This is a genomic window from Nocardia sp. NPDC004278 (assembly GCF_053602975.1).
Genome location: NZ_JBSGEQ010000014.1, coordinates 57,672 through 114,755, shown reverse-complemented (window position 1 = coordinate 114,755; position 57,084 = coordinate 57,672). Strand labels below are relative to the sequence as shown.

At 66.7% G+C, this 57,084-nt stretch carries 52 protein-coding genes, 1 other RNA gene and 1 pseudogene (1 of these 54 cut by a window edge); 26 read left to right on the top strand and 28 right to left on the bottom strand.

The window, feature by feature from the left end; genetic code table 11:
- Window positions 1–134 precede the first annotated feature (134 nt).
- The gene (locus tag ACWEO2_RS22395; protein WP_452407085.1) at window positions 135–830 is read right to left on the bottom strand and encodes a nitroreductase; all 696 of its coding nucleotides are present in this window, start codon (window positions 828–830) and stop codon (window positions 135–137) included.
- Window positions 831–1,205: 375 nt separating this feature from the next.
- Window positions 1,206–1,436, bottom strand: a complete 231-nt coding sequence (locus tag ACWEO2_RS22390; protein ID WP_452407084.1) for a hypothetical protein — start codon at window positions 1,434–1,436, stop codon at window positions 1,206–1,208.
- 68 nt (window positions 1,437–1,504) lie between these two features.
- Between ACWEO2_RS22390 and ACWEO2_RS22385 the strand changes: the two genes are divergently transcribed.
- The 3 genes from ACWEO2_RS22385 to ACWEO2_RS22375 are packed head-to-tail and all read left to right on the top strand — an operon-like array spanning window position 1,505 to window position 5,469.
- The gene (locus ACWEO2_RS22385; protein ID WP_452407083.1) at window positions 1,505–2,428 is read left to right on the top strand and encodes an SGNH/GDSL hydrolase family protein; all 924 of its coding nucleotides are present in this window, start codon (window positions 1,505–1,507) and stop codon (window positions 2,426–2,428) included.
- A complete protein-coding gene (locus ACWEO2_RS22380) occupies window positions 2,425–3,663 on the top strand; it encodes an acyltransferase family protein (protein WP_452407082.1) in 1,239 nt (412 codons plus the stop codon). Before ACWEO2_RS22385 ends, ACWEO2_RS22380 begins: the two co-directional genes overlap by 4 nt.
- A gap of 18 nt (window positions 3,664–3,681) precedes the next feature.
- The gene (locus ACWEO2_RS22375; RefSeq protein ID WP_452407081.1) at window positions 3,682–5,469 is read left to right on the top strand and encodes an Eco57I restriction-modification methylase domain-containing protein; all 1,788 of its coding nucleotides are present in this window, start codon (window positions 3,682–3,684) and stop codon (window positions 5,467–5,469) included.
- A 4-nt stretch (window positions 5,470–5,473) separates the two neighbouring features.
- Here ACWEO2_RS22375 and ACWEO2_RS22370 read toward each other — a convergent pair whose 3' ends face one another.
- The 4 genes from ACWEO2_RS22370 to ACWEO2_RS22355 all read right to left on the bottom strand — a co-directional run bounded on the left by ACWEO2_RS22370 (window position 5,474) and on the right by ACWEO2_RS22355 (window position 8,138).
- Window positions 5,474–6,121 (bottom strand): TetR/AcrR family transcriptional regulator, encoded by a 648-nt coding sequence (locus ACWEO2_RS22370; protein ID WP_452407080.1) that lies wholly within the window; start codon window positions 6,119–6,121, stop codon window positions 5,474–5,476.
- A gap of 168 nt (window positions 6,122–6,289) precedes the next feature.
- Window positions 6,290–6,475, bottom strand: a complete 186-nt coding sequence (locus tag ACWEO2_RS22365) for a hypothetical protein (RefSeq protein ID WP_354959754.1) — start codon at window positions 6,473–6,475, stop codon at window positions 6,290–6,292.
- Window positions 6,476–6,642: 167 nt separating this feature from the next.
- On the bottom strand, window positions 6,643–7,158 hold the full coding sequence (locus ACWEO2_RS22360; protein WP_452407079.1) for a gamma carbonic anhydrase family protein: 516 nt from the start codon (window positions 7,156–7,158) through the stop codon (window positions 6,643–6,645).
- Complete coding sequence (locus tag ACWEO2_RS22355) at window positions 7,155–8,138, bottom strand: GlxA family transcriptional regulator (RefSeq protein WP_452407078.1); 984 nt, start codon at window positions 8,136–8,138, stop codon at window positions 7,155–7,157. Before ACWEO2_RS22355 ends, ACWEO2_RS22360 begins: the two co-directional genes overlap by 4 nt.
- A 72-nt stretch (window positions 8,139–8,210) precedes the next feature.
- Here ACWEO2_RS22355 and ACWEO2_RS22350 point away from each other — a divergent pair, with 72 nt between their 5' ends.
- From ACWEO2_RS22350 to ACWEO2_RS22340, 3 genes are all read left to right on the top strand, one after another.
- Complete coding sequence (locus ACWEO2_RS22350) at window positions 8,211–8,978, top strand: MBL fold metallo-hydrolase (protein WP_452407077.1); 768 nt, start codon at window positions 8,211–8,213, stop codon at window positions 8,976–8,978.
- 75 nt (window positions 8,979–9,053) lie between these two features.
- A complete protein-coding gene (ald, locus tag ACWEO2_RS22345) occupies window positions 9,054–10,169 on the top strand; it encodes an alanine dehydrogenase (RefSeq protein ID WP_452407076.1) in 1,116 nt (371 codons plus the stop codon).
- 38 nt (window positions 10,170–10,207) lie between these two features.
- Window positions 10,208–11,728: a serine hydrolase domain-containing protein gene (locus tag ACWEO2_RS22340; protein ID WP_452407075.1), complete on the top strand. Its 1,521-nt coding sequence runs from the start codon at window positions 10,208–10,210 to the stop codon at window positions 11,726–11,728.
- 51 nt (window positions 11,729–11,779) lie between these two features.
- Here the strand turns inward: ACWEO2_RS22340 and sigJ are convergent, their stop codons facing one another.
- A complete protein-coding gene (gene sigJ, locus ACWEO2_RS22335; protein WP_452407074.1) occupies window positions 11,780–12,730 on the bottom strand; it encodes an RNA polymerase sigma factor SigJ in 951 nt (316 codons plus the stop codon).
- Window positions 12,731–13,027: 297 nt separating this feature from the next.
- Here sigJ and ACWEO2_RS22330 point away from each other — a divergent pair, with 297 nt between their 5' ends.
- Complete coding sequence (locus ACWEO2_RS22330) at window positions 13,028–13,939, top strand: cobalamin biosynthesis protein (RefSeq protein WP_452407157.1); 912 nt, start codon at window positions 13,028–13,030, stop codon at window positions 13,937–13,939.
- Window positions 13,940–13,958: 19 nt separating this feature from the next.
- On the opposite strand, the gene ACWEO2_RS22325 is transcribed toward ACWEO2_RS22330, so the two are convergent.
- Together ACWEO2_RS22325 and ACWEO2_RS22320 are read right to left on the bottom strand one after the other, a co-directional pair.
- Window positions 13,959–14,819 carry an SURF1 family cytochrome oxidase biogenesis protein gene (locus ACWEO2_RS22325; RefSeq protein WP_452407073.1) on the bottom strand — a complete coding sequence of 287 codons (861 nt, stop codon included), beginning with the start codon at window positions 14,817–14,819 and terminating at the stop codon, window positions 13,959–13,961.
- Between the two features lie 197 nt (window positions 14,820–15,016).
- Window positions 15,017–15,478: pseudogene (locus tag ACWEO2_RS22320) on the bottom strand (low molecular weight protein-tyrosine-phosphatase); the annotation flags it as partial.
- A gap of 44 nt (window positions 15,479–15,522) precedes the next feature.
- Between ACWEO2_RS22320 and cobC the strand changes: the two are divergent.
- The 8 genes from cobC (at window position 15,523) to ACWEO2_RS22280 (ending at window position 32,150) form a co-directional block, all read left to right on the top strand.
- Window positions 15,523–16,560, top strand: a complete 1,038-nt coding sequence (gene cobC / locus ACWEO2_RS22315; RefSeq protein ID WP_452407072.1) for an Rv2231c family pyridoxal phosphate-dependent protein CobC — start codon at window positions 15,523–15,525, stop codon at window positions 16,558–16,560.
- Between the two features lie 54 nt (window positions 16,561–16,614).
- On the top strand, window positions 16,615–17,736 hold the full coding sequence (locus tag ACWEO2_RS22310; protein WP_452407071.1) for a Nif3-like dinuclear metal center hexameric protein: 1,122 nt from the start codon (window positions 16,615–16,617) through the stop codon (window positions 17,734–17,736).
- A 133-nt stretch (window positions 17,737–17,869) separates the two neighbouring features.
- Window positions 17,870–18,514, top strand: coding sequence for a hypothetical protein (locus ACWEO2_RS22305; protein WP_452407070.1), 645 nt, complete (start codon window positions 17,870–17,872; stop codon window positions 18,512–18,514).
- Between the two features lie 415 nt (window positions 18,515–18,929).
- On the top strand, window positions 18,930–19,667 hold the full coding sequence (locus ACWEO2_RS22300) for a zinc ribbon domain-containing protein (protein ID WP_452407156.1): 738 nt from the start codon (window positions 18,930–18,932) through the stop codon (window positions 19,665–19,667).
- A gap of 94 nt (window positions 19,668–19,761) precedes the next feature.
- A complete protein-coding gene (locus tag ACWEO2_RS22295; RefSeq protein WP_452407069.1) occupies window positions 19,762–21,048 on the top strand; it encodes a bifunctional RNase H/acid phosphatase in 1,287 nt (428 codons plus the stop codon).
- Window positions 21,049–21,360: 312 nt separating this feature from the next.
- Window positions 21,361–23,835, top strand: a complete 2,475-nt coding sequence (locus ACWEO2_RS22290; RefSeq protein WP_452407068.1) for an FAD-dependent monooxygenase — start codon at window positions 21,361–21,363, stop codon at window positions 23,833–23,835.
- A 183-nt stretch (window positions 23,836–24,018) separates the two neighbouring features.
- Window positions 24,019–31,257: an amino acid adenylation domain-containing protein gene (locus tag ACWEO2_RS22285; protein WP_452407067.1), complete on the top strand. Its 7,239-nt coding sequence runs from the start codon at window positions 24,019–24,021 to the stop codon at window positions 31,255–31,257.
- A gap of 203 nt (window positions 31,258–31,460) precedes the next feature.
- Window positions 31,461–32,150 (top strand): S1 family peptidase, encoded by a 690-nt coding sequence (locus tag ACWEO2_RS22280; RefSeq protein ID WP_452407066.1) that lies wholly within the window; start codon window positions 31,461–31,463, stop codon window positions 32,148–32,150.
- On the opposite strand, the gene ACWEO2_RS22275 is transcribed toward ACWEO2_RS22280, so the two are convergent.
- Window positions 32,099–32,971, bottom strand: a complete 873-nt coding sequence (locus ACWEO2_RS22275; RefSeq protein WP_452407065.1) for a helix-turn-helix domain-containing protein — start codon at window positions 32,969–32,971, stop codon at window positions 32,099–32,101. The genes ACWEO2_RS22280 and ACWEO2_RS22275 overlap by 52 nt on opposite strands.
- 130 nt (window positions 32,972–33,101) lie before the next feature.
- Here ACWEO2_RS22275 and ACWEO2_RS22270 point away from each other — a divergent pair, with 130 nt between their 5' ends.
- On the top strand, window positions 33,102–33,515 hold the full coding sequence (locus ACWEO2_RS22270) for a hypothetical protein (protein WP_452407064.1): 414 nt from the start codon (window positions 33,102–33,104) through the stop codon (window positions 33,513–33,515).
- Window positions 33,516–33,727: 212 nt separating this feature from the next.
- Here the strand turns inward: ACWEO2_RS22270 and ACWEO2_RS22265 are convergent, their stop codons facing one another.
- On the bottom strand, window positions 33,728–34,150 hold the full coding sequence (locus ACWEO2_RS22265) for a hypothetical protein (RefSeq protein ID WP_452407063.1): 423 nt from the start codon (window positions 34,148–34,150) through the stop codon (window positions 33,728–33,730).
- A 277-nt stretch (window positions 34,151–34,427) separates the two neighbouring features.
- Between ACWEO2_RS22265 and ACWEO2_RS22260 the strand changes: the two genes are divergently transcribed.
- Window positions 34,428–34,844 (top strand): pyridoxamine 5'-phosphate oxidase family protein, encoded by a 417-nt coding sequence (locus tag ACWEO2_RS22260; RefSeq protein ID WP_452407062.1) that lies wholly within the window; start codon window positions 34,428–34,430, stop codon window positions 34,842–34,844.
- 1 nt (window position 34,845) lies between these two features.
- Here ACWEO2_RS22260 and ACWEO2_RS22255 read toward each other — a convergent pair whose 3' ends face one another.
- Window positions 34,846–35,424: an NUDIX domain-containing protein gene (locus ACWEO2_RS22255; RefSeq protein ID WP_452407061.1), complete on the bottom strand. Its 579-nt coding sequence runs from the start codon at window positions 35,422–35,424 to the stop codon at window positions 34,846–34,848.
- Between the two features lie 504 nt (window positions 35,425–35,928).
- On the opposite strand from ACWEO2_RS22255, the gene ACWEO2_RS22250 reads away from it, so the two are divergent.
- On the top strand, window positions 35,929–36,159 hold the full coding sequence (locus ACWEO2_RS22250; protein ID WP_452407060.1) for a hypothetical protein: 231 nt from the start codon (window positions 35,929–35,931) through the stop codon (window positions 36,157–36,159).
- Between the two features lie 186 nt (window positions 36,160–36,345).
- Here the strand turns inward: ACWEO2_RS22250 and ACWEO2_RS22245 are convergent, their stop codons facing one another.
- The 5 genes from ACWEO2_RS22245 to ACWEO2_RS22225 all read right to left on the bottom strand — a co-directional run bounded on the left by ACWEO2_RS22245 (window position 36,346) and on the right by ACWEO2_RS22225 (window position 41,020).
- Complete coding sequence (locus ACWEO2_RS22245; RefSeq protein WP_452407059.1) at window positions 36,346–37,449, bottom strand: FAD-dependent monooxygenase; 1,104 nt, start codon at window positions 37,447–37,449, stop codon at window positions 36,346–36,348.
- A gap of 423 nt (window positions 37,450–37,872) precedes the next feature.
- Window positions 37,873–38,157, bottom strand: a complete 285-nt coding sequence (locus tag ACWEO2_RS22240) for a hypothetical protein (RefSeq protein ID WP_433725392.1) — start codon at window positions 38,155–38,157, stop codon at window positions 37,873–37,875.
- Between the two features lie 53 nt (window positions 38,158–38,210).
- On the bottom strand, window positions 38,211–38,756 hold the full coding sequence (locus ACWEO2_RS22235) for a YncE family protein (RefSeq protein WP_452407058.1): 546 nt from the start codon (window positions 38,754–38,756) through the stop codon (window positions 38,211–38,213).
- A 305-nt stretch (window positions 38,757–39,061) separates the two neighbouring features.
- Entirely contained in the window at window positions 39,062–40,669 is a 1,608-nt protein-coding gene (locus ACWEO2_RS22230; protein WP_452407057.1) for an RNB domain-containing ribonuclease, read from the bottom strand.
- Between the two features lie 18 nt (window positions 40,670–40,687).
- Complete coding sequence (locus tag ACWEO2_RS22225; protein WP_354961969.1) at window positions 40,688–41,020, bottom strand: hypothetical protein; 333 nt, start codon at window positions 41,018–41,020, stop codon at window positions 40,688–40,690.
- A gap of 432 nt (window positions 41,021–41,452) precedes the next feature.
- On the opposite strand from ACWEO2_RS22225, the gene ACWEO2_RS22220 reads away from it, so the two are divergent.
- On the top strand, window positions 41,453–41,842 hold the full coding sequence (locus tag ACWEO2_RS22220) for a hypothetical protein (RefSeq protein WP_452407056.1): 390 nt from the start codon (window positions 41,453–41,455) through the stop codon (window positions 41,840–41,842).
- Window positions 41,843–42,045: 203 nt separating this feature from the next.
- On the opposite strand, the gene ACWEO2_RS22215 is transcribed toward ACWEO2_RS22220, so the two are convergent.
- Both ACWEO2_RS22215 and rnpB read right to left on the bottom strand, forming a co-directional pair.
- Window positions 42,046–42,963, bottom strand: coding sequence for a slipin family protein (locus ACWEO2_RS22215; protein WP_452407055.1), 918 nt, complete (start codon window positions 42,961–42,963; stop codon window positions 42,046–42,048).
- A 101-nt stretch (window positions 42,964–43,064) separates the two neighbouring features.
- Window positions 43,065–43,480: RNase P RNA component class A (gene rnpB, locus ACWEO2_RS22210), an RNA gene on the bottom strand.
- A 106-nt stretch (window positions 43,481–43,586) separates the two neighbouring features.
- Here rnpB and ACWEO2_RS22205 point away from each other — a divergent pair.
- Both ACWEO2_RS22205 and ACWEO2_RS22200 read left to right on the top strand, forming a co-directional pair.
- The gene (locus tag ACWEO2_RS22205; protein ID WP_452407054.1) at window positions 43,587–44,474 is read left to right on the top strand and encodes an alpha/beta hydrolase; all 888 of its coding nucleotides are present in this window, start codon (window positions 43,587–43,589) and stop codon (window positions 44,472–44,474) included.
- Window positions 44,475–44,783: 309 nt separating this feature from the next.
- A complete protein-coding gene (locus ACWEO2_RS22200; protein WP_452407053.1) occupies window positions 44,784–45,302 on the top strand; it encodes a TrmH family RNA methyltransferase in 519 nt (172 codons plus the stop codon).
- A gap of 123 nt (window positions 45,303–45,425) precedes the next feature.
- Here the strand turns inward: ACWEO2_RS22200 and ACWEO2_RS22195 are convergent, their stop codons facing one another.
- The 4 genes from ACWEO2_RS22195 to ACWEO2_RS22180 all read right to left on the bottom strand — a co-directional run bounded on the left by ACWEO2_RS22195 (window position 45,426) and on the right by ACWEO2_RS22180 (window position 47,304).
- A complete protein-coding gene (locus ACWEO2_RS22195; RefSeq protein WP_452407052.1) occupies window positions 45,426–45,632 on the bottom strand; it encodes a hypothetical protein in 207 nt (68 codons plus the stop codon).
- A gap of 590 nt (window positions 45,633–46,222) precedes the next feature.
- Window positions 46,223–46,579, bottom strand: coding sequence for a hypothetical protein (locus ACWEO2_RS22190; protein WP_355189888.1), 357 nt, complete (start codon window positions 46,577–46,579; stop codon window positions 46,223–46,225).
- 324 nt (window positions 46,580–46,903) lie between these two features.
- The gene (locus ACWEO2_RS22185; RefSeq protein ID WP_452407051.1) at window positions 46,904–47,074 is read right to left on the bottom strand and encodes a hypothetical protein; all 171 of its coding nucleotides are present in this window, start codon (window positions 47,072–47,074) and stop codon (window positions 46,904–46,906) included.
- A complete protein-coding gene (locus ACWEO2_RS22180) occupies window positions 47,071–47,304 on the bottom strand; it encodes a hypothetical protein (protein WP_355189890.1) in 234 nt (77 codons plus the stop codon). The genes ACWEO2_RS22185 and ACWEO2_RS22180 overlap by 4 nt, the downstream gene beginning before the upstream one ends.
- Before the next feature lie 530 nt (window positions 47,305–47,834).
- On the opposite strand from ACWEO2_RS22180, the gene ACWEO2_RS22175 reads away from it, so the two are divergent.
- Complete coding sequence (locus ACWEO2_RS22175; RefSeq protein ID WP_452407050.1) at window positions 47,835–48,356, top strand: DUF6879 family protein; 522 nt, start codon at window positions 47,835–47,837, stop codon at window positions 48,354–48,356.
- Window positions 48,353–49,195, top strand: a complete 843-nt coding sequence (locus ACWEO2_RS22170; RefSeq protein ID WP_452407049.1) for a helix-turn-helix domain-containing protein — start codon at window positions 48,353–48,355, stop codon at window positions 49,193–49,195. The genes ACWEO2_RS22175 and ACWEO2_RS22170 overlap by 4 nt, the downstream gene beginning before the upstream one ends.
- 143 nt (window positions 49,196–49,338) lie before the next feature.
- Here the strand turns inward: ACWEO2_RS22170 and ACWEO2_RS22165 are convergent, their stop codons facing one another.
- The 5 genes from ACWEO2_RS22165 to panB all read right to left on the bottom strand — a co-directional run bounded on the left by ACWEO2_RS22165 (window position 49,339) and on the right by panB (window position 53,558).
- Window positions 49,339–50,295, bottom strand: coding sequence for a CHAD domain-containing protein (locus ACWEO2_RS22165; RefSeq protein ID WP_452407048.1), 957 nt, complete (start codon window positions 50,293–50,295; stop codon window positions 49,339–49,341).
- A gap of 3 nt (window positions 50,296–50,298) precedes the next feature.
- A complete protein-coding gene (pip, locus tag ACWEO2_RS22160; protein WP_354962002.1) occupies window positions 50,299–51,261 on the bottom strand; it encodes a prolyl aminopeptidase in 963 nt (320 codons plus the stop codon).
- A complete protein-coding gene (locus ACWEO2_RS22155; protein ID WP_452407047.1) occupies window positions 51,261–51,713 on the bottom strand; it encodes a hypothetical protein in 453 nt (150 codons plus the stop codon). Before ACWEO2_RS22155 ends, pip begins: the two co-directional genes overlap by 1 nt.
- Window positions 51,714–51,832: 119 nt before the next feature.
- Window positions 51,833–52,693 (bottom strand): phosphotransferase, encoded by an 861-nt coding sequence (locus ACWEO2_RS22150; protein ID WP_452407046.1) that lies wholly within the window; start codon window positions 52,691–52,693, stop codon window positions 51,833–51,835.
- A gap of 7 nt (window positions 52,694–52,700) precedes the next feature.
- Window positions 52,701–53,558, bottom strand: a complete 858-nt coding sequence (gene panB / locus ACWEO2_RS22145; protein WP_452407045.1) for a 3-methyl-2-oxobutanoate hydroxymethyltransferase — start codon at window positions 53,556–53,558, stop codon at window positions 52,701–52,703.
- Between the two features lie 184 nt (window positions 53,559–53,742).
- On the opposite strand from panB, the gene ACWEO2_RS22140 reads away from it, so the two are divergent.
- The 3 genes from ACWEO2_RS22140 to ACWEO2_RS22130 form a co-directional block, all read left to right on the top strand.
- Window positions 53,743–55,278, top strand: a complete 1,536-nt coding sequence (locus ACWEO2_RS22140) for an alpha/beta hydrolase (RefSeq protein WP_452407044.1) — start codon at window positions 53,743–53,745, stop codon at window positions 55,276–55,278.
- A 137-nt stretch (window positions 55,279–55,415) separates the two neighbouring features.
- Window positions 55,416–56,756, top strand: a complete 1,341-nt coding sequence (locus ACWEO2_RS22135) for a glutamine synthetase family protein (RefSeq protein ID WP_354952463.1) — start codon at window positions 55,416–55,418, stop codon at window positions 56,754–56,756.
- A 105-nt stretch (window positions 56,757–56,861) separates the two neighbouring features.
- A protein-coding gene (locus ACWEO2_RS22130; RefSeq protein ID WP_452407043.1) for a bifunctional [glutamine synthetase] adenylyltransferase/[glutamine synthetase]-adenylyl-L-tyrosine phosphorylase crosses the window boundary here: on the top strand, window positions 56,862–57,084 show its 5' portion. It continues 2,789 nt past the right edge of the window; only the first 223 of its 3,012 coding nucleotides appear in the window; its start codon is at window positions 56,862–56,864; the stop codon falls past the right edge of the window.

Sequence of the window (57,084 nt, the reverse complement as noted above, 5' to 3'; positions counted from 1 at the left end):
CGGCAGCTCGATTGTGCACTGAGGCGGGTCTTTTCGGTGGGGTGTCGTGGCTGGGCGGCGGTCGGTGTGGTGGCTGGTTTTCTAGGGCTCGGCTCCACGCCGGGGCGGGCTCTCGTCGGCGTTCGTTGTGCGGGTCAGGCGGTGTGCCAGGTGGTGACCTGATCGAGGGCTTCGCGGGTGGTTCGGAAGGCGTTGACCGGGTGGGTCGGATTCGGATAGCCGAAGGAGATGGCGGCGACCACTCGGCGGTGCTCCGGGAGATCGAAATAGGTGCGTAGGAAGGGGGAGTACGAGGCGAGGGCGGCTTGCGGGGCGGCGCCGAGGCCGAGGCTCTGGGCGGCGAGTAGGAAGGTGCCGATGTAGAGGCCGCAATCGATGGCGCCGTAGACGCCGAGATCGGCCTCGGTGGTGATGATCGCGACGTGCGGGGCGTCGAAGAGTTCGAAGTTGCGCCGGGCCTGGCGCATGGTGCCCGCGTGATCGCCCTTCGCGATGCCGACACTGTCGTAGAGTCGCAGTCCGCATTCGCGTCGGCGATTGCGGTACACGCCGGTGTATTGCGCGGGAAATGCGAAATCCGGTTCCGGCGTCGCGGTCGCGATGTGTTCGAGAAGTTCCGCGCGGAAGCGGTCGGTGCCGGCGCCTTCGGTGACGACGACCTGCCAGGGCTGGGTGTTGCACCAGGAGGGGGTGCGCTGGGCCAGCCGCAGTAGGGCCTCGATGGTGTCGCGGGGGATCTGGTCGGTCTCGAACTGTCGGCAGGTCCACCGGTCGTCGAGGATGCGGCTCAAGGCCGTGAACTCGTCGGTCTGCAGGCTGGTCGGGCTCATGCGACACCTTCTCGAATTTGGTCTTATTTCGAGACTGAACGCTAGCAGCCATGGTCTCGTTTCGGAACTGGCAATCGCGCGGACCTGGGCGCATGTGTGGTGCGTGGTGCGGTACATCGCGGAATTGACTGGCTCGCAGTGCGATACACGATGCGCCAGACACTGGAAATGGGGGTTTGGCGGGGCAGGTAATTCGGTGAAAGATGCCATACGGGTCCGACTCGGCTTGTACTCTCCGGGCTGGACTGAAATGCTGCTACTCCTGATCTCTAGAACGGGGAACGTGTTGAAGGTTTGTCTCGCCGCCGTATTCGCCTGCGGTGCGGTGCTTCTCGGCGCCACCGCATGCAGTAGCGGGACCGAATCGCATGGCGATCACACCCCGACCAGTGCGTCGACGACCGCGGTGGCGCCGACCAGCGCGGTCGCGCCGTCGAGCAGTGCGCCCGAGGCCCCTGCGCCCGCTCCGCAAGTGGTGCCCGCGCCGGAGACGGCATCGCTGGCGCCGCCCGCGCCGGAGCCGCAAGTGGCACCGGCACCGCAGGCGCCACCGGCAGCGCAGCCGGCACCGCAGGCGCCACCGGCGGCGCAGCCGGAACCGGCCAAGCCAGCACCCACATTGACCGCGCCCGGATTCGAACCGCGCGCAGGCTACTGATAGCGGAGTGATCGTTTTGACCAGCAAGCTTTCTCGTCGTTGCGCCCGGTGGCTCGGGGCGATTACGGCGAGCGTCGCTGCTGCGGCCTGGGTGCCCGCGGCAACGCAAGCGGCTCCGGCCGCGGCACCGGGCAGTGCCCTGGTGACACTCGGAGATTCCTTCACCGCCAACGGCTTCCGATGGGAAGTGGATGCGAAGGAGTGTCTGCGCGGACCCGCCTCGTGGCCGACGCAGCTGAGCCAATTGATGGGTGTCGCGGGTAGTCCGGACTTCGTGGACGCGTCGTGCTCCGGTGCGGCCATTCAGACCGAGCGGGGCTATTCGCTGGTTCAGGAGGCCATCAATGCCGATAAGGCGGGTGCGTTCGGCCCGCGAACCAAGCTGATCGCAGTGCAGTTCGGGCTCAACGACAACTGGGGCGCGAGCGGGACCACGCTGTGGACCTCGCTGATCCCATGCGTATTCAACCTCGCCGACGGATGTGGGCTGGAGGCGGCCGAACAGGGTCGGATCACCGACTATCGGGGTGTATCCGGCAGTGACTATGCCCAGCGCATCCGCGAGGTGGTCGAATATCTGCGCTATTACGCGCCGCAGGCGAAGATCGTGCTGGTCGGCTATCCCGAACTGTTCCCGGCCGGGCAGGATTTCGCGTGTATCAGCGTGCTCGGCGTCGGACAGTACGTACAGCCGAGGGGCGCGGCGCTGGTCCAGTATCTGGATCGCATCAATGCGGCGCAGCGGGACGCGGCGGCGCAGCTCGGGATCGAATTCTTCGATTCCAGGGCGGTGACCGCCGGGCACGGATTGTGTTCGGCGCAGCCATGGTTGAACGGTGCGCTCGATCCGCGTGCGGATCTGGTCGGGATTCCGTTCCATCCCTCGGCGCACGGTGATTCGGTGGTCGCAGGAGCGCTGTACGAGCGGTACGGCAAGTGACCCAGCAGCGGCCCGCCCTGCCTTCGCTGACCGGAGCGCGGTGGTGGGCCGCATTCGCGGTATTCCTGTTGCACGCCTTGGTGTTTCTGCCGGTCTATCCGTTTCAGAAGTCCGAGTTGTTCCGGCATATCCATCAGGTGATGCCGATGCAGTTGGGCGCGGCCGGGGTCACGTTCTTCTTCGTGCTCTCCGGATTCATCATCTATTGGTCGTTCCGGCCGGGGAATTCGGTGCCGCGCTTCTACTGGCGGCGAGTGCTGAAGATCTACCCGACGCATCTGGTGGCGACGGTGGCGTTCATCGTGATCGCGAGTGTGCCGCTGTCCAGATTGGTGGTCTGGGTACCGAACGTACTGCTGATCCACACCTGGGTGCCGAAGTGGACGACGGTCGGCGGGCTCAATGTGCCATCGTGGTCACTGGTCGCGGAAATGCTGTTCTACCTGAGCTTTCCGCTCGCACTGCCAGTGGTGCGGCGCATTCGCGGCGATCGGGTGTGGTGGGTGATGGCGGGGCTGCTCGTGGTGATCCTCGCGCTGCACACGGCATACTTCCTGTGGGTTCCCGGACCGAAGGGCATCGAGAATGCCTTTGCGCCACGGCTTGTTCCGGGGGATGTATCGCCATACTTCGAGTTGCACGCGTCACCGGCGTGGTTCGCCCAGCCGGATATCCCTGTCGCTCCGGCCTATTGGCTCAGTTACACATTTCCACTGTCGCGGTTGCCCGAATTCTTCCTCGGGGTGTTCGCCGCGCGGCTGGTGCTGGAGGGGCGTTGGCGCAATACGCGGCTGACTTGGCCGCTGCTGGCATTGGCCGTCGCCTTCGCCGCCACCTGGGTGGTTCCGGTGAACTACAAAATGTCGGCGCTGCTGCTCGCGCCGATGACCGCGGTGGTCGCGACGCTGGCCGCGCGGGATCTGGCCGGTATGCGCGGGCTGAATGCTTCGCCCCGAATGGTGTGGTTCGGCAATATCTCCTTCGCCTTCTATCTGATCCAGTTCCCGGTGATGGTGCTGATCACCCGGCTGTTCATCGGCGGTAGACAGTTCGGCCTGTTGGGCTGGCTGGGGTTCGCCGCATTGAGCCTGATCGTCGCGACGGCGGCGGCGGCGGCGATCTACCACTGGGTGGACGAACCACTCATGCGCCGCTTCTCCGGCCGCCGCGCCGCGGGCCCGCCCGCGACTTCGGGGGAACCGGTCGACCGCGTTTCCGCCGTGGTTGGGTCATGACGAGGCAGAATCCCTGGCATGAATCCCGGGGACCCTGCCGCGCGCGACCGCAAACGGCACGGTAGGCACTACACGCCCCCTGCCCTGGCGCGCTTTCTCGCGCAGCGGCTGGTCACGCATATGCCGCGACCCGGTGGTACCGGGCAGGCGCCGCATGACGGTGGGGTATTGCGGGTGCTCGACCCGGCCTGTGGGGACGGTGAACTGCTGCTCGCGCTGCATCGGGTGGCCGGTGAGGTGTTGCCGGGGGTGCGGGTGGAGTTGGTCGGATATGACCTGGACCGAGCCGGGGTGGCGATGGCGCGGGAACGGGCGGAGGCGGCGGGGGTTGCGGTCGAGTGGCATATCGGCGACTTCCTGACGGCGTCGGCGGTGATCGCGGACGGGTCGTTCGATGCGATCATCACCAATCCGCCGTATGTGCGGACCCAGCAGTTGGGTGGGCCGACCGCCCAGCTGCTCAGCAAGCAGTTCGGATTGCGCGGCCGGATCGACCTCACCCACCCGTTCGTCGCGATCGCGCCGCGGCTGCTGCGGCCGGACGGGGTGCTCGGATTGTTGTGCGCCAACCGGTTTCTCACCACCAAGGCGGGTGCGAATATTCGCAGTCTGCTGCTCACCGAGCTGTCTCCGGTCGAACTGTACGACCTGGGCGATACCAAACTTTTCGAGGCGGCGGTGCTGCCCGCCGTCACCATTGCCACCCGCACGTCGTCTCGCGTCGTCTGCCGCCACGTCTCGGCCTATGAGGTCGACACCACCATCGAAACTGTCAGTGGAACAGATCTTTTCGAGGCCCTGACCGCCGAAGGCAGCCACACCGTCAACCATGGCGGACGCATCTTCGCCGTCGAGGTCGGCGCCTTGGCAACCGGCGATCAGACGGCGACCAGCGGTCGGGCATCAGGTCAGTGGGGTGACGGTGTGGATGGGGCTGCGAGGGCTTCGGGGGCCGGTGATGGGGGCGGAAAGCGGGCGTGGCGGATGTCGCGGCCCGGGGTGGATGGGTGGTTGGGGGAGGTGGAGGCGGGGACCTGGCGGACATTCGGGGAGGTGGGGCGGATTCGGGTGGGGATCAAGACGACTGCGGATCGGGTGTTCATCTCCGATCGCTGGGCGGAGCTGGAGCTGGGGCCGGAGGGGGAGTTGCTATTCGATTTGATCACCCATCACGATGTCGAGCCGTGGCGGATTTCGCGGGAGCGTGACACCAGGGTGCTGTATCCGTACGACACTTCCGAGCCCACGCGAATACCGGTTGATCTGCGGGACTTTCCCAGGGCTGCAGCGTATTTGGCGGAGAATCGAGAGACTTTGGCCGGTCGGAAGTATCTGACCGGCAGTGGCCGGGAGTGGTTCGAGATCTGGGTGCCGCAGCGGCCGCATTTGTGGCGGGTGCCGAAGGTGGTATTTCCCGATATCAGCGAGCGGCCGCGGTTCGCCTTGGATCGGTCGGGGGCGGTGGTGAACGGGGACTGCTACTGGATGTCGCTGGCCGATCTCGGGGTGGACGGTGCGGCCGAGCGGCTCGCGTATTTGCTGATGGGCGTGGCGAATTCGGCGCTCGGGCTGCGATTCTACGATGCGGTTTGCGGGAATCGGCTGTATTCGGGGCGGCGGCGGTGGATCACCCAGTACGTCTCGCGGCTGCCGCTGCCGGATCCGACGACGATGCGGGCGGGCGGGGTCGTCGAGCTGGTTAGAGAGTTCGTCGACGGTGGGCGGGTACCGGACGCGAATTCGCTGCGACTGCTCGATGAGTGGGTGGCGGCCGCATTCGGGCCGCGAGTATACGAAATGCGTTGAGCGCCTAGCGCTTCAGAGTGCTGATGTCGGGTCGGGCGGCGGTGCGGACACCGACCATCGGCAGCAGTGTGCGTCGCGCGAATGTGCGACCCGCCGTCACATCATCAATCGGAATGAGCCCATCGGGTGTCAGCGCGAGTGAGAGCGCCAGCCGCGCCATGATCTCGGCGACGAGTTCGAAGTCGAAGTCGTCGTCGGCACCGCTGCGGAGTTCGCGCAGCTTCTCCGCCAGATAGGTGCGCCCGACCGCGATGATCGGTCCGGCGTCGGTGGTGAGCCGGGGCAGGATGAGGTCGGGTTCGGTCCGCAGCAGCCTGCGCAACAGTTCATTGCCAGCGATCTCGGTGATCACCGCCACGAAGATCTCCACCAGCTGTTCCTCGACGCCCTCGACCTTCTGCACGCGCTTGTCGATCTCGGCGACGAAGCGCTGTGCCTCACGCACGCTGACAGCCTCGACCAGGTCGTTCTTCGATTCGAACCGGCGATACAGCGTAGCCGGGCTGATTCCGGCGCGCCGGGCGATCTCGCCCATGCTGGTGCGTTTGATGCCGAAGTCCAGGAATGCCGACAGCGCGCTCTCCAGCAGCTTCTCGCCATCGCTGACGGGCTTTTCCAGGATGCGCTGGAGGATGGGCGGGACGGTCGGCATCGAGTCTCCAGTCGTATCGGCTCGGACGCCGATGGTGGCTGGGCGTCGCGACGGTGCGGGTGATCGGTGTTCATTATTTCACCGGGTCGCGACGGGTCGGCCGGGGATCGGCGCCAGAGGTCGACAGGAGTGCTATCGCTCGACGGTTCGGCGAGCGTGCGCGCGTGATCAGTGCCGCGGCAGATCCAGCTCCGCCATCTCTTGTTCGATCGCATTGGCGGCGAAATCCACTCCGCTGGAGCGCAACTCGTGAACCCGTCGCTGTAGCGCCTCGATCCCGCCCGGCTGGGCCGCGATATCGGCCACGCTGATCCGCCCCGACGGCCGGTGCATACCCTGCTGCACGTACGCCACCGTGATACCTCCTGCCTGCACGCTACGCAGCCCACCATCCCGGCGGGCTCGCCCTCCGCGTTACAGGCCACTCGACAGCAGCGTCGGCGGGAGATCCCGGGACACCGGGCACGCTGGCAAAATGTTATCAGCGATTCCGATGGGACATTTGATCAGTGTGGTCTGTCTCACACTTGCTTGGCGACCCGGTGGTTGGCCATGTTGTGAAGGTACACAGCACCATTGAGTCGAATGCCGTCCTGTTCGGCCTCGCTCAATTCCCTGCGCACCTTACCGGGCACACCCGCGACCAGCGAGCCGGGCGGAATCTGGGCGCCCTCCGGAATCAGCGCGTTCGCGGCGATCAGACTGCCCGCACCGATGACCGCGCCATTGAGCACCGTCGCGCCCATGCCGACGAGCACATCGTCACCGACGGTGCAGCCGTGCAGGATCGCGTTGTGCCCCACCGAAACTCCGGTGCCGACGGTGAGCGGGAAGCCGGGGTCGGCGTGCAGCACGCAGCCGTCCTGAATATTGGTGCGCGCGCCGACGCTGATCGCCTCGAGATCACCGCGCAGCACCGCGCTGTACCAAATGCTCACCTCGGCGGCCAGTCGCACGCGTCCGATCACGGTCGCGTTCGGTGCGATCCACGCGGTGTCGTCGATCTCCGGCGTGTGTCCGCCTACCTCGATCCTCATGCCGAAAACCTAGACGACGAGATCGGCGACACCGTAGGGGTCCCCGAGAACAGCGCGCGGTGCGCGGCCGGACTGGTGCCGAGGATGCGGTGGAAGTGGTGGCGCAGGCTGACCGCGGTGCCGAAGCCGGTCTCGGCCGCGATGCGGTCCATGGTGTCGGTGGTGGATTCGAGCAGCAGCCTGGCCCGGTCGGCGCGCTGGTGCAGCAGCCACTGCTGCGGACTGCTGCCGGTGCGATCGCGGAAGCGGCGGGTGAAGGTGCGCCGCGACATGAGCGCGACGCGAGCCCAGCCGTCCAGATCGATCGGTTCGCCGAGATTGGTTCGCGCCCAGACCATTGCGCGCTCGATCGGATCGTCGTCGGCGGCGTCGGGCACCGCAACCGGAATGTATTGAGCCTGGGATCCGCTGCGATGCGGTGCGGTCACCAGCGCCCTGGCCAATTCGGTGGCGGCCCGGCTGCCCAGATCGCCGCGTACCAGGTGCAGGCAGCAGTCGAGTGCGGCGGCGACGCCCGCGGAGGTGACGATATCGCCGAGATCCGACCAGAGCGTATCGGCGCGGACCCGGACCGCGGGATAGGCGGCGGCGAGGTCGTCGGCCGCGGCCCAGTGGGTGGTGATCTCGCGGCCGTCCGCCAAGCCGCTCGCCGCCACCGCGAAGGCGCCCAGGCACAGGCCGACGATCCGGGCACCGCGGGCGTGGGCACGGTGCAGTGCGTCGCGCAGGTCGGGTGAAATGGCCTTATCGCGCCGCCAACTCGGGATGACCACCAGGTCGGCCCGCTCGAAGGCGTCGAGTCCGGTGTCCACGACGATGTCGAACCCGGCGGGTGTCCGCAGGGTGCCGGGGCACTCTGCGCACACCTCGACGCGGTAGTCGGGGCTGCCCTCGACGCCGACGCGGCCGAAGACCAGCGTCGGCACGGACAGGTGGAAGGGGATGACGCCATCGAAGGCGAGGACGGCGACGGTACGCATGGCCCGATCTTATCGCTGGGCGGCTCACGGGCCACTTTTGATCACTCAGGGCGGTCGGCAAATATTGATCGCATGACCGAGACGATCGAACGCACCACCGTCGAAGCCCTGCACATCGGCGGGCCCACCCTGCGCTTCCGGTACGGCAAGCTGACCTGGCTCACCGACCCCACCTTCGATGCTCCCGGCGACTACCCGGGTCCGATCACCCTGCACAAGCTGACCGGCCCGGCGGTATCGGCCGATGCGGTGGGGCCGGTGGACGTGGTGCTGCTCTCACATGATCAGCACGCGGACAATCTCGACACCTCGGGTCGTGAGTTCCTGACAAGGGTGCCGACCGTGCTCTCGACCACGGATGCGGCCGGACGCATCAACGGTGTTCGGGGACTGGAGAACTGGGAGACCGTCACGGTGGGTGACGTGCGCGTGACGGGTGTGCCCGCACTGCACGGGCCCGAAGGGTGCGAACCGCTGAGCGGGATGGTCACCGGGTTCGTACTGCAGGCCGATGATCAGCCGACCGTGTACGTCTCCGGGGACAATGCCTCGGTGGCGCTGGTCGAGCAGATCGTGCAGCGGCTCGGGCGGATCGATATCGCCGTCCTCAATGTGGGAGGCGCGAATGTCGGGCGGTTCGGCGACGCCGATGTGACGCTGAACGGGCGCACCGCACTCGAGGCCGCCGAATTGCTCGGTGATGCGGTGGTCGTCGCCGTGCACGGCGAGGGATGGCACCACTTCAGCGAGCCGCTGGACTATCTGGCCCGCAACTTCGAATACGCCGGACGGGCCGCTCAGCTGCGGATTCCGCGCTTGGGCCAGCCGTTCGAGGTATAGCTGCGCGGTGGCGAACTGCCTCGGTAGCGCGCGGCGTTCATGGCGAAGCTGCGGTCCGTGGTCCACGATGGCGATATGAGGATCGCAGTTCCGCGGGAGGTCAAGGAACAGGAGTTTCGGGTGGCGCTGACCCCGGCCGGTGCCGGGGAACTGGTGCGGCACGGGCACGAGGTGCTGATCCAGACCGGCGCGGGGGTGGGTTCGGGTTTTCCGGATGCGGAGTACGTCGCCGCGGGTGCCCGGATGGTGCCCGGCGCCGATCAAGTGTGGCGGGAGGGCGAGCTGGTGCTGAAGGTCAAGGAGCCGATCGCCCAGGAGTATCCGCGGATGCGGCGCGAGCAGGTGCTGTTCACCTATCTGCATCTGGCCGCGTCGCGGGAGTGCACCGATGCGATTCTGCGGTCGGGTATCACCGCGATCGCCTATGAGACGGTGCGGGCGGCGGATGGGTCGCTGCCGCTGCTCGCGCCGATGAGTGAGGTTGCGGGCAAGCTCGGGCCCCAGGTCGGCGCATATCACCTGATGGCGCCGCTCGGGGGCGCCGGGCTGCTGCTGGGCGGGGTGCCCGGGGTGCCTCCGGCGGATGTGGTGGTGCTCGGCGGTGGTGTCGCCGGCACGAACGCGGCCACCGTCGCGGCCGGGATGGGCGCGAAAGTCACTGTGCTGGATACGAATTTGACGCGCCTGCGCGAACTCGACGCGCTGTTCCAGGGGCGGGTCTCGACGGTGGCTTCGAATGCGCTCGAAATCGAACGGGCGGTGCTCGGTGCGGATCTGGTGATCGGATCGGTGCTGGTGCCAGGTGCGCGGGCGCCGAAATTGGTGTCCGAGGAGCTGGTCCGCGGTATGCGTCCCGGCTCTGTGCTGGTCGATATCGCTATCGACCAGGGCGGCTGCTTTGCCGGTTCGCATCCGACCACGCACGCGAATCCCACCTTCCGTGTGGCGAATTCGCTGTTCTACTGTGTGGCGAATATGCCGGGCGCGGTGCCGCATACCGCGACCCTCGCGCTCATCAATGCCACCATGCCGTATGTGCGCGCCATTGCCGATCACGGGTGGCGCGAGGCGTGCACCGAGCATCCTGATCTCGCGCATGGGGTTGCCGCGGATAAGGGGCGGTTGCTATCGGCGGAGGTCGCGGCGGCGCACGGGTATTCGATATCCGAGCCGGTGTGGTTGGCGGGCTGACGGCTCGACGCGGACAGATGATGATAAGGGCGAGATCGGTGACGGCGGAAAACCTGCGGCGGGCATCGGTATTGGTGATCACCTTGCTGCTCGTGCTGCTGCCATACTCCGGCGCGGCGGTCGCGGCGCCGATGGGCGTCGATCCGGCCGCGGTGGACCGGTACATGTCCGAATACCTTTCGCGGACACGGTTGCCGGGGGCTTCGATCGCCATTACGCACGGGGATCAGGTGGTGTACGTCGCGGGGTACGGTCACGATTCCACCGGTTCAGCCATTACCGCGACGACGAGAATGCCGATCGCCTCGGTGAGCAAGTCCATGACGGCATTGGCCGTGCTGCAATTGGTCGACGCGGGCCGGGTGCGTCTGGATGCGCCGGTGCGTCAGTACCTCACGGACTTTCGGCTGGCCGATCCGCGCGGTGATCGGATCACGGTGCGGCAGTTGCTGAATCAGACCTCAGGCATGTCGGATACCGCATTTCCCGATCTGCGGCGGCCGCAGGCGGATTCACTGGCGGGGGCGGTCCAGCGACTACGGACGGCGAAATTGGCCGCCGATCCGGGGACGCGATTCAACTACCACAATCCGAACTATCAGGTCGCCGCTCGGTTGGTCGAGGTGGTCAGCGGGGAACCGTTCGCGGACTATCTGCGGCGCAATGTGTTCGGGCCCATCGGGATGCGTGACAGTACGACGGTGGATACGGCACGCGCGGCCGGTGATGTGACGCACGGATACATTCGGGCGTACGGGTTCGCGATACCGGTCGCGGAGCCCGATTGGTTCGTCGGCGGTAGCCACGGTGTGATCACCACGGCCGCCGATCTGGCCAGGTGGCTGATAACTCAGAACGATGGCGGTCTGGCGCCGGACGGACAGCGGGTGGTCTCCGCTGCGGCGGTGGCCGAGATGCACACACCGTCCGCGGCGGGCGATGGCGACTACGGAATGGGTTGGCGGCGTGCGCAATCCGATCCCGGGGTACAGCTCTCGCACAACGGCGATTGGTTCACCTATACCGCTGAACAGGTGCTGTTGCCCGATACCGGGTACGGGATTGCCGTGATCGCCGATACCGGTATGTCGCTGGAGGATGATCCCGGGATCATCGCGCAGGGGTTGGTCGAGCTGACGCAGGGCTCGACGCCGGATGTGCACCGTCCGTGGAGCATCTGGGCGGACTGGGGCATGGCGCTGTTGACGCTCGGGACGGTCGGTTTCGGTGGGTTCTGCCTGCTGCGATCGCGCCGGTGGGCCGACCGGCAGACCGCCCGACCCCCGTGGTCGATCGCTCTGCGGCAGCTGCCGTACCTGGCTCCGATTGTGATCTTGGCTGTGCTGCCGCAGCTCGCGGGGCTCGTCTTCAGGGGGCGGGCCGCAACCTTCCTGCAGGTGACCTATGTGTGGCCGGCTCTTGTGGTGTTTCTCGGCATCGCTGCGTTGGCGGGTGTGAGTGTTCTCCTCGCGCGCGTGGTCTGGCTCATCATGTTGCGGCGCAAGCGATCTGGGGGAGATGCACAGCGGGAAGCGCCGGTTGCCGAGGCGTCTGCCTGAGCGGCGGTGTCGGACGGCGGCCCGCACCTGGGAATGTGCGGGCCGCGTGGACTATTCGGCGTTCGGGCCGAGGTACCAGTCGGGGGCGCCTTCGGTGGGGAGGTCGTGCAACTTGTCCGGATTGCGGACGACATTGATGGCGGTAATGCGGCCGCTGTCGATGGTGAAGGCGAAGACGCCGATATGGGTGCCGTCGAAGACGACCAGACCGGGCGTGCCGTTGACCAGGACCGCACGGCCCCAGGCGCCCGCCGCGGATGGCGCGTGGTACCAGCCGAGCAGCATCTTCGCGATGAGTTCGGCACCGTGCACCGGCTGGCGGATCGCGGGGACCTTACCGCCGCCGTCGGCGGTGAGGCTGACATTGGCATCGAGTACGCCGAGTAGTGCGCTGAGGTCACCGGAGCGCCAGGCGACCGCGAAGGCGGAGACGACCTTCTCCTGCTCGTCGGGCGAGGCCGGGAAACGGGGTGTGCCGTCCTCGACGCGCTTGCGGGCGCGCGACGCGAGTTGTCGCACGGCCGCCGGGGTGCGGCCGACGACCTCGGCGACCTCGGGACCGCTCATACCGAACACATCCTGCAATACGAATGCGGTGCGCTCGGCGGGCGAGAGGGATTCCAGTACGACCAGCAGCGCCGTGGTGACGCGCTCGTCCTGGGTGATCCGGTCGGCCGGGTCGTCCCAGGTGGTGACCTCCGGTTCGGGCAGCCATTCGCCGACGTACTGTTCGCGGCGGGCGCGGGCCGAGCCGAGCTGATCGAGGGCGAGACGGCCGGTGACGGTGGAGAGCCAGGCGCGCAGATTCTCGATCTCGCCCACGGTCCCGGCCTCGTACTGGCGCTGCAGCCGCAGCCACGCATCCTGCACCACATCATCGGCATCGGTGAGACTGCCGAGTGTGCTGTAGGCGAGCCGGCGCAGATACGGCCGGTGCTCCTCGAAACGCCGAGCCAATTCGGCCTGGTCGATCGGTTCGGAGGCGGGCTGGTCTGCGGTCACTGTTCTCGCCGTTCGTTGGTCCGGCCCCCTCGGGGGCGAGTTTATGAGTCGTCATCACGATGACGAAACAGGGCTAGGGAGTGTGACATCTGAGTCGCGGTGGCGCATTGCGTGGGTTGCGCGGGTGCTGGGTTGTCGCCGCGGGTGCTGCGAGCTCGGCCGCGGGATGCCGGGCCTGGGAATCCGACCTGCGGTGAGAGCTTGGCCATCACCGTCGGGGCCCGCGCGGTGTTGCCGGGTTCGCTGGGGCGCGTGCGTTGTGGGGAGGTGGGGACCGGATACCCTCGCCGGGTGCGAATGGGGACCTCGACGGCAGTTGGGCTGGTGCTCGGCTTCGCGCTCGACCGTGCGTTCGGTGATCCGCGGCGGTGGCATCCGGTGGCCGGATTCGGTTCGGCGGCAAGTGCGCTGGAGCGGGCGACCTATGCCGATCGGCGGTCGGCGGGGGTGGTGCACGAGGTGTTGCTGGTCGGTGCGGTGACGGCGCTCGGGATCGGGCTGCGTCGTGGCGGGGTGGTGGCGACCGCGCTGGCGACCTGGACGGTACTCGGTGGGCGCAGCCTGGCGCGCACCGGGCGGGATATGGCCGATCGACTCGAGTCCGGTGATCTGACGGGTGCGCGGGCATTGCTGCCATCGCTGTGCGGGCGCGATCCCGAGGCGCTCGATGCGGACGGATTGGCCCGTGCCGCGGTGGAATCCATCGCGGAGAACACCTCCGACGCGACGGTGGCCCCACTGCTGTGGGGTGCGGTCGCCGGGACGCCGGGGCTGCTCGGATACCGCGCGGTCAATACGCTGGACGCGATGATCGGCTACCGCAACGAGCGCTACCTGCGCTTCGGCTGGGCCGCCGCCCGCGTGGATGATCTCGCGAATCTGCTGCCAGCCCGCGTCACCGGCATGCTCACCGCCGCCTTGGCGCCCATGGTCGGCGGACATCCCGCCGACGCGCTGCGCGCCTGGCGGCGCGACGCATCCGAACACCCGAGCCCCAATGCGGGCGTGGTCGAGGCATCCATGGCGGGTGCGCTCGGCGTCCGCCTCGGCGGCCGCACCCAATACCGCTACGGCACCGAATTGAGACCCACCCTCGGCGACGGCCCGGCACCTCGGGTAGCGGATCTGCGTCGGGCTGTACATATGTCGGAGGCAGTCCAACTGGGCGCCGTTCTCACGGCCGCCCTCTGGTCGGTCCTGCGGCGCTGACGCCGAGGCCGCGCACGGCTCAGCGGGTGCCGCCGTAGCGGTCGGCGAGGCGCTGTTCGTTGGTGGCGGCCGGTGCGGGGGTTGGGGTTTCGGTTGGGGTCGGTTCCGGGGCCGCCGGGGTCTTTTCCTTGCGGCGTTCGCGGATTTCGGCGTAGACGAAGTAGCCGAGGCCGAGGGGCGCCATGATGCCGAAGGCCAGCCATTGCAGGCCGTAGGAAAGGTAGGGGCCCGCGTCGAGTTGGGGCAGCGGCGTGGGGGTGAAGGCGCCGGGCTGGTTTTCGCTGAGTTGCAGATAGCCGCCGCGTTCGCCGGTGGGGATCGCGGTCAGTGGCTCCTGCAGGACGGCCATTTCCTGGGTGGTGTCCACCGAGTACACCTGGCGGTAGCCGTCCTGGACCAGCGGGTCCTTGCCGGGGGTGATGCCCTCCGACATCCGGATTCGGGCCTCGATCCGCTGCGCTCCGGTGGGCGGGTCGGAAATCTGCGGTGGGCGGGATCCGTCGACGGCGGCGACCAGGCCGCGGTCGACGAGCAGGATGCGGCCGTCGTCGAGCTTGAAGGTGGCCAGTACCGAGTAGCCGGGGGCGCCGTCGAGGTGGCGCAGGCGGACCAGTGCCGTCGAGTTCGGCAGATAGCTACCGGTGGCGGTGACGCGACGCCATTCGGCGTGCGAATCGGTGCCCTGGTCATCCAGGACGGTGGTGATATCAATCGGGGCGGCGTCCACCGAATCGGCGATCAGCTGGTTGCGGTGCGAGGTGGTGGTGTTCTTGCCGAGCTGCCAGGGGGCGAGCACGGTGAAGCAGAGGTAGGCGAAGGCCGCCACGAGAACGGCCAGGATCAGCCAGCTCGGACGCAGGAGGAAGGTCAGTCGGCGCATCACGCGTGTCCGTCGTGGACGGGATTGCCAGAGACCGTCTGGTCTGATTCGCCGAGATCTGCTCCGCGGGCCGTGCTCGGCTGGGTACCGGTGTCGTGACCGGACCGGGCAGCTCTTCGGCCTTGGATCGTGGCGCCATGGGGTGCGTCGGCTTCGAAGTCATCGGTGGACGTGCCGTTGCGAGCGGCGAGGGTGCCTCGGACCCAGTCCAACAATCCGGGAATGGCGGCGGCTATCTGGTCGTGGACCAGGTCGAAGTCGGCGGTGTCGCCGTAGTAGGGGTCGGGGACGTCGAGGGAGTCGGCGTCCGGGTCGAAGCTGCGGAGCAGGCGGCGGCGATCCGATGGGATGCCGAGCATGCCCAATCGGCGTTCGTGGCCGGAGTCGAGGGCGACCAGGAGGTCGGCGTCGCGGTGCTGGTTGCCGAATTTCGCGGCCACGTGACCGGTCGGATAGCCATGGCGGCGCAGTGTCGCATTGGTGCGGTCGTCGGCGTCCTCTCCGACGTGCCAGCCGTCGGTGCCCGCGCTGCTGACCCGCACGCGGTCCGCGAGCCCCTCGCGGTAGAGGTGGACCGCGAACATCTTCTCCGCCATCGGCGATCGGCAGATGTTGCCGGTACAGACGAACGACACGTGCAACTCACCCACGACAGCCATTCTGGCCGGTCGCCCTGATGAGCCGCCACGTAGGGTGTTTTCTCGTGCCGGATGAACAGGTCGATCACGCGAAACTGCGTCACCACGGTGACGCCGACGCGCGCCCCGGCATGCTCGATTTCGCGGTGAATGTGCAGGGCAGTGCGCCGCCGGACTGGCTGCGCAACCGGCTGGCCGCCCGACTCGACGACCTCGGCCGCTATCCGAGCGCGGCCGACGAATCCGCCGCGCGCGGTGCGGTGGCGGCCCGACACGGCCGTACCGCCGAGGAGGTGCTGCTGCTGGCCGGTGCGGCCGAGGGTTTCGCGATGCTGCCCCGACTCGCACCCCGGCTGGCCGCGGTGTTGCATCCGTCGTTCACCGAACCCGAACTGGCGCTGCGCGAGGCCGATATTCCGGTCGCCCGCGTCGTCCTCGAACCGCCGTACACGCTGGACCCGGCCCTGGTGCCCGCCGCGGCCGATCTGGTGGTGCTCGGCAACCCGACCAATCCGACCTCGGTGCAGCATCGCGCCGACACCATCCGGGCGCTGCGCAGGCCCGGCCGGATCATTGTGGTCGATGAGGCCTTCGCCGATGCGGTCCGCGGTGAACCACAGTCGCTGGCCGCCTCGACCGATCCGGACATCCTCGTCCTGCGCAGCCTCACCAAAACCTGGGCGTTGGCTGGCCTGCGCTGCGGCTACTTCCTCGGCGCACCCGACGTCCTCGCCCGGCTGAACCACGGTCGCGCGCACTGGCCGCTCGGGACACTGCAACTCGAGGCGATCATCGCGACCGCCGAGCCGAATGCGGTGGCCGCCGCCCAGCGGCGTGCGCGGGCGATCGCCGTCGACCGGGATTCGATGATCGAACGACTGACCGCGCTGGGTGTGCAGGTTCACGCGCCCGCCGATGGGCCGTTTCTGCTGCTGCGCGTGTCCGATGGTGAACTCCTGCGGAAACACTTGGCGGACAAGGGAATTGCGGTCCGCCGCGCGGATACCTTCCCCGGACTCGGACCCGACTACATCCGTGTTGCCGTCCGCGGTGCGGCCGAGGTCGATCGGCTGGTCGCCGGTATTCGTGCATCGGGGATTTGATGTCGGCTGGGACGGGGTGTGTCAGGACATGGATGGAGTGGAGGTAGGCGGATCGTGACGACGCTGGCGGAACTTATCGGGGTGCTCGACGCGGCTTATCCGCCGAAGTTGGCGGAGTCGTGGGATTCGGTGGGGTTGGTGTGCGGGGATCCGGGGGATGCGGTGACTCGGGTGCTGTTCGCCGTGGATGCCACGGCGGCGGTGGTCGATGAGGCGATCGACTGGCGGGCACAGGCTTTGGTGGTGCACCATCCATTGCTGTTGCGCGGGGTCGACAGCGTCGCGGCCGATACGCCCAAAGGTGCGCTGCTGCATCGGCTCATCCGGTCCGGATGTGCGCTGTTCGCGGCGCATACCAATGCCGACTCCGCTGATCCGGGGGTTTCCGATGCGCTCGCGGCGGCGCTCGGGCTCACTGTCACCGGTCCATTGGATTCGAAACCGCAAGCCGCCGTGGATAATTGGGTGGTGCAGGTGCCGCGTTCACATGCCGATGCGGTGCTGGCGGCGCTGTTCGCGGCCGGTGCGGGTGGTAGCGGAACCTATCGCGACTGCGCTCTCCGAGTGCCGGGAATCGGGCAGTTCCGTCCGGTTGCGGGGGCGAATCCGGCGGTCGGCGCGATCGGGGAATTGCAGCGGGTCGACGAGGATCGCCTCGAGGTCATCGCGCCACCGTCGGCGCGTGCCGCCGTGCTGGCGGCACTGCGGGACGCCCATCCCTATGAAGATCCCGCCTACCACGTCACCGAGCGCGCCGCACTGCCATCGGGACTCGGCATCGGTCGCGTCGGCGTACTGCCCGAACCGGAGTCCTTGCGCGAGTTCACCGCTCGGGTTGCCGCCGCATTGCCCGCGACGACCTGGGGCGTTCGCGCGGCCGGTGACCCGGACCGGATGATCTGGACCGTCGCCGTCTGCGGCGGCGCGGGCGACTCCTATCTGGATACCGTGACGCGCCTCGGCGTGGATGCCTACCTCACCTCCGATCTGCGCCACCACCCGGTCGACGAACACCTGCGCCGCGGTGGTCCGGCCGTGATCGATGCGGCGCATTGGGCGACCGAATTCCCTTGGTGCGCACAGGCGCAGACGGTGGTGCAGACCGCGCTACCCGACCTCGAAACCCTCGTGTCCACGCTGCGCACCGATCCCTGGACGGTCAGCGTCACCGTGTGACGTACACCCTGATCAACTCGCACGAGCCCGAACTATCCTGTGCGGCGGCGTGTTCGGGGCGTGTCGTGGCTGTTGCCGGGAGTGGTGTGCCGTTCAGCTGAGTCGACGCGCCGGTACGGGGTACAACTACCGCATGAACTTCCCGGTGGACTTCGGGATCGTGCAGATCGGGCTGATGCTGGTCATCCTGGTCGCGGTCGCGTTGCTGATATCGGCGCTCGTGATGGTGCGCAAGGTCGGTTTGCGGGTTTTGGTCGGGCGCGGGGCGGGTGGACTGGTGCTGCTGATCGTCGCCGTGCTCCTGTTGTGGGTGGTGACGCTCATGCAGACCTTCCTCGGGTTGAGCGGGGAGATCAAGGCGGCACATGTGGTGGTGAGTCAGGTTGCGGGCCAAAACCATCGGCTCGAGGTCGACCTCACCCTCTACGGCGACGAGGACCATCCCGACACGCACGAGAAGTATCAGGTCGAGGGCGATCTGTGGGTGCTGCAGGCCAATATCGTCGAACTGAAGCCCTGGGTGAACGCCCTCGGCTTCCACTCCGGCTACAAGGTCACGCGCCTCTACGGCCAGCGCCTCGACGGCGTCGCCACCACTCAGAACCAGATCTTCGTCAATGGCGATGATCAAGACTTCTTCAACGATATGAGCAACCACAGATGGTGGACCGACCCCTTCGTCCGCTCCGCCTACGGCAATGCCGTCATCGCCACACCCGGCACCTACGACGTGTTCATCTCCCGCGACGCCATCAAAACCCGAGCCCCGGGAAGCTGACACAAAGCTCGTTGTCGGAGCGCTGGTGAAGGCCGCCGCGGGTGGCCTGTCAGGGGGCGGGCGAGTTCTGGACCGGGCCGCGTAGTTGTCAGTCGATCAGGGTCACCCGTGACGTCCGCTTCGCGGTCACCGCGGGCGGGAGGCTGCGGCTGCCGAAGACAGGCGAGGCGAAGGTCAGCCCGGGAATTGCCGTCCGGGCCTTACAACATGGATCGAACATCCGTGCGAAGGCTGGGGCTGAGGTCGCTGTGGCTCACGCCACGGTCGTCGATATGCGCCGCGACTTCGTGCATGAACCGATGACGTGGCCTCGGACCGAATCACCCACCATTCGGGGTACGGTTGAAGACTGGTATCGCCGCCCCCGCGGCTCACGTGCCCCCATCCGTCCATAGCGTCCAGGAGTTTGTCCGCGTTGAATGTCGAACCACCTGTCCAGGCCAAGCTGCTCCAGCTCGCCGCTGTCGACGCCGAACTGACGCGGATAGCGCATCGGCGCACCGTGCTGCCCGAGCAGCAGGAGGTGGCGCGGCTGGAGACCGAGCGGAATGCGCACAAGGATGCGGCGGTGGCGGTCGAGATCCTGCTCGACGATCTCGACCGCGATATTCGCAAGCTGGAGGGCGAGGTCGAGGCGGTGCGCAAGCGCGAAGAGCGCGACCGCGGCATGTTGACCGCCGGTTCGGTGGGCGCCAAACAGCTTTCGGAGATCCAGCACGAGCTGGGCAGTCTGGAGCGGCGCCGGTCGGTACTCGAGGACGAACTGCTCGAGGTGATGGAGCGCCGCGAGGCGTCGGCATCCGATCACGATCATGCCGGTGCGCGGCTCACCAAGACCGAACAGGATCTGGCCGACGCGCAGCGGCTGCGCGATGAGGCGCTGGCGGATCTCGATGTGGCGCAGGGGCGTTGCGATGCCGATCGGAAGGGTTTGCTGGCGCTGTTCCCGGCCGAACTGCTGAGCATCTACGACCGTCAGCGCAGCCAGCACGGTGTCGGCGCGGCGCTGTTGCAGGCGCGCCGATGTGGTGCGTGCCGGATCGAACTGGACCGCGGCGAGATCTCGCGGATCGCCAAAACCGAGCCCGATGTGATCGTGCGGTGCCCGGAATGCGGTGCGATCCTGGTGCGTACCAAAGAGTCGGGTTTGTGACCTTTCCGGTGCGGGTATCAGTACTCGCGTCGGTTCCGCTCCCGGCGGCGGGCGGTCCAACGAGGCCGGGTTGTCGAAGAGGACGAGGGGAACAATGACCCAGCGCGAGGTGATCGTCGAGGCCGATGGCGGTTCCCGGGGCAATCCGGGGCCGGCTGGTTACGGTGCGGTCGTCTTCGATGGCGATCACATCCGGATCCTCGCCGAGCGCAGGGAATACGTCGGTATCACCACCAACAATGTCGCCGAATACCGCGGGCTCATTGCGGGTTTGGAGGCGGCGGCCGAGCTCGGAGCTCGGATCGTGTCGGTGCGGATGGACTCCAAGCTGGTCGTCGAGCAGATGTCCGGGCGCTGGAAGGTCAAGCATCCGGCCATGATTCCGCTGGCGGACCGGGCACGGCGGCTGGTCGCCGGATTCGACACGGTTACCTTCACCTGGATTCCGCGCGCCGAGAACTCCCATGCGGACCGGCTGGCGAACGAGGCAATGGATGACGGCACGCTGATCGGCGAGGTGCATGCCGCCGAACGGCAGCTGCTCGACGCCGGGGCGGTCGCCGCCACGGTGGCGGAGGAGGTGCGCGATGCCGAAGAGCAACTGCTGAGCTGGACCGACGAAACATCCGCACGCGGCGCCGAGGAGCACTTGCCGAGCTGGATCGACGAAGCCAGGGACGCGCAGTCGACCGCGGCCGATGCCCGAGACGCCGAGGGCGACACGCCGCCGACCGCCGCCGAAAAGTCACCCGGCTGGACCGGCGCGACCGGCCGCCCGACCCGCTTTCTGCTGCTGCGCCACGGCCAGACCGCGCTTTCGCTCGAGCGCCGCTACTCCGGCCGCGGCAATCCGCCGCTCACCGACCTCGGCCGCGAACAGGCCGCCCGCGCCGCGAAGATGCTCGCCGCGAAGGGCGGTATCGCCGCCGTGGTCACCTCCCCGCTCGGCCGCGCCAGGGATACCGCCGAAGCCGCCGCAACCGCACTCGATGTGCCCGTGCGCGTCATCGACGGCCTCATCGAAACCGACTTCGGCGACTGGGAGGGCCTCACCTTCGGCGAAGCCGCACAACGAGATCCGCAACTACACGCCCGCTGGCTCGGCGATCCCTCGACGCCAGCACCGAATGGCGAGAGCTTCGACCAGGTCCGCGAACGCGTGGAGGCGGCCCGCCGCGATCTGGTCGCCTTGTATCCGGGCCAGAACATCGTGGTGGTGAGCCACGTGACTCCCATCAAGACCCTGCTGCAACTCGCGCTCGGTGTCGGCCCGTCGCTGCTGTATCGCCTGCATCTGGACCTGGCATCGCTGTCGATCGCCGAGTTCTATCCGGATGGCGGATCCTCGGTTCGGTTGGTCAACGACACGTCCTACCTCTGAGAGGTTTCGGCATCCGACCGATCCGCACTTCTGCAAAGCGTGAATTATGGCGCATGGCAACGGATTCGGCCTGTCGAAACGGCCCCTTTGGGGTGAATCTCACACGGTAACGTTTCAGACACGCGGATAGCGGTAGGCTTCGGGTCGGTCAGGCACAGGCATCCCGCCCGCCTGTCTGGTCGGAGATGACATCGGTCTTCGAACAGTGCTGCTCGGGGGGATGAGAGCCGACGAGCAACGTGGCTCGGTGGTCGCTTCGAAAGGTGAAGGCGTTCTGTGCTGTCCAGTGGGTCGAGGGAAGCGCAGGTTCGAATGAGTAGTCCGGTCAAGGTTGTCGTGCTCGGTGCGGGGATCGGTGGGCTCACCACGGTCGCCGCATTGCGACAGGCGGGCTTCGCGGTCGAACTGTATGAAGCTGCCCCCGAACTGCGCGGCCAGGGATTCGGACTTTCGGTACAGGCCAACGGCATCCACGCGCTGCGCGCGATCGGTCTCGGCATCGAGGAGGAACTGTTCGAGCGCGGCGGCAAGGTCGAGACCTTCCGCTTCAACAACCCGGACGGCACGCCCATCCGGGTGCTCCCGGTGCACCGCCAGGACGAGCGCCTCGGTGCGGCGAGCGTCGCGCTGCATCGCAAGGATCTGCACGCGGTGCTGTTGCGCGCGATCGGCGACACCCCAACTCATGTCGGCACACAGGCGACTCGGTTCATCGATGACGGTGACCACGTGCGCGTCGAATTCGCCGACGGCCGCGTCGCCGAGGGCGATCTGCTGATCGGCGCCGACGGCATCCACTCCGTGGTGCGTGCGCAGCTGCACGGCCGCGCCGAACCGCGCCCCGGCGATTTCATCGCCTGGCTGGCCTGCATCCCGTTCGAACATCCGGCCGTCCCGCGCGGCTACTCCGCCCACTACTGGGGCACCGGAATGCGTTTCGGCATCCATGACATCGGCCACGGCCGGGTCTACTGGTGGGGCACCATGACCATGCCCGGCGATGCGGCCGCCGATTGGCAGGGGACCAAGGAAGATCTGCAGCGGCTCTACGCCGACTGGGCGCCCGAGGTGCGCGCCTGCATCGATCAGACCGAATGGGCCGATGTGCTCGCCGTGCCCTGCCAGGACCGTCCGCCGCTCGCGGGCTGGGGCCGCGGCCGGGTCACCCTGCTCGGTGATGCCGCGCATCCCATGCTGCCCAGCCTCGGTCAGGGCGCCAACGCGGCCATCGAGGACGCGGTGGTGCTGGCCCACTCGCTGCGGACCGCGCTGGATCCCGTTGCGGGCCTGCGTCGTTACGAGCAGGTGCGCGCCGAGCGCACGGCCATGTTCGTCAATGGCTCGTGGTCGCTCGGCAAGATCGAGCAGACGACCGATCCCAAACTGGTGAAGGTGCGCGACACCTACTTCCGGCACGCGCCCACCGAATTCTTCCTGCGCGAATTGGCCAAGCCGATGTCGTTCCCGCCACTGGCCGGACCGACCGCGCGGCTGCCGCGCCCGCTGTCCCCGGTGGAACGCTGGCACTGGATCGCCGATCAGCTCGCGCCGCTGCACATTCTGGCCCGGGTGCGGGTGCACGGGTCGATCACCGCCGAGCAGGTCCGGACCGGACTCGATGCGGTGCAGCGCCGACATCCGCTGCTCGGTGTCGCGGTGGCGGCCGAACCCGACGGCACCGCACCGCGTTTCGTCCAGGTGCCGACACCGATTCCATTGCGCGTTGTCGAAAATGCGGATGCGCAGAGCTGGCTGACCGAGGTGGACGAGGTCGAACTGCGCGAGCCGTTCGACTGGCACGGCGGCCCGCTCGCGCGCGCCGTGCTGATCACCGACTCGACCGGCGAGACCAGCGATCTGGTCATCACCCTGCACTACGCGATCGCCGACGGCGAGAGCGCGATGTCGGTGGCAAAGCAGGTGCTGCAGGTCGCCGCCGGTGAGGGTCCCGAACTCGAGCCCGCCCCGGTCCGGCCGGGTCCGGAGGCACTGTTTCCGGCGAAGTTCCAGGGCGCCAAGGGCTTCGGCCGTACCGTGGGATCGCTGCTGCGCGATCAGAAGTCGCAGCTCAAGCGACCGCGTCGACTGGAGCCGACCGAATTGGCCGCACCGGCCGAGCGGCGCAGCCGGGTCGTGCACCGCAGCCTCGACGCCGATCAACTCGACGCACTGAGCGCCGGTTGCGAGCGCAATGGTGTCGGCCTGCAGGCCGCGCTCTCCGCGGCGCTGCTCATCGCGGCGGCCCGAGAGTCGGGCACCTATAAGGAATCCTGGTATACCGTCGGCAGTTCGGTGAACTTCCGCGACCACCTCGATGGTGCGGTCGCCGATACCGAGGTCGGGACCTACCAGGGCATGATCGCGACTCCGGCGAAGTACGCGCCATGGGCCTCGCTGTGGCAGATCGCCGGTGAGATCGAGCGCGAGTACGGCGCGCGGATGGATCGTCGCGATCACCTCGCGGCACTGAACCTGTTGCAGGTCGCCGCACCGAAGTCGGTTGCCGCCAGCGCATCCACGGTCAAGCTGATGGACACCCGCGGTCCGGGCCACCTGTGCATGACCTACCTGGGCCGCTACTCGTTCCCGGACAAGATCGGCTCCTGGCAGCTGTCGGGCGCGCAATTCGTCTCCGGCATGTCGGTGAGCGGCTTCACCATGGCCACCGCCAATGCCACGCACGGCGAATTGTCGTTCAACCTCGGCTATGTCGAGCCCGCGATATCTCGCGAGCGCGCGGAACGTCTCGCCGATGAGAGTGTGCGCGCACTGCTGTCGGTGATCTGACAATGCGGGCCGTCCGCGCCCGCCCATAGACCGCGAATCCCGGTATCGAGGGCGATGCCGGTAATTCGCGCTATCTGAAAACTGGATACAAGTGGTAACTGCTTTGCGTTCGGCGTCGACAGGGGTGGGTCCTGGACAGGTTTGCGCACGGTATGTGCCGCGATCGTCGCGATAGGAGTGACTGTGACGTCCGAAATCAGCGCAACCCCGGAAAGATCCACCGAGGCCTGGCCGGTCAGCGCGTATCAGCGCGATGTCCTCGGCCTGGCTTTCCGGCTGGCGCCCGAACCCGTTGCCCAACAGACCTATAGCCTGCGCATGGATGAGCCGCTGGATATCGAGCGGTTGCAGGCCTGCTGGCAGCGGGCCCTGATGAGCGATGACGCGCTGCGACTGCGCTTCGCGTTCGACAACGGCGAGTTCCGCCAATGGATTTCCGATGATATTCCGCCGGTCGATGTCATCGATCTCACCGGTGCGCCCGATCCGGAGACCGCGGCTCAGGAGTGGCTGTGGCGCGAGGTCGGCGCGCCGGAGCGGCCGGAGCGGCCCGCCCGGCTGGCCGCGGTGGTGGACCGGCCGGACCGTTTCTTCCTGTACATCTCGGTGCATCACGCACTGGCCGACGGCTATGGCATGAATCCGGTCATCGCCACGCTCGATACCAGCTACAAGATGAAAGACGTGCCGCTCGACCAGCTCGCGGTACCGGAACCCGCCAACGAGCACACCGATCGTTCGGTGGCCACCTACCGGCGGATCATCGAGGACGACGAGGCCTACCGGGCCTCCGAGCAGTACCAGGCCGACCGCGACGGACTGCTGGCCGCACTCGACGGTGTCGAGCCCGCGCTGTTCGACAACCGGACCAACTCGCCGAGAATCGCACGCGGGCACTACAGCACGATGATTTCGGGGGAGTACCTCGACCGTGTCCGCGCCACCGGCGTCACCGTCTTCGCCTATCTGACCGCCGCGGTGGCGACCTATCTCGCGACGATCCACCGCACCGACCAGGTGGTGATCGGCTGCCCGATGCTGAACCGGCATTCCGCGGAGACGTACCGCACGCAGGGGCACCGAGCCAATGTCGTGCCGCTGCCGGTGCGCGTCGACCGGGACGTGCCGCTCGCGGCAATCGCGGAGCAGGTGACCCAGCAGATCCGGAAGCTGAAGAAGCATCAGCGATTCCCCTACGGTGAGCTGACCCGCGCGCTGAATCCGGATCCGGCCGCGCCGCCGCTGTACGACGTCGCCTTCTCCCACACCAAACTGCCCGATGCCGACTATGTCCACGAGCTGCTCTCGAAGTGGACGGTGCACAATCCGGGTTCGGTGACCAATGCGCTGACCATCGTCACCGCGGAGAACGGCAGGGACGGCTCGATCAGCCTCCAGTTGTTCTACGACAAGGACGTTTTCGACGCGAGCTTCCCGATCGAATCGGCGCTGCGCGGCGTCGGTGAGCTGGTCACTGCATCGCTGGACCGGCCGGAGACCCCGGTGGGCGCGCTGCCATTGCTGTCGCCGCGGATGCGTGCCGACGTGGCGGCCTTCGAGGCGGGGCCACGCAACGAGTTCCCCTACACCACCATCGATCGGCTCTTCACCGAACAGGCCGCCGCGCATCCGGATCGGGTGGCCATCGTGCCCGCCGCCGGTTCCGGTGAACAGCGGCTGACCTACGCCCAATTGTCCGGTCTGGTGGATGGTTTCGCGGCCCGGCTGCACGAGCTCGGCGCCACCGGGAACGAATGCATTCCGGTGGTCCTGCCCCGCTCGACGGATATGTTGATCGCGGTGCTCGGCATCCTGCGCGCCGGATGCGCCTATGTGCCGCTCGATCCGGACTATCCGGCGGCGCGCATCGAGACGGTGCTCGCGGACTGCGCTGCGCGGTTCGTGGTCGCCGGACGCGAGCATGCGCGGGTCTACGCTGACCTGGGCGTCACCCGCGTCACGGTGTCCGACACCGTGCCCGGCAGCGTCGAAAACGTCTCGCATCCACACAATCTGAGCTACCTGATCTACACCTCGGGCTCGACCGGCGTGCCCAAGGGCGTAATGATCGAACACCGCTCGGTGGTCAACCGGCTGACCTGGATGCAGCGCCGCTATCCACTGGCCGCCGACGATGTCATCCTGCAGAAGACGCCGGTCACCTTCGATGTCTCGGTGTGGGAGTTGTTCTGGTGGGCCATCACCGGGGCCGAGGTCGCACTGCTCGAGGTCGGCGGCGAGCGCGACCCGCGCCGCATTGCCGAGGCCATTGAGGCGCATGCGGTGACGGTCATCCATTTCGTGCCGTCCATGCTGGCCGCCTTCGTGGACGAGCTGGCGGCCGATCGCACGATCGTGCCGCGCATTGCCGGTCTGCGCCGGGTGTTCTGCAGTGGTGAGGCGCTGCCGCCCGCCCTGGTCCGCCGCTTTCACGCGGCCTTCACCGCGGTGGGCCAGCGGCCGCCGCAGCTGGTGAACCTCTACGGACCGACCGAAGCCACCGTCGATGTCTCGTATTTCGACTGCCCGGACACCGGCGATGCGCTCGATGTGGTGCCCATCGGCCGTCCGATCGACAATATCGATCTGCTGGTCCTGGATGAATCCGGACGCCGCATGCCCATCGGGGTGCCCGGTGAACTCAATATCGCCGGTGTCGGCCTCGCCCGCGGTTATCGCGGCCGCCCCGATCTGACCGCCGCCGCATTCGTCGACGACCTGTCCGTGCCCGGCCGCCGCCGCTACCGCACCGGCGATCTGGCGCGCTGGCTGGCCGATGGCAGCCTGGAGTATCTGGGCCGCTTCGACGATCAGGTGAAGATCCGCGGCAATCGGATCACCCTCGGCGAGGTACAGAACGCGATCCTCGGCTGCCGGGGCGTACGCGCCGCGGCCGTGGTGGACGAGCAGTCCGACACCCACGGACTGCACCTGGTCGGCTACTTCGTCGGCGATGCGGTGACCGGCGAGGAGATCGCCGAACAGATCGCGACCCGCCTGCCCCGCTATATGATTCCGACCCGGCTGCTGCGGGTGGACCGGATTCCGTTGACGCGCAATGGCAAGACCGACCGCAAGGCGCTGGCCCGCGAGGCGGCGACCGCCGAGCAGGTGGACGTCATCGGCGCGGTCGAACCGCGCACACCGGTCGAGGCCGAGCTGGCACAGGTCTGGCGGACCGTGCTCGGTATCGACTCCATCGGTGTACACGACAACTTCTTTACCCACGGCGGCGACTCGATACTCGCGCTATCTGTGCGCACCGCCGCCGAGCGGGCCGGGATGTACTTCGATGTGGACGCCTTCTATCAGCATCCGACCATTGCCGAACTGGCCGGGATCGTCTCGGATGGTCCGGACGGCAACCGGATTCGGATCGTCACCGCACTGGAGACGGTGCCGCTGATCGACCGCGCCGCGCTGCATCAGGCCGAGGACGCATTCCCGGCCACCGCCCTGCAGCTCGGCATGCTGTTCCACAGCATCGAGCGCGCCGATTCGGTGACCTACAAGGATGTCTTCCGCTACCGCCTCGAAATGCCATGGGATGCCGCGCGATTCCGCGCCGCATTCGACCGGCTGGTGCGCCGTCAGCCCGCTTTGCGCTCGTCGTTCGAGCTGAGCAAGTACTCGGTGCCGCTACAGGTCGTGCACACCGCGATCGAATACGACCTGGAGATCGTCGATATCTCCGATCTCGATCCGGTACTCGCCGATCAAGAGGTCGAGGACTACACCCAGGAGCGCAGACACGCCCACTACGACCTCACCCGCGCACCGCTGCATGCCGTGCGGGTGTTCCTACGTCCACTCGAAAGTGCCAGCCAGGCCGTCGATCTGGTGCTCAGTTTCCATCACGCGATCCTCGACGGGTGGAGCGTCGCGACCACGGCGCTCGAGCTGTTGCTCGACTACCTGAACACGTTGGGGCTGGTCGAAACCGGCGTCGATGACACCCCGTATGCGACCACCGTGCTCGCCGAATACGCACAGGCCGAAATCGCGGCGGCGCACGACGATTCGGCCCGTGCGTTCTGGCGGGAGGCGCTGGCGGGTGCCGAACCGACGGCACTGACCGCATTGGGTGTGCACCGGGGTGCCGGGGCGGAGGAACCACGGGCCAGTGCAGTGGTGCCGCGCCGGCTCGCCGAGCGGGTGACCGCCTTCGCCGCCCGGCACCAGGTGCCCGAGAAGGCCGTCTACCTGGCGGCGCACTGCCTGACGCTGCGCACGGTGACCGGCCGCGCCGATATCACCACCGGCGTCGTCAGCCACGGCCGTCCGGACCGGGCGGGCGCGGAAAGCATTGCGGGCCTTTTCCTCAACACCCTGCCGATGCGGCTGGACGATACCGCGACCACCTGGCGCGCGGCCGTCGACCAGATCGCGCGCCGGGAGCGCGAGGCGTATTCGCACCGGCGCTATCCGCTGCGGTCGATGCTGGCCGATGGCGCCCCCGCCTTCGAGACGGCGTTCAACTTCATCAACTATCACCTCTTCGCACCGATCGTCGGCGCGGACGGCGTCGCACTGCGCGATTTCGACGTTCGCGAGGACACCAACTTCCAGCTCCTGGTGACCGTGGCCAACGATCCACGGGACGGCCGAATGTGGGTGCGGGTCAATGGCGATCACACGCTGACCAGGGATCAGTGCGAAACCGTCGCGGTCACCCAGCTGCGCATGCTGGCGAGCATCGTCGCGGATCCGGATGCCGCGATCGATCACAGCACCGGGCCGGCGACGGCCCGTGATGTCGGCACGCTGGTCGCCGACGCGGCCGCACTCAATCCGGATACGGTCGCCGTACAGGGCGACGAATCCGGCATCACCTACGACGAACTGATCGAACGCAGCGATCGACTGGTCCGGCGGCTCAGCGGCTTCGGCATTCGGACCGGCGATCGCATCGGCATTCTGATGGGCCGTCGCCCGGAGCTGGTACTGCTGGTACTCGCGCTCATGCGGCTCGGCGCGGCCTGCGTGCCGCTCGATGTCAGCTATCCGCGGTCCCGGCTGAACCTGATGATCGACCGCGCCGACCCGCACCGGGTGATCGCCGACGCCGACTACGCCGATATCGTCGACAATGCCGCGCTGGTGTTGGATACCGCCGACCTGTTCGACTCGACGGCCCCGGACAATCGCACGGAAGCCGCTGCTCCGGAACATATCTCACCCGATGCGGTCGCCTATGTGCTGTTCACCTCCGGCTCCACCGGCGAACCCAAGGGCGTCGCCATGCCGCACCGCGGGCTGACCACACTGGTGGACTGGCAGAACCGCAGCGCATCGGGCATGGACCTGGCCAGCACACTGCAATTGGCGCCCTTGAGTTTCGATGTGTCGTTCCAGGAGATCTTCACCACCCTGGCCGCGGGTTCCACGCTGCGGGTCAGTTCGGTGGATCTGCGCTCCAATGTCGAGGAACTGCTGAATACCGTTGTTGCGGAGGGCATCGAGCGACTGTTCCTGCCCTACGTCGCACTGCAGGCCTTCGCCGAAGCCGTGGTGGCCCGACGGATGTTCCCGGTCGATCTGAAGGTGCTCGGCTCCTCGGGCGAACAGCTGCGCATCACCGACGAGATCCGCGCTCTGTGCAAGGTGGTACCCGGCCTGCTGCTGGAAAACCAGTACGGCCCAACGGAATCCCACGTCGCGACCACCTGCACGCTGACCGGCTCGCCCGATGACTATCCGTCGCTGCCGCCGATCGGCCGCCCGGTCGACGGCGATACCGTCGAATTGCTCGACGGCGCACTGCGTCCGGTGGCCGACGGCGTGATCGGTGAGATCTACCTGGGTGGTCGTTCCCTCGCACTCGGCTACCAGGGCCGGGCGGCACTGACCGCGCAGCGTTTCGTGGCCGCGCACGGCGGCGCGATCCTCTACCGCACCGGCGATCTCGGTGTCCGGCTGGCCTCCGGCGATCTGGTCTGCCTCGGCCGCAGTGACAGCCAGGTGAAGATCCGCGGCTTCCGGGTGGAGCCCGCCGAGGTGGAGCTGTGCATTCTCGGGCTGGCCGAGAAGTACCCGGCCATCACCGAAGCGGCCGTGGTGGCACGGGGTTTCGGTGGAATCGATGGTGCCCTGATCGCATTCCTGGTCGGCGACGCCGAGCAGACCGATCTGGCCGCACTGCGCCACGATCTGCGCGGGGTACTGCCCGCGCATATGGTGCCGTCCCGGTTCGTCTTCCTCGACGAACTGCCCCGCACGCCGAGTGGTAAGCGCGACGACGGCGCACTGCGCTCGATCATCGATGCCGTACCGGAATCGGTCGCCGCGCGGCGGGAACCGGCCGACGAATACGAACGCACCGCCGTCGAACTGCTGGCCGAATACGCCGGTCTGCGTTCGATCGGACTCGACGACGATTTCTTCGCCTCCGGCGGCACCTCCATCGGCGCCATGCGGGTGGTGATGGGGCTGTCCCGGCGATTCGGCGTCGAGTTGCCGCTGGATTCGTTCATCGGCGCACCGACGGCCACCGAACTCGCGGCGCTGATCCGCTCCGGCAATACCCAGCGCACCTTCGACCCCCTGGTGCCGATCAGCGTCGGCGGTCATAAGCCGCCGCTGTTCCTGGTGCATCCGATCGGTGGAAATGTGCTGTGCTACTTGGCCCTTTCCCGCTATCTCGATCCGGATCGGCCGATCTACGGCCTGCAGGCCGCCGGAGCGGACCCGGGCAGCACGCCGGAGAAGTCGATCGTCGCGATGGCGGAGTCCTATCTGGCGGCGGTGCGCCGGGTGCACCCCGAGGGGCCGTACCACCTGGCGGGCTGGTCCTTCGGCGGCAATGTCGCCCTCGAAATGGCGCGTCAGCTGCCCGAACACGAAGTGGCCAGCGTGACGCTGCTCGATACCATGGCGTTGCGGCAGCAGGCCCGCGAACCGATCGCCGAGGAGCAGCTCATCCGCTGGTTCTTCAATGAATTGCTGTGGTATGCCCGCGGAAATCAGGCCGCACTCGTCGACTTCGAACCCGATGTGCACGGTTCCGAGGAACTGTTCGAGGCAATGCTCGCCGAGGCGATCAGATCCGCGATCCTGCCCGCCGACAGCTCACCGCAGGCGATACGCAGGCTCTACGACGTGTTCTACGCCAATTACACGGCGCTGCTGGAGTACCGGCTCGAACCCTATGACCGCGATATCACCCTGCTGCGGGCCGAACAGGGGCTGCCGCCCGGTGTCGATATCGCGCACCAGGCGGTGGGCAGCATGTTCGACAGCGCGAACAACGGGTGGCAGCAGTACGCGGCCCGGGGCTTCACGCTGGTGCCGGTGCCGGGCGATCACCTGCACATGATGACCGAACCGCATGTCGGTGAGGTCGCTGTGCAACTCGACGCGGCGCTGGCGGCGGCGGATCCGGATCTGGATCGGGAGCTGGGCGCCGAAATGCTCGACGCCTGACCGATGCGACCCGACCGTTATGCGCGACGACCCGCATAACGGTCGGGTTCGGCGCTGTAGCAGGCGTGGTTCTCGTCATGGTGAACTACAGTTTCGAGGTGGCTGCAGCCATCGGGGGTGGCTCTCCATCGCGTGCGCGGTTGGCCAACGCCTGCGTCGATTCCGATGTCGGCCAGCGCTTTTCGAGAGGGAGGGTAGTTGCCGTGAAGTTCGCAATGCTCGCACTGGCCGCGACCGCGGTGGGTTTCGCGGGGGCCGGTACTGCGCAAGCGGCGGGAAATGCCGTGGTCGGCGGAGGTACCGGTCTGGTCTTCGATAGCAACGCGGTGTGCTCGCTGACCGCCATCGGCTACGACAGCGCCGGGCGACTGGTCGGGCTCACCGCAGGGCACTGCGCCCCGACCGGCGCGCGATTGGGCGCCGAGCAGTTCCTGGACACCGGCGTGATCGGCACCGTCGCATACTCCGATGAGGGCGAGGGCTTGGACTTCGCGGTGCTGGAATTCGATCCGGCGAAGGTCACGCCGGCGCGCAATATCGGCCCGACCACCATCGCCGGGTTCGCCGCCGCACCCGTCCTCGGTGAACCGGTGTGCACGAGCGGGCGCAGCAGTGGATTCGACTGCGGCATCGTGTGGGGCACGCTGGAGAGTGTCGTTATCAACCAGTCCTGTTCCAGGCCCGGCGATTCCGGTGGTCCGGTCACGGTGGGTGATCGACTGGTGGGTATGAATCAGGGGCGGCTGACCAGTCTCGGCGGCCTCGGGTTCAATATTCCGTGCACCTTGGGCGCGAATCCCATTCACTCACCGGCATTTTTCGCGCCGATCGATCAGATCCTTCAGGCCGTGGATGCCACCGGTGGTGTCGGCAGCGGATTCCAGCCCATCTGATCGGATGTGGAGTTCACCGCCGCGAGCCCGCGCAGGGTTTCGGCGGTGAATGCGTCCAGGGGGTAGAACAATTCGATCGCGAGCTCAGAGAGCGTGATATCGGCGGGTGCGCCGAAGGTGGCCATGGTGCTGAACATGCGCAGTTCGCCGACCGGGGTCCGAATACGCAATGGGACCTCGAACGGACTCGGTTGTGCCGCATCGTCATCCGGTTCTTCACGGTAGTCCGGCGGCAGGGGATAGGCGGCGACCTCGTCGCACAGTGTCCGCAGCTCGGCGTCACCGGTCGCATTGACCTGGTGAGACAGTCGCTCCAGGAACAACTCTCGCACCTGGGTCAGGTTGGCGAGTCGGCCCGAGAGGCCATCGGGATGCAGCACCAGCCGATAGACATTCGGCCGCGGCAGCAGCAGTTCGTCGGGGATGCCGGTCATGAACAGGCCCATCGCGGCATTTTCACTGACCACATTCCACAGCCGGTCCACCACGACCGCCGGATAGGGTTCGTGCGCGGTCAGCATGATGTCGAGCGCGGAACGGACCGAGGCCAGGCCCGCGTCATCGAGGCTGCTCTCCCGATAGGCGGGCGCGTAGTCGGCGGCCAGCAGCAGGGTATTGCGCTCGCGCAGTGGCACCTCCAGTGCATCGCAGAGCCGCAGGATCATGGCCCGACTCGGCTTGGCCCGTCCGGTCTCCACATAGGAGATGTGCCGTGCGGAGCTGTCCGCCGATAGCGCCAGGTCGAGCTGACTGAGTCTGCGCCGCTGCCGCCAGGCACGCAGCAATGCGCCGACGCGCGTATCCGTCCGAGTTGATGCCACCCGAGCAGGCTAGTCAGCGCCGCCTGCGCTCGGCCATGACCTCCGAGGTTATTGAGACCAGTACCTCGAACCGGGCATGGTCGGTGCCGGGAGCCGATCGGCTGCCATGGATCGACCTCAGGAGAGGGATATGAGCACGTCGACACCGAACACCCGGCCCGCGTCGGACACCACTTTCTTGCGGACCGTGCTGCGCCTGGACGGATGGGGAACCGGGGCCTTCGGCGTCGTCATGTTCGCCGGAGCGGCGGCGCTGAGTGGACCGTTGGGGCTGCCGACGGCCTGGTCCATTCCATTCGCTGTCGCGATGATCGGCGGCGGGCTCGCACTGTTGCTCATTGCCGGGTATCCGGAGCTGGTGCCGGGCCACGCGAGCGCGGTCGTCGGCGTCAACGCGGTATCGGCGGTGGCACTGGTGGTGTTGGCGTTCTCCGGTGTCCTGGAGTTGACCGGGCTCGGGGTGGTGTTCCTGCTGATCGGAGCGGTGTGGGTTGCGGTATTCGCGGGCCTGCAGGCCCGTGGGGTGCGCCGGGCCGGGCTGTGAGTGCGGCCGCTGTCGGTGACTTGGGGCGAGCGCACTGAGCGACGTGATCGTTCGGCCACCCAACCCGACGTCACGGGGTGCTGTTGCTGACTGCGACGCGGCTGTCAACCCTGAACTTGGTGAGGTGCTGGCGGCGCCGAGCGATGTGCGCGCTCACGTTGAGTCGCCGCTCGCGCGATACCGGTCCGTCGGCCCGAGACAGGTGGGCGGGTTCATCGCAGTCGACCGGTGCGGTTGGTGATCCGGTCGGCGGGAGTCGCCTCGGTGTGGGTTTGATGCGGCTCCGCGTGTCGTTCGCGGGCGAGTTCGAGCATGGTCAGTCCGGTTTCGCGGATGAGGCTGTCCAGATCGTCGAGCATTTCGGCGATGGCATCGCGGGTCGTCTGCAATTCCTCGGAGCTCGGATCGCGCCGGTCGAAGACGCCGCGGAGCTTATGTAGTCGGAGTCCGACATCGAAGAGGCGGCGCACCAGCCGATCACTGGAATCGGCGAATGCGGTCGCACCTGCGGAAAGCTCATTGGTGGGGACGAAGGATCGTCGCGGCTTGCGCCGTGGGCCTCGGCCGACGCCCATGCGAATGCCGGGAAGTCGGCGGGAGTCGCTCTGCGCGCTCGACCGCGCATTGTCTGGCATAACATTCCTCCTGAGTCAGCTGATTCGCATCGGTGGCCACGTTTCGGGACCCGGAGACCTGGGTACCCTAAATCGCGCGATACTGCGCCAGTGATCGGGTCCCCGGGGAATTCGATACTTCTGTACCACTTTTCGTTGTATTCATACGGTAATCACTTGGTACACAACAGGATCTGGATCTCATTCATTCCGCGTTCGTCGTGTCCGAGCTCCGCACGTGGTGTGCTGATCGAATAAGGGGGCTGCTTCGCATGGCGTGCGGGTGGACAATGGGGGTATGACAGTAAACGGTGTGCGGGAGTCACGCGAACTGTCGGTCGATGCGTCGCTGCATCTGCTCGGCACGATCGGATTCGGTCGTGTTGCGTTCTCGCGCTACGCGTTACCCGCTATTCGGCCGGTCAGTCACGCGGTTGTCGATGACCAACTGGTGCTCTACGCCGACTCCGCAACAACCAGTTCGCTCGATCGTCAGGTGGTCGCCTACGAGGTGGACACGATCGATCACGAAACCTCCCTTGGCTGGTGTGTGATCGTGACCGGGATTGCCGATACCGTCCGCGACCAACACGAAATCCTGCGCTATCAGCAGTTCTTGCCGGAGCGCACGGTCGGGGCGGGTGATCGGGTGACCAGGATCCTGCCCGATATCGTCACCGGCATCGAATATATCGCCGAGGACGCCGGACGGTAACCTAACGGTCCGGGATCGGTTCGGGGAGTAGGGGTTCGAGCTTCGCCAGGAAGCGGGCGAAGTGCGGGTCGGCGTCGCTGCGGTCGAAAGTATCGATCTCCCACCAACGCGACTCGCTGAATTCACCTGGGTCCAGGGTGTATCCGCGGGTACGGTCGCCGCGGATGACATACCAGAGGCTGACATCCTCATGGCCACTGTCGATTCCGACGGTCGTGGTCACAGTGAGAAACAGCGGTTCGGTTCCGTTGACGGTGAACTCGGCGTCGATACCCAACTCCTCGGCCGCCTCGCGTCCGGCGGCGGCCAGCGGATGTTCGCCCGGCGCGATATGACCGCCGGTCGGCAGCCACAGTCCGGCCAGCCGATGGCGGCCGAGCAGGACGCTGCGGGTTCGCGGGTCGACGAGCACCACGTAGGAAACCAGATGCCGTGTGGGAGTATCGGGTTTGACTCGACGAAATACATCGTCGGTGGCGGCGAGCCAGGCCAGCGTTTCCGCGATGTGCTGGCGTTCGAGCTCGTCGAGCGGATCGATGGCGTCGACGATATCGGCGACGGCGGCGGTCGCGAGGTTCATGGCAGGCGACAGTAGCGGCAGACACCGACAGATCCGCCTGCGGCGAATCAGTCCAGGACGAGCCTGGTGGTGTAGACCCCCGCGCGATTGTGTGCGTCGGCCGCCGCTTCGAGCTCGATCGAACACATTGCACGTCGGGGCCGCGAACTACCGCTGGTTCCGCGATAGCGACGACAAGGCTGGTTGACGCATCGCATGCGGCGATCGCGTGACTACACGGTGCCCGCCCTACGGTCTCGTCCTGTGGCTTTGCGGTCCACGCCCGACGGCGCAGCCCAGGCTTCGATGTTGCCGTGCCAGCCCGTATCAATGACGAACAACCGAGCTTGCGTCGCTCGTTGCCAGTGTCCAATGTTAACGATTCCTTGACGTCGAATGCTCTGCGGAGAACCGGTTTTCGTGGGCTAATGCTGATCGACGGGGTATGAAAACCGTGGAATCGGCGTTGCCGGATCGACATCGGGGTTCGGGGATGTAGTCCGGCTGTCTGAAAGGTGGGCTGCGATGAACGGGAAGGTACTCGACGTCGTGTTGATCGTCGTGCTGGCGGTCGTGTTCTTCGGGTTCGCGATCTTCCACCCGGGCCTGGGCAATGCCGTTGTGGCCTGGGTGGGATTGGTCGGGCTGGGGTACTACAACTCGTTCGTCAGGCACGACCCAGCGCTGGAGCGGGAAACGCCCGATCCGGGCCGTCCGCTGGACCACCACCAGACCTTGCGTCCGGGTTGGCGGTGAGCATGTGTGAGGCACCTCCCGGCGTTGCCGGGCGGTCCGGTCCAGCGCCGGTGCGACCGGCGCTCCGCCCATAGGATCGGGCGGCGGGTCGGTGCTCGGGTAAGCCAGGGTCGTGGTGGTTGTCGCGGAAGGTCCCTGCGGCGATTTCCGCCACCCGGTCCAGCCCACTATCGGCCGGGAGGACCGTCAGCCCGGCAGCAATCGCAGGGCAGCATTGCGTGCGGCGATACCTGCGGACGTGGCCGGGACCAGGAACGCTTTCGCCGCCCAGACACCCCGCTGGGCCCGGCTGACCACGCGGCGGTGTTGCTGCTCGTAGCGCTGCAATGCCACCACCACGTCACCGGGTGCGCCGGTGAGTTCCTCGGCAAGCGCGTAGGCACCGATCATAGCGTTGGACGAACCGTCACCGAACAGCGACACGCACGAGGCCGCATCGCCGACCAGCACAACCGGGCCCCGCGACCACTGCCGCAGGCGCACCCGGCTCACCGCATCGCAATACAGGTCACCGGCCGCACGGACCCGTTCGACGGCATCGGCGAAAACGCCTGAGTTCCCGGTGAATTCCGCAGCCACCAGCCGTTTGTGCAACGGTAGATCCCGCGGACTGAACTCGGCCACCGCCGCGTGCCGGAACATGAACACCACCCCGCCGGCGGGATGCGTACCCACCACCCGTCCTGGCGTGTTGTACAGCACCACATCGCGGTCATCACCGTCGTAGTCCGCCAGCGGCAGCGTCGCGACATACATGCCCAAATGCCGGACGAACTGTTCCTCCGGGCCGAATGCCAGCCGCCGCACCGACGAGTGCAGACCGTCGGCTCCAACCACCAGATCGAACCGGCCCGAACCGCCCCCGGCGAAAACCACATCCACACCGCCGGGGTCCGGGGCGAGGGCGGCAATGGAGTCGCCGCACCGGATACGCGCGTGCTCCTGGGCCGCGTCCAGCAACGCCGCGGCCAGCTCGGCGCGTCCGACTTCCACCTCTTGATCACCGGCTGAGCCTTGAAATGCGCTCAACCGCACCGCGGCCCGCGGCGCACCGCCGGCGTCCACGAAGACCAGCCGCCGCGCACCGGTCGCGGCCTCGCGCAGCCGCGGCATGATCCCCATCCGCTCGGCCACGCCGACCGCCGCGCCCTTCACATCGACCGGACTGCCGCTGGAGCGCTGCAGGGAAGCACGCTCGACCACCGTCACATCGAACCCGGCGCGGCCCAGCCAATACCCCAGCGTGGCCCCCGCGATCCCGGCCCCGCTGACCAGCACCGACCTAGCCACAGTCAACACCGGCCTCGCCCGGCGCACACGGGTCGCCGGCACGCCTTCCGACGGCGCGGCGGTTCATCTCCTGCTCACGCGGCATAGCGATATCGACTGCTGGCCTTAGCGCCATTACGTCCACTGTCTCCCGATCCGAGCCCAGGATCCCGCGAGTTCGGGCCTGCGCTGCCGACCAGACTTCCCGGCGCACCACCAGTAAAGATGCCGTATCAGCCGGGGCCGGGGCAAGCCGGACACCGTGACGACCACAGCCCCTCGGCCGCCTCGCGCGGCCCGAGGTGAAGGTTCGTCGGTCCTCGCGCGACGACACCGGCGGTGTTTGCATGAGCGACCACGAGTTATGTTGGCGCATAGCGAGATACCGGTGCAGAGCATCGCGAAACCATGCTGGAACTCGACACCAGGTTCGCCTGCCGCGGATCAGTCCAGAACGACCGGGCGCAACCTGGTGGTGTAGACCCCCGCGCGATCGAGCGCATCGGCCGCCGCGTCGAGCTCGATCGAGACCTCCTCGAACACTTCCCGCGCCCCCGCGATGCAGTAGGCCGGGGTGGTGAGCGCCCCGATGCCCTCGGTATCTACCAGCATCCCCGAAGTTTGCAAGGATCCGTAATCCGCATCCAATTCGGCCAGTTCCCCGCGAAGTTCGCGCAGCCGATCGAACAACCGCTGCCGTCGAATCTCCAGTGCCAGTGGATCGGTCATCGCACGCTCCTCGAGTCGGCTGTATCGCTCGCTGCCCGCAATCTACCGCCGAGCTATGTCGACGGTTCGAACTCCAGCAGCACCGGTCCACCACCCTGGCCCTTCGGAAGTGGGAAGAAGCTGTGGTGCGTATCCGGATCGACGGCAACCGTATGCGCGCCCTCGGCAAGGTGATCGGATGCGATGGCGATGGTGTGTCCGGCGCGCTGGTCGAACAGGCTCACCCACCCGCTCTCGGCGGCCACATACAGCCGGTGGGCCGAGTCGTCGTAGACCAGCACATCGGGAGTCCGGCCGACGCTGTTCGCATCGATGACGGTGCGGTGCGTGAGATCGACGGTGACCAGCTGGGCATTGTCCTCGCACTCGACGAACATCAGCCGGTCGGCCGCATCCGGTGCCTGCCCGTGCGGTCCGGCGCAGCCGGGTATCGGGATGCGGTCGGTCTCCGTCAGCGTCTGCGGATCGATGACGGCGAGATCGGCGCGGCCCTGCACCGCGACGACCATTCGGTCGGTATCGGAGTCATAGACGACATTGCCGACCTCGCCGCCCAATTGCACCGTGCCATGGACGGTTCCGGTCTCGGCGTCGATCACGGTTTCGGTCCCGGCACGCTGGTTGGTGGTCCATACCGCGTCGCGGCGCGGATCGTAGGCGAGTCCGTCCGGATAGTCACCGGTCGGTGAGGTGCGCAGGATCGTGCCGTTATCGGAGTCGATGGTCGCGAGTTGGTTGCGTCCGGTCGCGGTCGGTCGCCACCATGACGATCGCGCAGGTCAGGGCCATCGGCCAGGTCGGTCGCATCGAGCCTCCCGTCGAAGGCAACCGTGGGTTCAGACTAGTCCGGGAGCGGATAGGGGGCGTGGATCCGGCCAGCGCACGGGTGCATCCGACGGTACGGTCAGACCGGGAAGGTGAAGCCGACCTTGCGGGTCGTGGGGTCCGCGGCGATCAGGCGCACCCGGACCTTCGAACCCTCGGGTGGTGCGCCCAGGCAGGGGCCGACCACGGGTGGGTCGGCGACGAAGACTTCGGCGGGGCGGCTGCCATTGGCTTCGCGTACCACCACGGCATCGAAGACCGTGCCGCCGCGTTCGGCGAGCAGGGTGGCCTCGGTCAGGTCGATGCAGGCCCGTTCCACCTTGCCCGCGATGCTGTCGCTGCGCTTCATCGAGTCGGCGGTGGGGACCAGGCCGTCGCGAACCCATTGCGGCACTTCGGTTCCGGCGCAGCGGGCCAGGCAGATCTCGGTGGCGAACCGGTCCGCGAGGCGACGCAGCGGCGCGGTCACATGCGCGTACGCCGCGCCGATCGCGCTGTGCTGCAGATTGTTGGACGCATTGTTTCCGGATCGAGCGCCGTTCGTCGATCGCGGGCCGCCGGTCGCCCGGCCGCTTCCGGCCTCCTGCCCGCCGCCGGTCGGTCCACCGCCAACCGGTTGCCCACCGCCGATTGCCGCCGCGCCGCCGGTTGGCGCACCACCCGCCGCTGCGATGCCACCGTCGAGCACGGTGTAGGCGGCGCCTCGCAACAGCGTGGTCGCTTCCGACATCAGCACCAGCGTCGCGGGCGCCTTCGGATCCAACCCGGCCAACATCCGCCCGACGGATTCGTCCGCGGGCCATTCGACCCCGAGCGCCGCGGCGGTCCTGCGCATCGAGTCGATCGCCGATCCCGTGGGCGGCGGCATGGTCCGCAAGAGTGCGATGCGCGCACCGGCATCGGGTGCGCGATCGGATCCACTGCCGTTCAACATGATTCGCGCCGCACACATACCGGTGAGCAGTGAAACCTGCTCGTTCCAGTCGTCGGCCGGGGTGCGCGGTTCGACAACGAGGCGCCAGTGCCCGTCGGCGCTGTCGTCGCGGATAATGCTCTGGGCGGGCAGTCGCAGCCCGATCGCGCCGCGCGCCAGCCCGGCCTCGATGCGCCGCGTGCCGAATTCCGGCAGGGCCGCGATCGAGGGATGCAGGCGGTTCGCGTCGGCGTCGGTCTGGACGCTCGCGTAGTCGAGCCGGGCCCGGGAGCGCACGGTTGCCCGGACCACCGAGAACCGTTGCGGTTCGGCGTTCTCATCACATTCGATGGTCCACAGGGCGGCGGGCCTGGTCTGCTCGGGGAGCAGGCTCGCGGAGTTCTCCGACAGGATCGTCGGATGCAGCGGCACGGTGCCGTCGGGGAGATAGAAGGTCTGGCCGCGAATACCCGCTTCTCTGGCCAGTGGGCCAGCCGGGTCGATGACGGCGCCGACATCGGCGATCGCGTAATGCACGGTGAAGCCGGATGCGGTGCGTTCGATATGTACCGCCTGGTCCAGATCCATGGCGCCGGGCGGGTCGATCGTGACGAACGGAATATCGGTGCGATCACTGCGCTGGCCCGCGAACGCATCGAACGCGTCGCGGGCCGCCGCGGTGGCCTCGGCGGGATACGCCGAGGCCAATCCGAATTCGGATCGAATGGCACCGAAATCGACCGGTGCCGAGACGATCCGCTGATGGAGTTCCACGGTTTCGCAGTCGTGCTTCTACTGCAGTGCCAGCATGGTGCCGTTCAATTCATTGAGCGGACCGTACACAGTAAAGGTCACCCGTCCACCCGGGACACTGGCCGAGACGTCCGCCGCGGCGTCGAGTGCCTCGCCGAACGACGCCGCCGACGGATGCGGCAGACCGGCGATGGCCTGCCCGATGTGATTCTGGTGCACCCAGGCGGTGTCGGCCGAGTTGAGGTCGACCTGGACCCCACCCGCCAGCGGGGTGACCGCGACCGCCGAGGCGGATCCGGTGCCCAGCATGGCGAAAACCGATGCGGCGCCGGCAATCAACGCACCGGCGACCAGTGAACGAACAATCCGCATAAAGTTTCAGACCTGCTTCCATGATCGAAGAATGGGGAGGGTTCGTGGCGGCCCGGCTACGGGGCTTACCAACGGCGCCTACTCTATGACGTCGATCACGTTCAAGGCCAGTTCCCGCCGAAGCGACATACCGAACACGCCGAGCCGGGCGTCGCCACACCGTGACTGCTAGGGTTCCCCGGCGTGGCGGGGTTTGCCTTTCCCCGCACATTCGCAAGTGTCCCGTACGTCGACAATTGGGAGTTATCCACTGATGTCAACGATTCTTTTCGATTACCTGATGCCGCTGCTCGGTCCCGAGCAGGCGTCGTATTGGGCTCAGGTGTTCATGGTCAACCCGCTCTGACCTCACCAGCACCGATGCGGTGTTCGTCGCCTTCCGTTAACCACACGGGAGGCGGCGTTTCCCAAGTGCAGCTAGCATCCCGCTCCGTGACCAGAACTACCGCCGCGATCGCGGCAAGCTCCGCCGTATTCGCCCTGCTCATCGCTGGTTGCAGCGATGACAAGTCCTCCTCCACCGCCGCCTCTGCATCCGGCGCCGCAACCACTTCGGCGGCCAACGCGGCTGGCTCTGAAACCCTGGATAGTGTCAAGGCAGGGACGTTCGTCGTCAGCTACCGCAGCGCCTTCCCCAAGCTCGCCGATGGCAAAGACGATGCCAAGATCCGCGACGTTTTGGTCGAGACATGCAAGGACATCAAGGGCGGCAAGAGCGAGGACGAGATCGTCCAGAACGTCATCAAGCGCACGAAGGGCAGCGCCGAGGCCTCCAAGGAAGAGGCCCAGGCGATCTACCAGATGGCGAAGATGCTCTGCTGATCAGCTTTTCGGGCTGATCATTCCTTCAGCCACGGCAGGTAATTGGGCAGGTATTTCAACACGTATCCGACGGTGATCATGACAATGATCGAGATCACTGGAATCAGTATGGACATCGGCCCGGTTTCCTTACGTTGTGCTACCGATGCGGGCTGTACGGCGCTGGACCGTCGCCGTACCCGTATCGGTATACGCCCGTTGTGTTACGAGCGCATGCCGTCTTGGCTCGTCGCGGGCGTGTTGCCCGAACCGAGTGCCGGGGTCGGTTCGGGTGGGGTGATCTCCGGTGCCGTCGATTCCGGTGCGGCCGGGGTGGGCTCGGACTCCGCCGACGTGCTACCTGCGGTGGTCGGCTCCGACGAGGTACGGCTGTCGAGGAAGCGCAGCAGTTCCACCGGGAACGGCAGCACCAATGTCGAATTCTTCTCCGCCGCAACCTGAACCACCGTCTCCAGCAGCCGCAGTTGCAGCGATGCCGGCGATTCCGACATCTGGGCGCCCGCCTGCGCCAACATCTTCGACGCCTGCAACTCGCCCTCGGCGGAGATGACCCGCGCCCGCCGTTCCCGCTCCGCCTCGGCCTGCCGCGACATAGAGCGCTTCAGCGAATCCGGGATGGAGACATCCTTGATCTCCACTCGGTCTATGTGGATGCCCCAGCTCAGTGCCGGGCTGTCGATCATGATCTCCAGGCCCTTGTTCAACTCCTCGCGGTTGGACAACAGGCTGTCCAGATCGCTCTTGCCGATGATCGACCGCAGCGAGGTCTGCGCCACCTGCCCCACCGCGAACAGATAGTTCTGCACCTCCACCACCGCGCAGACCGGGTCGATGACCCGGAAATAGACCACTGCGTCGACCCGGACGGTGACGTTGTCGCGGGTGATGCCGTCCTGCGCGGGCACCGGCATGGTGACGATCTGGGTGGAGATCTTGCGCATCCGGTCGACGAACGGAATCAGCATGCGCAGCCCAGGATCTCGGGTGCCGACCACCCGGCCGAACCGGAAAACCAGCCCCTTTTCGTATTGTGCGACGATGCGCGCGCTCATCGCGGTGAGCACCCCGCCCGCGATCGCCCCGACCCCGAAGATCGCCCCGATAATGGCAAGAATATCCATGGTTACACCCCGTAGGAAGTGCCTGACCGCACCGAATACCGGATCGACGGTCCACTTCCATCATGGCACTGGATGCCCCGGTGGGCACTGGATTACGGGGGCGGGCGAGTTGGCCTGTAAGCCGGATCCTGTCCCCGGTTCACACCGGGTGACGGCCATCCATCTGGACACACCGTTGCCGGGTGCCTCGAGCGGTCCACCCGCAGGCTCGGGCGAGCAACCCTCGAACACCTGCGCAGCCGCATCGCGAACGATGCGACCTTCGACCTTGCTCCGGGCGGGGTTTACCTAGCCGCCCCGGTCACCCGGGGCGCTGGTGCGCTCTTACCGCACCGTTTCACCCTCACCGCACGATCCCGGAGGATCGTGGGCGGTCTGTTTTCTGTGGCACTGTCCCGCGGGTCACCCCGGGTTGCCGTTAGCAACCGCCCTGCTCTGTGGAGTCCGGACTTTCCTCGGTGCCGGGCGGCAGCACTCGCGTGCCCGTTCCCGTCACCGCGGCCGCCCGGCCAACTCGTCCGCAGCGTTTAGCCTACTTTGATCACGGGGTACCTTGTTCACTGGCCTGACTGGTGACCGGTCGGGGGGTAGTAGTTCGGACCGAAACAGTACGGTGAGGTGCCATGGAACGTGTCGAGGTCAGTTTTCCCTCGGGCAGTGAGCAGTGCGCCGCCTGGCTGTATCCCCCCGACGGCATTCCCAAGCCCCGCCCGCTCGTGGTGATGGGGCACGGCCTGGGGGGCAACCGAGAAATGGGTCTGGATCGGTACGCCCGCCGGTTCGCCGCCGCGGGCATGGGCGTGCTGGTATTCGACTACCGGCACTTCGGTGCCAGCCAGGGTTCGCCGCGCCAGCTACTACATATCGCCCGGCAGCGTGCGGACTGGCGCTCGGCCATCGCGTACGCACGGACGCTGCGCGGCTTCGACGCCACTCGAATCGCCCTGTGGGGCACCTCATTCGGTGGCGGCCATGTGCTGGCCGTCGCACCCGACGACGACTACATTGCGGCCGTGGTCGCCCAGGTTCCGTTCACCAGCGGCTGGGCCTCGGCCATGGCGAAGGGGCCGACCAGTCTGACCAAGGTCGCAACCATCGCGGCAACCGATCTGCTCATCGGCCCGATTCGGCGCAAGCCGGTTCGTATCCGGCTGGCCGGGCGCAAGCGCGCGGCGGCGCTGATGAGCGCGCCGGATGTGCCGGAGGGATATGGCAGGCTGGCCGAGGAGAGCGAGACCTACGAGCCGAAAGTCGCTGCCCGCGTTGCCTTCTCGACACTGTTCGATTCCCCCGGCCGCCGGGCCAAGGCGCTGAAGATGCCGGTGTTCTACGCGATCGCCGACAACGACAGCATCGCACCGCCCAAGCCGACGCTGCGCGCGGCCGAACGTACCAAGCACGCGATCGTAAAGCGTTATCCAGTAGGACATTTCGACCTCTACTTCGATGACGTCTTCGAGCAGACCGTGTACGACCAGACCGAATTCCTGGTATCGGTGCTGCGCCCCTGACCTGATACCCCGTCCAGCCAGCTCCTTGCCATGTCGCCCCCTGGGGCCAGGGGGCGGTCGAAGGTAGTCGGATGGTGGTCGCCCAGGCCGCATTCGACGCCATACGACTACGCTCGGCGAGCAGCGGGAGGGGGTAGTGGAGGAGGGCACTGGCTGTCGCGGTGATGCCGACGGTATTCTGGGGCCACCGGACCGGTCGATCATGACCGGCCATGTCGATGGCCCGGATGCGCCGCGAAGCATCACCGCGATGAGAATCGTTGTCTGCCAAGTCTTTTGCTCCCTCGGGAAGGGTATTCCCGCGCGTCGGTGACGGCCGCGCGGGTGCGCACCCGCCCCGAACTCCGGCGCCAGCGTCGTCCGCGGGCGCACGGTTGCTGGAACCATCTGCTCGCCGCACCGCTGTGGCCCAAACACGGCGTCAATCTCGGTACCCTGCTGCGCACCTGCGATGCGGTCGGCGCCTGCCTGGCGGTGCCCCGCCGACCATGGGTGCCGGACGCACTGAACCACGGAAATACGCTGCGGCACCGGCAATGTGTGCACTGGATCGACGGCCGCGTCGACCGCTGGCTGGCCCGACAGCGCACCGGCGGTTCGGCAATCGTCGGCGTGGAACTGACCGACGAATCCATCCGCCTCGCCGACCTCCCCGTCGCCCGCAAACGCACCATCATCGTCCTCGGCCACGAATCCACCGGCATCCCACCCGAAGCCCTGGAACTCCTCGACACCGCCGTCGAAATCCCCATGGTCGGCACCGGCCACAGCCTCAACGTCGCGGTCGCGGGCTCGTTGGTGCTCTACAAACTCGCGGGGCTGTCTTGATCCGCGTCGATTCAGGCCGCAACGCCGTTATCGACCCCACGGGTGGATCACATCGTCCGCCTGTTCTGAGGCCTCTGGCCAGGTGTACGCCTGTCTGCGCTGGGTTGCTGCTTCCCTACGGGGTCACTCGTCCGGGGTGTATTCGGCGTACTGCCCGGACTTGGGGAAGGTGGCTATGGCCAACTCTCGGGCAGCTTGAACCAATGCGTCTATGGCCCGATGCTCTGGACCGAGATACCGGCCCGCCTCCTCTGTGATCTCTTGGAGCTGATCTCGCAGCCTCGCTGAGGTTTCCTTGTCGAGTGCGCCGGGGGGTTCCGTGGTAGGCATGCCGTTCCTCTGGTCAGAATCGGTTAGAGCACTTGGAGGTTGGTACCTCCACGGTGCCGGATGCGTTGTAGGTGAATTGGTGCCCCTGAATCTTGCCCCGTATTCCGACGCTGACGCGCCATCTCCCGGCGTAGCACGGGGCCGACACCGTGTAGGAGTGTCCACCGGCCCGGTACGGCGGCGGGACCCTGGAATCGGTCCGGGTGGAGGCAATCTCCCACCGGCCGCCCTCTTCGTGCTCCAGCGCCAAGGTAACTATGTGTTCGTCCGGTGGGACATCACAGGCGGCAAGACCGTCCCGCGGTGATCTGCGGCGGTAGCACTGTCGGCGCGCTCTGCGTGAATTCGAAATCGCAGCTGAGGGCAGCGTGGGCCGGTCCGGGTGCCGACCGTAGCCGCGGGCTCGGAAAGAGGGCACGTTGACGTCGGTTCCCGGTCGCGCAGGTGGCGGGGCACGGACCAGGCAGCGAAGATCCTCGAACGGACCGTGCCGGACACACCCGAGGGGCGTATCTAGCACCAAGCTCGCCAGTCGAGTGGGCGTTGACTTTTGCCGGAGCCCTCAAAGTTTCCAGTGGGCTCCAGCCCGTTCAAGGACGGCGCTCGGCCACCACCCGAAACTCCTCGGCGTACGGCCCTGTGACCTCAAACGTGACCGTTGCTGGTTCCGCCGCGTCACCATCAGACTCCGGGCCAGCTGGGACGATGGACCTTGCCAGTTCTCGAAGTCCGTCTAGCGTCAGTGCGTCGAAACCTCGTTGTTTCCAATGGTATTCGAGCGGTGAGGGTGGACTGTCGGCCGTATCGAGCAGTGCGAGCAACAGATCCTCCCAGCAGATCACGTCCCCGTGCCCTTGCTCTGCGGCTATCTCGGCGGCGCGGCGCAACGCAGCGATGACGCTGGCGTTTGCCCCAGTGATCGTGGTTACCGACTGGTGTTCGGCCATGGCCGACACCTTATCGGCCGTAGCGGCTATTGCCGCTGGACTCGAAGATTTCCCACCCGCTGGATTCGCGGCCTCCGACACACCAAATTCGGATGGTCTTCCCCGGTGCTGGACACATCACCTTGTCCTCTCTGGTCACCGGTTGCTCGGCGCAGCGGACCACTATCCCGCCCGACTGCTCGCACATTTCGATCGTGATTGCCGATGCTGGGGAGGTCACCAGCACCAGCACGGCTGTAGCGGCTGCAACGATAAAGGCGAGTCGTGAAATGTTGTACCGCAAGGGATTTCCTCATTCCTTGTGCCTGACCAGCCGGGAGCCGGTCAGTACTCCCGTGACGGGTCGGGCTCAATCCCGCCCGTGTCCTCGCGTTCGATCCGTTCGCGGATGCCCCAGACGGTGCGGTCCTGGGAAATCCGTTCCGGCCACACGATCACTCCGACCATCACCGCCAGCGGCAGGCCGAAGCACACGACCCACCCGAGCGTGATCACGGCAAGTCTCGGAGCAGTCGCAGCACTTTGGCGCATGTCTCGGCGGCTGCGGGCTCGACAGGGCTGAGATCGTGATTCACGACGGCAGCACCTGGAACCCTGCGAGGGAGACTCCCTTGAAGGCCCAACTCCAGATAGAACCCTGGCCCTTCGTCGTTGTCCTCGTCGCCGTAGTCGGTGACCTCCAACAACCCACCTGGAAACACGAACAGTCTCGTGCGCCTATCCATCTCGACTCCTGTAGTCCGGTGCTGGTAGGCGCCCCGTGACCGGTTGGCGTCACATGTCACGGGGGCCAGCTCCGACGCTAAGGAGCCGCAGCGGATGACAGCCAGGAGTGTGCACAACTGTGCTCAGATTCGCCTATCAGTCCACAAAGTCGGCTAGACCGGGGGATCATGTCTCTAGCGCGGGAAAACTCGTGCTCAGAAATAGACAGGGGGCAGAACGATGCGCCTACAGTTCCTCGGTAAAGGTGGTTCGGACGTTGGAGGGTGCCCGACGCTGTACGCCACCGACCAAAACTCTTATCTCGTCCAGGGATGGGAGACAGCTACCCCGGAAACCATCGAAATCCCGCACCTGCTAACGGGATTCGCTGAACCGGATACGTTCATCGGGTCGGCTATGACCGACACCGGCCGGGGTACGTTCACCCTGTCCGGCCGACCAGTCATCCAGCCTGAGACCCTGGCTCAGCTCGACCTTGCACCCAACGAGACAGCGATTGAAGTTCCGAAGATCAGGAGGACGTTCTACGGTGCTCTACCTTCAGCATGAGCCGCCGGACTGGGTCGCTCTGTTCCGCGATTGCAAGGCTGAAGCGTTCCATCTTGAAGTTCGGGACGCCTACGCCGTACCGACTGAGTCGGACCGTTTTCGCCGGTTCCTCGCCGGAGAGCCCGCGTTGCCGGACGAGCACAAGAACCGTTGGAACGATCTCATCCGGGAGACGACCGGACGGGGTGTGACTGTCAGCCGGGTACGTGTGGTCACGGTTCCGCATACCGACTATCACCGTTGGTTGCTGTCGGTGACCGATACGAACACAGCGGCAGGTGAGGACATCCGGTACGTGCCCCGGCATCTCGCCGGGGAAGTACCCCCGGATGACTGGTGGCTCATCGACAACGAGCGCGTTGTCTACAACCTTGTGAACGAGCAAGGGAAGCCATCGGGTCTGGCTGTGACCGCTGACCCGGGAATCGTCGGCTACTCCCGGGGAGTGAAAGAGCGACTGTGGGAGCTGGCTACCCCGTACGCGGAGTACGTCAGCCAGTGAGCAGTGTCCACGATGCGCGGGAAGCTCTCGGGGTGCGTCTCCGGGAGCTTCGCCGTACGGCCGGGCTGACCAACCGCAAGCTGGCCCAGCTCTCAGGCTGGCATGAGTCGAAGGTGTCCAAGATCGAATTCGGACGGATCAAACCGTCCGATGACGACATCCGGGCGTACTGCGAACATGCAAACGCCAGAGACCAACTCCCAGACCTGTTGGCTACCCTCCACAACATCGAGGTTGCCTACCTCGAATGGCGGAAGATCCTCGGAACCGGGCTGAAGCGTCGGCAACAGAAGTCGCTGAAGCTCGAAGCGGAAGCAACCCACATCCGTGACTATCAGCCGCAGATCATTCCCGGCCTCTTGCAGACGGCTGAGTACGCCGAGGCCAAGCTACGCCGGGGTATCCAGTTCCATCAGGTACCCGACGATGTAGACGAAGCCGTGTCGAAGCGGATGGAACGGCAACGCATCCTGTATCAGCGTGACCACCTGTTCCACTTCCTGATTGCTGAGCAAGCGCTCTACACCACCGTTGGCACCGATGCCGTCATGATCGGCCAGCTTGACCGGCTGGCCTCAATCCTCGGAATGCCCAGGGTCACTATCGGCATCGTTCCGGCCACGGCCGAGGCCCTTGTGGTGTCCACCAACTTCGCCATGTTCGACAACCGGCTGGTCATGGTGGAAGGAACAGCCGCGGAGCTGACCATCACGCAGCCACGCGAGATAGCGACCTACGGCCGCGCATTCAAAACCCTTGCCGGACAGTCTGTAACCGGCGAGGCTGCACGGAAGTTGATCGGGGCAGCACTCGACAAACGACGCGGACGGCGCCCTTAGGCGCGGTATCGCCGGTCCCGGGGTTGCCCCGATCATGTCGCGGGCTGACTCCCTGTCACCGATGGTTTGGCAGAGTATCGAACGCGCGACCATAGACTGCTAGCGGACCTCGGACCCGACCGGGTGCCGAAAAGCCGAGTGACTCACCCGGAAACGAACGCCGCTGCGGCCGGATATTTGGCCAGGGCTTCGCCCGCGGCGATCTCCTCGGCGTCGGCGAGTAGTTCATAGATCGTCGCGTTGACCCCGGTGGCGTGGGTCGCGGTGGCGCGCGCCAGGATCGCGTCGCGGGAATCGACGGCGTCACGGTGGTCGCCGAGTACGGTTTGCAGGCGTTTTGCCTCGGTGCCGAGATCCTTTGCGGCACTACCGAGTACGTCGACGGCGCCCTCGCAGCAGTAGCGGAGGCGTTTGGCGCTCTTGCGGATATCGTGCAGCAGTTCGATGCGTTCGTCGGCCGAGACGGTGGGTTCGGCGTAGACCAGCCGCCGTAGGCGCTTGCGGTCCTTGCGCAGGATGCGTTCGAAGACCTCGGCGGCCGGGATTTCGGCCCGGTGTGCGTCGAGGGGCGGATGTGTGCGCCAGGCCGAAAGTTCTTGGCGCAGTGTGTGATAGCGCTTGTCGTCGAGGGCGGTAAGGATTTCGGCGTGCGCGCTGGCGTATCGGGCCTTCTCGGCGTCGACCAGTTCGGTTCGAACGTATTCGGTGGTGCCGGGGACGTATCCGTCTCCGGCGGATCGCGCTACGGTCACGCCCGCCGCGGCCTCGGCCGCCCTGGACTCCGTTGCCAGCCGCGCGAATTCATCCTGCGGCGCATGCGCGGCCAGCAGTGCCGCGAACCGATCCGCGCGCACCTCGGCGTCCCTGGCGACGCCGAGCAGACCCGCCAGCCACTTCAGCTCCTCCTGCATGGTGGCGATCGGCGCGGATTCGAAAAGGCTGCGATATGAGCGCAGTACGCTGCGCAGCCTGCGCGTTGCGACCCGCATCTGGTGTACCGAATCCCAGGCGTCGGCACGGACTTTCGGTTCGGCGGCCAGCAGCCGGTCGACATCGTCGCGTAGCGCCGCGATGATGGCGTCTCCGGCTGTGACCCGCATATCTCAGCTCACTTTCGCGAATCCGTCGGTCGCCTCGACGAGGTGGTGGGTGATGCCGGGTTCGGCGGCGGCATGTCCGGCGTCATCGACGATGTGCAGTACCGAACCGGGCCAGGCGCGGTGCAATTCCCAGGCACTGGTGGCCGGGCACACGACGTCGTGGCGGCCCTGCACGATGACGGCCGGGATGTGTGCAATGGTACCGATATCGCGCAGCAGCTGCCCCTCGTCGAGGAATCCGCCGTTGACGAAGTAGTGGTTCTCGATCCTGGCGAATGCCAGTGCGAACCGCGGTTCGGCGCTGTCCTGCACCCGATCCGGTTGCGGCAGTAGCGAACTCGTCGCGCCCTCCCAGGTGGACCAGGCGACCGCAGCCGCGAGCGCAACCTGCTCATCGGGGGAGTGCAGCAATCGGTGATACACCTGCACCAGATCGCCGTCGCGCTCGTCCTCGGGCACCGGGGCCAGGAACTTCTCCCACTCGTCCGGGTAGATGTTGCCTGCCGCGCCGTTGTAGTACCAGTCGATTTCCTTGCGCCGCAATAGAAAGATCCCGCGCAACACCAGCTCGGTGACTCGCTGTGGATACCGCTGGGCGTAGGCGAGCGCGAGGGTGGAACCCCAGGAGCCGCCGAATACCTGCCAGCGGTCGATGCCGAGGTGGGTGCGCAGCGCCTCGATATCGGCGACCAGATGTGCGGTGGTGTTGGTCTCCAGACTCGCCCCATCGGCGATGTGCGGGGTCGACCGGCCGCAGCCGCGCTGATCGAGCAGCACGATCCGGTAGGCCGCCGGATCGAAGAACTGGCGGTGGAACGGTTCGGTGCCGCCGCCGGGTCCGCCGTGCAGGAATACCACCGGTTTGCCGTCCGGATTCCCGCTGACCTCCCAGTACACGGATTGGCCAGCGCCCACGTCGAGCATGCCGGTGTCGTAGGGCTCGATCGGAGGGTAGAAAGTACGCATCAGAAGGCGAGTCCCGACGCGAGATCGTTCAGTTCCAGCGCCTCCAGCGCCTGCTGGCGCACATCGGCGCAGCTCTTGGTGGTGATCCGGTCGATCATCGCCTTATCGGCGAGCACATGGCCGTTGATGCCACCATTGCGCAGCGCCCATTCGTGCACCAGCGCGTTGTATCCGATCCGGCCGAGCGTCGGCCCCTGCACCCGCCAGTTCGACAGCTCGGGACGGATCATGTCGCACAGCTGGGTGGCCGAGGCATCGGAGATCTCCAAGGTCGTCGGGGCCGCGCCGGTGGTCTTGCCCGGCGCGGCGCTGGCCGTCACCGATCCGGTGGTCGAGCTAGAGCTGCCGGTCGGCGTCGGGTTCGAGCCGCTTCCGCAGGCGGTGAGTGCCGCGGCGGCGAAAATACCCGCCACCACCAGCGTGCTGCGTGAAATCCAACCGGGTTGCGCCATTGGTACCTCTGCTCGTGTCGATATTGTCGGCTTCGAGTCTGCCATTATTTGCCGCGTGTGGCCCGCGCGAGTTTGCTGGGCACCGCCGTGCCGCGGCGGATCCGCCCTGGTCGCGGTGGTCAGCGAAATTTCGTGCGCAGATCGTCCAGCAACCCGTGGAGGAAGCGGGCGAAGCGGGGTGACGAGGCGTCGATGGCGCGCCACGGATGCAGGGCGACCAGTGGGGCCAACCGGTCGGCGAGTGCGATCTCGGTGTCGGAGACGGCGCCTGTTCGCCGCCACCGGTCGAGGTATTCGGTGCGGTGCGGGCCGCGCAGCACCCGCCAGGACAGGAAGGGGTGGGTGAGCACCGCGTCGCCCCAGTCGAACAGCATGCCGGTGGCCGCGGCCGACCCGGTGAAGACATTGCCGGGGTGCAGATCGTTGTGTTCGATACTCAGCCTGCCGAATTCGGCGAGCGCCGCCGCGGCTTCGGTGATCGCGGCGCCGAGGCCGGGGATGCGCGGCTCGAAGTGGCGGTAGACCGTGATCAGTTGGGGCGGTGGCAGATACGGTATGCCGGTGGCGCGCAGATCATCGATATGGTCGGCCATCGCCAGCTGGAGATCGGCGTAGGAGCGGACCAGCTCGGTCCACACGGCCTCGGAGTCCGGCGCGGTGGTGCCGCCGTCCGGGCTGAGCAGCCAGCCGTGATCCGCTTGCACCGCAATGGGTTCGAGCACACTGCCGGGACGCAACCGGGACAATGTCTGCAACAGCGGACCTTCGTGTGCGCACGCGCGCGAGTTGGCCTTCAACCACACCGGACCCGCATCGGTCGGAATGCGGACGATAAGCGACCAGGCGCGCCGTCGCGTTTCCTCCGGTGCGCCAACGATTTTCACACCGTGTTCGGTGAGAATCCCGGTGGCCCAGTCGAGCATCGGCCACACGGGCTGGCCGAGCAGCGCCGCGGGAGCGTGCACTGCCCGGCCGGTCATCGTGAACTCAGAAGCTGTGCTCGGGACCGGGGAAGGTCCCGCGTCGCACCTCGTCGGCGTAAGCGGCCGCGGCGGAACGCAGTTCATCGCCGATATTGCCGAAACGCTTGACGAACTTGGCGGTCTTGCCCGAGGTGTAGCCCGCCATATCCTGCCAGACCAGCACCTGCGCATCGCATTCCACGCCAGCGCCGATGCCGATGGTCGGGATGGTCAGCTTGCGGGTGACCTGTCCGGCCAATTCGGCGGGCACCATCTCCATCACCACGGAGAACGCACCAGCCTCCTGCACCGCGATGGCATCGGCGATGAGCTGCTCGGCGCCGTCGCCGCGCCCCTGCACCCGGAAACCGCCGAGGGTGTTGACGCTCTGCGGGGTGAAGCCGATATGCGCCATGACCGGAATACCGGCCGAGGTGATCAGCGCGATCTGCTCGGCGACCCGCTCACCGCCCTCCAACTTCACCGCGTGCGCGCCGCCCTCCTTCATGAACCGGGTGGCGGTGGCCAGGGCCTGCTGCGGCGAGGTCTCGTAGGTGCCGAACGGCAGATCAGCCACCACCAGCGCGTGCGGTGCGCCACGGACCACACCGCGGACCAGCGGAATGAGCTCGTCGACGGTGATCGGCACGGTGGTGTCGTAGCCATAGACGACATTAGCCGCGGAGTCGCCGACCAGCAGCACCGGAATTCCGGCCTCTTCGAAGATGCGCGCGGAAGAAAAGTCGTAGGCGGTCAGCATGGACCAGCGCTCGCCATCGGCCTTCATCTGCTGCAGATGATGCACCCGCGTCTTGCGCTTGGCCGCCTTGGTCGTGGCCGGGGCAGCGCCGTAGGCAGGGGTTTCCGAATCGGATACGGACATCATCGTCCCTTTCGTGGTTGTCGCCTCGAGGCCCGTGCGGGTCCCCGGGTTTGGATGACCAATTCAGTCTGCCACCCGCGTGATCGCGGCTTAAGGGCGTTAACGGTGCATTTGGTCACAGCTGTGCCCGTGTAGTCGGACGACCCGGAACCGGAGCGCACTCGGTGGTGGCAGGATCTTTGACATGTCTTTGGTGCGGAGTGGGCGCGGTGTGCTGATCGCGGTGGCGTTGACGGTGGTGGTGGCCGGGTGCGCGGCCACGAAGGACGAGCCGGGCCAGCCGTTGCCCGCACCGCCCGCGGGCCTGGAAAAGTTCTACAGCCAGACCGTGAACTGGGGTTCCTGCGACGACTTCGGCTCCGCGGACGACCGCCCCGCGCCGAAGGCCGAGTGCACGCGCATCAATGTGCCCGTCGACTACGCCAAGCCCGACGGCGCGACCGCATCGCTTGCGCTGACCCGAATCCCGGCCAGCGGCAAGCGAATCGGCTCGCTGCTGCTCAATCCGGGCGGGCCCGGGGTATCGGGCCTTTCGATATCGGGTATCGCGGGCAAGACACCCTTGGCTGAGCGCTTCGACCGAGTCGGCTTCGATCCGCGCGGGGTCGGCTCCTCGACTCCGAGCATCGCCTGTCTGACCCCGCAGCAGAACGACGCGGAACGGGCCGAACTGCCGACCGACAACACCCCGGATGGCATCGCCAAGGCCGAGGACGAGAACCGGCAGTTCGTCGGCCATTGTGTGGAGCGCACCGGCACGGAGTTCCTGTCCCATGTCGGCACCCGCGAGGTGGTGCAGGATATGGACGTCATCCGGGCGGTGCTCGGCGATCCGAAACTCACCTATCTGGGGTACTCCTACGGCACCAAACTCGGCTCGGCCTACGCCGAGAAGTTCCCGAACAATGTGCGCGCGCTGGTACTCGACGGCGCGGTGGACTCCTCGCAGGATCCGGTGCAGGAATCGCTGCGGCAGGCGGCCGGATTCCAGAAGGCCTTCGACGCCTATGCCACCGACTGCGCCAAGCAGGCGGACTGCCCGCTCGGCACCGATCCGGCCCAGGCGGTCGCGAAGTTCCGCGCGCTGGTGAATCCGCTGGAGACCAAATCCGCCTCGACCGCCGATCCGCGCGGGCTCAGCTACGGCGATGCCATCACCGGGGTGCAGCAGGCGCTCTACTCCGACGATTACTGGCGGGTGCTCACCCTCGGCCTGTCCGAATTGCGCAACGGGCGCGGCGACACGCTGTTGAAGCTCGCCGATCTGTACGACGGCCGCCGCGAGGACGGCTCCTACGACAACACGCAGGAGGCCTTCAACGCGATCCGCTGTGTCGATGATCCGCGCATCGACGATCGCGCGGTGGCGAGCCGTCAGGACGCCGAATACCGGAAGGCGGCGCCGTTCCTGGACGACGGCCGCGGCACCGGTGCGGTACCGCTGGAACTGTGCGCCATCTGGCCGGTGCCGAATACCAGCACACCGCACAAGGTCTCGGCACCCGGTCTGCCGAAGACGGTGGTGGTGTCGACCACCGAGGATCCGGCGACGCCGTATCAGGCCGGTGTCGACCTGGCCAACCAGCTGGGCGCCGCGCTGATCACCTATCAGGGCACCAGACACACCGCGGCATTGGTCGCGGGCAATCAGTGTCTGGACGACGCGGTTATCGCCTACCTGACCGATCTGACGATTCCGACGGCCGGTCTGACCTGCTGATTTCGCGCACCGTGCCCATTGTTGCCGCGCTCACGACGCGATCTTGGGCACGGTGCGATTCATTTCGAATGATGGGATTGCAATCCCTAAGCGTGTATGTAACACGGATTTAACGCCAGATGCTTACGCTCGGCGACATGGATCGCCAGAAGGAATTCGTGCTGCGGACGCTCGAAGAACGGGATATCCGCTTCGTGCGTCTCTGGTTCACCGATGTGCTGGGTTATCTGAAGTCCGTTGCCATCGCACCGGCGGAGCTGGAGGGTGCCTTCGAAGAGGGCATCGGCTTCGACGGCTCGGCCATCGAGGGCTTCGCCCGCGTATCCGAGGCCGATATGGTGGCGCGGCCGGATCCGTCCACCTTCCAGGTGCTGCCGTGGGCAACGAGCAAGGGCCACCAGCACTCCGCGCGCATGTTCTGCGATATCACCATGCCCGACGGTTCGCCGTCCTGGGCCGATCCGCGCCATGTGCTGCGGCGTCAGCTCAACAAGGCCGGTGACGTCGGCTTCAGCTGCTACGTCCATCCCGAGATCGAGTTCTTCCTGCTGGAGAACGGCCCGCAGGACGGCTCCATGCCGACCCCGGCCGATACCGGCGGGTTCTTCGACCAGGCCGTGCACGACTCCGCGCCCAACTTCCGCCGCCACGCCATCGACGCGCTGGAGTCGATGGGCATCTCGGTGGAGTTCAGCCACCACGAGGGCGCGCCGGGTCAGCAGGAGATCGACCTGCGCTACGCCGATGCGCTGTCCATGGCCGACAACGTGATGACCTTCCGCTATCTGATCAAGGAAGTGGCCATCGACGAGGGCGTGCGCGCGACCTTCATGCCCAAGCCGTTCGCCCAGTACCCGGGCTCGGCCATGCACACCCATATGAGCTTGTTCGAGGGTGAGGCCAACGCCTTCCACGATCCGGACGACCCGATCAACCTCTCGGAGACCGCGCGGGCGTTCATCGCGGGCATTCTCGAACACGCTCCGGAGATCAGCGCCATCACCAACCAGTGGGTGAACTCCTACAAGCGGCTCATCCACGGCGGTGAGGCGCCGACCGCCGCCTCCTGGGGCCGGTCCAACCGCTCCGCGCTGGTGCGCGTGCCGATGTACACCCCGAACAAGGCGTCCTCGCGCCGGGTCGAGATCCGCAGCCCAGATTCGGCCTGCAACCCCTACCTGACCTTCGCGGTGCTGCTCGCCGCCGGTCTGCGCGGCATCGAGAAGGGCTACACGCTGCCGCCGGAGGCCGAGGACGATGTGTGGTCGCTGACCGCCGCCGAACGGCGCGCCATGGGCTTCCGTGAGCTGCCGGGCACCCTCGACGAGGCGCTGCAGGCGATGGAGCGTTCGGAGCTGGTCGCCGAGACGCTCGGCGAGCATGTGTTCGACTTCTTCCTGCGCAATAAGCGCCGGGAGTGGGCGGACTACCGCAGCCAGGTGACGCCGTACGAGCTCAAGGAGTATCTCGGCCTGTAGGAGTACCTCCTCCGGTAGGCGCTGAAACCGGCATCGTCGGCTACGTTTACGAATCTTTCCACCATCCTTTGTAGAAACAGATGATCGGGCAACTAAGTTGGACTTATGGTCCGGCCGCCCTCTGCTCGTTCAGCTGTCCCCGGTGTCGGTCGGCTCGGCTTACTCGAGCCGACCGCCGCCGCCTCGTTACGAGAGTTGGCGTGGGACAATATCGACAGCATTCCGGTGCTGTGGGCGCTGTCCCGTGCGCCGGATGCCGATCTTGCGCTGCTGACGCTGACGCGGCTGCGGGCCGCGCTCGGCGACGGGTGGCCCGAGCTGGATGCCG

What these genes read in the sequence shown, in the direction of transcription:
- ACWEO2_RS22395 (WP_452407085.1), bottom strand. Translation starts at nt 830, where the DNA reads ATGAGCCCGACCAGCCTGCAGACCGACGAGTTCACGGCCTTGAGCCGC.
- ACWEO2_RS22375 (WP_452407081.1), top strand. Translation starts at nt 3,682, where the DNA reads ATGAATCCCGGGGACCCTGCCGCGCGCGACCGCAAACGGCACGGTAGG.
- ACWEO2_RS22370 (WP_452407080.1), bottom strand. Translation starts at nt 6,121, where the DNA reads ATGCCGACCGTCCCGCCCATCCTCCAGCGCATCCTGGAAAAGCCCGTC.
- ACWEO2_RS22360 (WP_452407079.1), bottom strand. Translation starts at nt 7,158, where the DNA reads ATGAGGATCGAGGTAGGCGGACACACGCCGGAGATCGACGACACCGCG.
- ACWEO2_RS22355 (WP_452407078.1), bottom strand. Translation starts at nt 8,138, where the DNA reads ATGCGTACCGTCGCCGTCCTCGCCTTCGATGGCGTCATCCCCTTCCAC.
- ACWEO2_RS22350 (WP_452407077.1), top strand. Translation starts at nt 8,211, where the DNA reads ATGACCGAGACGATCGAACGCACCACCGTCGAAGCCCTGCACATCGGC.
- ald (WP_452407076.1), top strand. Translation starts at nt 9,054, where the DNA reads ATGAGGATCGCAGTTCCGCGGGAGGTCAAGGAACAGGAGTTTCGGGTG.
- ACWEO2_RS22330 (WP_452407157.1), top strand. Translation starts at nt 13,028, where the DNA reads ATGGGGACCTCGACGGCAGTTGGGCTGGTGCTCGGCTTCGCGCTCGAC.
- ACWEO2_RS22325 (WP_452407073.1), bottom strand. Translation starts at nt 14,819, where the DNA reads ATGCGCCGACTGACCTTCCTCCTGCGTCCGAGCTGGCTGATCCTGGCC.
- ACWEO2_RS22305 (WP_452407070.1), top strand. Translation starts at nt 17,870, where the DNA reads ATGAACTTCCCGGTGGACTTCGGGATCGTGCAGATCGGGCTGATGCTG.
- ACWEO2_RS22295 (WP_452407069.1), top strand. Translation starts at nt 19,762, where the DNA reads ATGACCCAGCGCGAGGTGATCGTCGAGGCCGATGGCGGTTCCCGGGGC.
- ACWEO2_RS22290 (WP_452407068.1), top strand. Translation starts at nt 21,361, where the DNA reads ATGAGTAGTCCGGTCAAGGTTGTCGTGCTCGGTGCGGGGATCGGTGGG.
- ACWEO2_RS22270 (WP_452407064.1), top strand. Translation starts at nt 33,102, where the DNA reads ATGAGCACGTCGACACCGAACACCCGGCCCGCGTCGGACACCACTTTC.
- ACWEO2_RS22265 (WP_452407063.1), bottom strand. Translation starts at nt 34,150, where the DNA reads ATGCCAGACAATGCGCGGTCGAGCGCGCAGAGCGACTCCCGCCGACTT.
- ACWEO2_RS22260 (WP_452407062.1), top strand. Translation starts at nt 34,428, where the DNA reads ATGACAGTAAACGGTGTGCGGGAGTCACGCGAACTGTCGGTCGATGCG.
- ACWEO2_RS22255 (WP_452407061.1), bottom strand. Translation starts at nt 35,424, where the DNA reads ATGAACCTCGCGACCGCCGCCGTCGCCGATATCGTCGACGCCATCGAT.
- ACWEO2_RS22250 (WP_452407060.1), top strand. Translation starts at nt 35,929, where the DNA reads ATGAACGGGAAGGTACTCGACGTCGTGTTGATCGTCGTGCTGGCGGTC.
- ACWEO2_RS22240 (WP_433725392.1), bottom strand. Translation starts at nt 38,157, where the DNA reads ATGACCGATCCACTGGCACTGGAGATTCGACGGCAGCGGTTGTTCGAT.
- ACWEO2_RS22225 (WP_354961969.1), bottom strand. Translation starts at nt 41,020, where the DNA reads ATGCGGATTGTTCGTTCACTGGTCGCCGGTGCGTTGATTGCCGGCGCC.
- ACWEO2_RS22215 (WP_452407055.1), bottom strand. Translation starts at nt 42,963, where the DNA reads ATGGATATTCTTGCCATTATCGGGGCGATCTTCGGGGTCGGGGCGATC.
- ACWEO2_RS22205 (WP_452407054.1), top strand. Translation starts at nt 43,587, where the DNA reads ATGGAACGTGTCGAGGTCAGTTTTCCCTCGGGCAGTGAGCAGTGCGCC.
- ACWEO2_RS22195 (WP_452407052.1), bottom strand. Translation starts at nt 45,632, where the DNA reads ATGCCTACCACGGAACCCCCCGGCGCACTCGACAAGGAAACCTCAGCG.
- ACWEO2_RS22190 (WP_355189888.1), bottom strand. Translation starts at nt 46,579, where the DNA reads ATGGCCGAACACCAGTCGGTAACCACGATCACTGGGGCAAACGCCAGC.
- ACWEO2_RS22180 (WP_355189890.1), bottom strand. Translation starts at nt 47,304, where the DNA reads ATGGATAGGCGCACGAGACTGTTCGTGTTTCCAGGTGGGTTGTTGGAG.
- ACWEO2_RS22165 (WP_452407048.1), bottom strand. Translation starts at nt 50,295, where the DNA reads ATGCGGGTCACAGCCGGAGACGCCATCATCGCGGCGCTACGCGACGAT.
- pip (WP_354962002.1), bottom strand. Translation starts at nt 51,261, where the DNA reads ATGCGTACTTTCTACCCTCCGATCGAGCCCTACGACACCGGCATGCTC.
- ACWEO2_RS22155 (WP_452407047.1), bottom strand. Translation starts at nt 51,713, where the DNA reads ATGGCGCAACCCGGTTGGATTTCACGCAGCACGCTGGTGGTGGCGGGT.
- ACWEO2_RS22150 (WP_452407046.1), bottom strand. Translation starts at nt 52,693, where the DNA reads ATGACCGGCCGGGCAGTGCACGCTCCCGCGGCGCTGCTCGGCCAGCCC.
- panB (WP_452407045.1), bottom strand. Translation starts at nt 53,558, where the DNA reads ATGTCCGTATCCGATTCGGAAACCCCTGCCTACGGCGCTGCCCCGGCC.
- ACWEO2_RS22140 (WP_452407044.1), top strand. Translation starts at nt 53,743, where the DNA reads ATGTCTTTGGTGCGGAGTGGGCGCGGTGTGCTGATCGCGGTGGCGTTG.
- ACWEO2_RS22135 (WP_354952463.1), top strand. Translation starts at nt 55,416, where the DNA reads ATGGATCGCCAGAAGGAATTCGTGCTGCGGACGCTCGAAGAACGGGAT.